We start from the raw sequence: 57,671 nt of genomic DNA, 5'->3' as shown, positions 1-57,671 counted from the left end.
CCGAGATGAGCTGTGATGGTTCAGCGATTTGTGATGGCGCTATTGGTAGCAATTTTAGCTATTATGATAATGCCAATAAAGCCAAAACTTATGGTTTAGAATTTATGGTTGAATATGTTGATTTACCTGTTACCCCTTATATAAAAGGTAACTATTTACGTCGGCAAATAAAAACCGATAAATACACCACTTATGATACCGGCAATCCACGCTTTGCTGGCAATATTGGATTAAAACACACTGCCTATTTTGATCACGTTGATATCGATGCCGATCTGTTTATGCGCATGGCAACAAATGCAACTAAACGCAGTGAGTCATCGGTTTATCGCTATAGCGGTTGGTCAACAGTAAACTTATCAACGACCACCTCATTTGGTGCCAACAGACAATATAAAATTGGCGTTGATCTGAATAATATTTTAAACAAAAACTATACCACTGCTTATGAAAGTATTCCGGCAGCAAAATTTAATGCGGTTATCAGTGCAAGTATGAAGTTTTAATCAGTAATCTAAATTAAGCAAAATGACTATGTGATGAATCACATAGTCATAATAAAATCTAACTAATAAGATTTTTATACAGATGCTTTAGCGCCTTAACCGGATGATAGATCATCATTCTGGGACCGGCAAAACGCATAACCTGTTTTATTCTTTCTTTATAATCTTTACGATAGCAGTGGCGAGGACATTTTTCACAGGTGGTTTTCGCTTCACCAAAACGACACATGGTTAAACGTTGCATCGCATATTGCCGTAAATCTTGACACTCATCGCACAATTGATTGGCTTTTGAGTGATGTTTTTTCTGGCAATATAAATGGATCATCACGCTCACTGTCGATTTTTCTTGTTCTATTTTAGGACCAGTATTATTTGCAACCATATTTCAATACATACATAAAAAAAATGCTAAAATACTAAAGTAATATCACTTTGAACACAAGGATTAGTCATCATGGTAAGAATGATTAACAAAGATACAACAGTATGCATGTCTCTTTCAGCTCGCCCGGGCAATTTCGGTACCCGTTTTCATAATTACTTATATGAAAAGCTCGATCTTAACTATATTTATAAAGCCTTTACCACCAATAATTTGAAAGATGCAATATATGGCATAAAAGCGCTGGCAATCCGAGGATGTGCCATATCAATGCCTTATAAACAAGCTTGTATTGAGTTTATTGATGAATTGGATAATTCTGCTAAATCCATTGAATCGGTTAATACCATAGTAAATACCAATCACTATTTAAAAGCCTACAATACTGATTATATTGCTGTTGCAAAACTCATCGAAAGCAATCAAATTGCTAAAACCACGCCATTTGTATTAAAAGGCAGTGGCGGAATGGCTAATGCGGTCATTGGCGCTTTTTACGACAAAGGGTTTAAACATGGCATAATTGCAGCTCGTAATGAGTCAAAAGGGCAAGCGCTGGCAAACCGTTATGGTTATCAGTGGGTTGCAGATGAAGCGAGTATTTCACCCGAGCAAGCAAAATTAATCATTAATGTTACCCCTATCGGTATGCAAGGTGGCAGTGAAGCAGATCAATTGGCGTTTAGTGAAACGCTGATTGAACAATCTGAGATTGTGTTTGATGTCGTTGCATTACCGGTTGAAACACCGTTGATAAAATATGCCAAACGTGTCAATAAAAAGATTATATCCGGCGCCGATGTTGCGGTGTTGCAAGCGCTTGAGCAATTTATCTTATATACCGGCATCACGCCTAACGAACAGTTAGTCTTGCAAGCCGCTGAATTTGCCCGACAAGGTTAAACTTATTGCGGCGTCATAAAAAACGGTTGCTGACGCCGCAATAAAGCGGGATTATGACATGGTTTGATGTAATTTATGATAAACCGCCAGCAAGGATTGATGCATAGCGAACTGTTCAAGATTGTCATTTTCGTCCGGATTATTGGTTGTTAAATCCGCTAAACCGAAGAATCGTTTTTTACCGGTTGCATATTGCCACATTTCATCAACACAAGCTTTGCCATACATCTTATTAAAAGCATTTTGATATTGATTAAACTGCTCGATATCACGTTCAAGTATAAAGTTTACTAACGTTTGCAAACAGCGATAAGCATGGTTACGCTGAGCGGTAAAGATTGACTCATTCATTTCAACCGTCCAATCGATCCACAATTTAGCTTGCTCAAGGTCTTGAGCGGCTAAGGCGAGCATGGCTTTTAACTCACCCACTCTTAAGGTTAACCATGCATTATCTTTGCCTGTTGCTATACCTAATAATTCTCTTATACGGGCAAAATCATCTAAACCGGCATCATCTAGCTGCTCAATAAGGGAAAGGTAGTGTTTGCTGGTGTATTTGCCATTTGGTAAAGATAAGATTAACTTACGAAGTTCAATGGCCATATTATTATTGGCAATCAGCAGATCTTCTGGTGGGTAGATCTCTGACATGCCTACCGCCAATATTCGGCAAGCATATACACCTAAATGCTCATAGTCCATAATCAAAACTTCGACATGATGAGCGGTGAAAATCGCCATTAAATTTTCAAACTCTTGTTCGGTTGTTCCGGAAAAATCCCAATCGACAAAGTCAAAATCGGCTTGCTCATTGAAAAGATCCCACGAGATCAAACCACTTGAATCAATAAAATGCGTTTCTAAATTGCTTAAATCAGCTATTTCATCATTATCAAAACTAGGCGGCGAAAACACATCGAGATCTTTTAAACTACGCCCTTGTAATAATTCAGTCACTGTTCTTTCTAATGCTACGCCAAAGTTAGGGTGCGCACCAAAAGAGGCATAACAAGTGCCGTTTTGCGGATTAAACAACACCACACAAATAACCGGAAATTGTCCGCCTAGCGATGCATCAAAACAATAAATAGGAAAGCCTTCACTTTCCAGCGCTTGAATGGCGGATAAGACTGAAGGATATCGATTAATCACATCAGCAGGAATCGTCGGTAAACTTATTGCCTGGGCAATAATCTTATTTTTTACGTAACGTTCAAAAATTTCCGACAACGCTTGCACCCGAGCTTCATTACGGGTATTACCGGCCGACATACCATTAGAAGCGTATAAATTAGCAATCAAATTAACCGGAACATAAATAATTTGTTGATCCGATTGTTGCACAAAAGGTAACGCACAAATCCCACGAGCGTGGTTACTCGATTGCAAATCGATTAAATCGCTGGCGGTCAATTCGTTATCCGGATCATAAAATTTCAGCAGTTTTTCAGAAAGTAAGCCTTTCGGTAAGCGATTATCTTGAGGAATTGAAAACCATTTTTCTGACGGGTAATGAACAAATTCAGCATTGGCAGCCTGTTTACCTAAATAAAAATCCGAAAAGAAATAATTGGTCGATAAACGTTCAAAATATTCCCCTAACGCTGAAGCTAATGCCGCTTTTTTACTTGCTCCTTTACCATTTGCAAAGCAGAGTGGGCAGTTGATGTTTTGAATATGTACTGACCAAACATTAGGAACCGGATTAAGCCAAGATGCTTCTTTAACATCTAAACCATATTTAGCCAATTGTTGATGAAAGTAACTAATTGAATCTTCAAGCGCGGCATCTTTGCCAGGGATAAAAGTTTTCATATTTAATCTCAAGAAATTTTATGTTAAAATTGTAACCGTTGTACCGATTGTTTTTTTAAATCGTTTTAGTTGTATTATAGTCAATGTAGTAAAAAACCGAAACATAACTGAGGAAATAAAAGGAAACACAATGAAAAACATAGCAAACTTGAATAATGTTAAAGTCACCGATCTTCTAAAGCTAAAAAAACCTCTCACACCCATGTTCTTAACACTTTATTATTGGATTTTATTAATCTTCTTTGCATTTATGGGAATAGCGACAATTCTGGGAGGATTTAAATCTTTTTCTTATAATTTTTCTGGTGCTTTATATGACATTATAATGGGGTTATTCATTATAGTTGTAGGAATTATGTCTTCACGAGTTATCTGCGAAACAATTATTATTTTGTTCAAGATTGACCCTAAAGATATCGATATCATTGCTGACAAAGTTCAAGATACAGAGAAATCCGAATCTAACAATCAATAAGCTACTAGCACTATTTTAATGCTTAATTTTATAAGCAAGTGAGGTTTATCCTCACTTTGCTGACAAATAATATAACAAATAATTCTCTTATTTAGCCACCATTAAGCTCATTTAAAGGCCATCTGGGTTTAACATTTATCGCTAAATCATCGCGTTGTGAATGAGCCAAATGAATCATGCCAGCATAGGCAATCATCGCACCATTATCCGTACAAAATGCGATGCGAGGATAAAAAACTTCGCCTTTACGTTGTTGCATAAGCTTTGATAGTTTATCCCTTAATGTTTTATTAGCACTCACGCCACCGGCAACAACCAATCTTTTGAAATTAGTCTGTTCAAGAGCACGACGAGATTTAATCACTAAAGTATCGACTAATGCATCTTCAAAAGCGCTGGCAATGTCAGCTTTAGTCTGATGATCAATCTCACCACTTTCATCACGATATTGATTGATCGTATTGGCTGCGGCTGTTTTTAAACCTGAAAAACTAAAATCGAGCCCCGGGCGATCAGTCATCGGCCTTGGAAATTGGAATCGTAATCGATCGCCTTGCTTAGCCAATTCCGATAGTTTAGCCCCACCGGGATAATCAAGTCCAAGGAGTTTTGCCGTTTTATCAAACGCTTCACCTGCGGCATCATCGATCGATTCACCCATTAATTCATACTGCCCAATGCCAGTTACTTTAATTAACTGAGTATGTCCGCCTGAAACCAGCAAAGCGACAAAGGGAAATTGTGGGGGATTATCTTCCAACATAGGAGCAAGCAAGTGCCCTTCCATATGATGCACAGCAATAGCCGGCACATTCCATGCATAAGCTAACGAACGCCCAATTGATGCACCGACCATTAATGCACCAATTAGCCCCGGTCCGGCAGTATAAGCGACAGCATCAATATCGCTGGCTGACAAATTCGCCTCGTTAAGTGCAGCTTGAATTAAAGGTACCGTTTTACGGATATGATCACGTGACGCGAGTTCAGGCACCACGCCGCCATAATCAGCATGTAACTCAATTTGCGAATAAAGTTGATTGGCGATTAATCCATGTTTATCATCATAAATCGCCACGCCAGTTTCATCACACGAGGTTTCAATACCCAGTACTTTCATTAATACTTATCCCTCAAATCATCAATATTGTCTTCACTCCAAAGATCTTCTTCAATTTGTGCTTTATCGGCAATACGATGCTCTTCGCTTGCCCAATCACCAAGATCGATAAGCTGACATCGCTTGCTACAAAATGGACGAAACGGACTTTGTGTTGACCATTCAACTTGTATTTGGCAAGTTGGACATTTAACAAATGTGACAGGATTTTTATTCATTTAAACTCTTTTTTAATTAAACGGTATTAGCAACAGGCTAATTCAAATTCAATACTATCAGTGTTCATATTATCATATGCGTCAAGAGGTAAAAAACGGATGCTATAACGTGACATATGCCCGGATACTTGCGGGAAGACATTTTTATCTAGATCAACCCGAATCCGAATCAAATTAACTTCGCCGTTAGTTTCTTGAAAGAAGTTATTGGTGCAGGTATAAAATTGAAATTCGCCCAACTGCCGAATCAATTGCATACAAGAAGCCAGGGCTTGATCAAGTAGGATTAAATGTTGTAACCAATTTTGAACTTGTTCATCGCGTTTTTGTTGTGGCTGTTTAAGCCATAAATGGAAAGAAGGAAGATCAAAACTACAACAGCCGCCCGGTATGGTTAACCGTTGACGAAGGGCGGTAAGAAAACGATCATCTTTTAACGGTTGCCCTAAACGCATAATCGCATTAAATTGAGTGAGGTAATCATGAAATTTACTAATCAGATGATTTAATAATTCTTGATCGACACCCTCAATATCCAGCCATGACGAAAGCTTTTGCTTTTGCGCTTCAATCTCTTTAATTAAATCGCCTTTCACATCATTACGTTCAATAATTTCTAATAGTTCGGATAATGCATGGAAAAACATTAACGCATTTGTTTCATCTAACTGGCTATGCGTCTTTAATTGATTCAATAGAAATTCGACACGAAGCCACGTGCGCATTTTTTCATTTAATGGATGTTCAAAAATGATACTATTCATACTTGTTATTCTTTATTTTAAAGTTGTTCAAATATTGTTGATGCAACTTATTAACTTGCTCACTTAACGAGGCTAAGTTACCATTATTGACAATAATATCATCAGCATACGATAAGCGCTCGGCTAAAGGTACTTGCGTACGTATCATTCGTTTTGCTAATGACTCGCTTATTTTATCTCGATAAATTAAACGTTCCATTTGTAACGTTTCCGGTACATCAACCATTAGTACCCTATCAGCTAATTGATGTAAATTATTTTCAATTAATAATGGCACAACCCAAATAACATAAGGGGCGGTCTGCTTTGCAATTTGCATTTGAGTTATTTTATGAATTATTGGATGTAACAAATTGTTGAGCCAAAGCCTTTCATGATCATTATTAAAAATAATTTCTCTTAACTGACTGCGATCAAGTTCGCCATTTGGTAACAAAATTTCAGTGCTAAAATGTTTTACGATTTGAGCCAAAGCATCTGTACCAACCTCGACCACTTGACGCGCAATGATATCAGCATCAATAATTGGTACGCCTAATTGAGCAAATAAGTTAGCAATGGTACTTTTACCACTAGCAACACCACCACTAAGTGCAACAACATAAGGCATAAAACACATTCCAATTAATGACTATTTTGGCTTTAGTATATCATACAAGTTTCTTTCATAATACATAGCAAATAACCTTTAAATTAAGAAATATTTAAATTTTAAAAAGATGTGCAATAGTTAATGAAAGTTATGATAAATCAATTGAATAAATAAAACCTATTGAGACCCAAAAACCGCAGCCGCTATCGTTTTAATCTTGTGTCTATTTTTATCAAAACATTAACGATGATGCGGTTATCACTCAAACTATCGGATAAATTTTATAGCCTTTTTGTAAAAAAATCAGATAAAACAGTTGGTTTTATATTCCTAGCTGTATATAATCACATATATCTGTATATAAACACAGGAAATGATAATGAGACCATTAACCGCACGCCAACAACAGATTTACGACTTGATCAAAGAAAACATCCAAACAACCGGTATGCCACCTACACGTGCCGAAATCGCCCAAATGTTGGGTTTCCGCTCAGCCAATGCAGCAGAAGAACACCTTAAAGCTTTAGCCAAAAAAGGCGCGATTGAGATGATTGCCGGATCGTCACGTGGCATTCGCCTATTGCTGGAAAATGCTGCCGAGCAAAATGAGTTTGAAGGCTTACCGTTAATTGGTAGAGTCGCTGCCGGTTCCCCTATTCTTGCTCAAGAACATATCGAAAGCCATTATCAAGTTGACCCTTCACTTTTCAAACCTAACGCCGACTTCTTATTACGTGTTCAAGGCATGTCGATGAAAGACATAGGTATATTAGACGGTGATTTACTTGCAGTGCACAAAACTCAAGAGGTTAAAAATGGTCAAGTCGTTGTGGCGCGTATTGATGATGAAGTTACCGTTAAACGACTATCACGAAAGGGCAAGCATGTTCAGTTATTAGCTGAAAACGAAGAGTTCGCCCCAATTGAAGTCGATCTTGAACAACAAAATTTTGCCATTGAAGGCTTAGCAGTTGGGATTATTCGCAACGGTACATGGATGTAAAGGCAAAGTTAGGATAAAATACCAACTAACTATTGCTTTGGAGATAACAATATGTGGATATTTTGGTTATATGAATTTCTAGGATTTGTAGCAGTTTTGCTGGCAATTTTTGGATTTTGTCGTTTTCGTGGTCGAGGGTTTTGGTCTTTTATTTGGCATAATCTAAAGTGGGTCGCACTATCAATTGGTATCGTTTGGCTGGTTATAATCGTACTTTGTCGACATGACTTATATAATGCAACACACTGCTATTTTCGTGGTATAAGTATGCACACCAATACAAAATACTCGATCTATTTAGGTGAGTGTCAAGTCGAAACGCCGAGTGGTAGCTATGTTCCAATCGATCGTACCCGTGCTTTACCGGGAGCCCACGAGCATGGTGTCGACGGCGGAACTGATTTTGATCATGATGACGGTTTAGCTGAATAATTAAGTGACTTGACCTACCCACTCGTTATAACAATCAGGCAATGATTTATACGCTGTCTGATTGTTTATTATTATTTAGATGTAGATTTTTCCTTAAATTCAGTTTCATCTTTGCGCATATACGCTAAACAATGCCGCTCTAACTTTTTGAAAGCAAAAATTAGTGTAAAGCTGACACATAAATAGATGACCGCCGCAATGGAAAAAGCATGGAAAGGTTGATAAGTTTCGGCATAAATATCCCTTGCTATCTTCATCACATCCTGCACGGTTACCGTAAAAGCAAGTGCGGTAGAATGTAACATAAAGATCACTTCATTACTGTAAGCTGGCAACGCAATGCCAAATGCTCTAGGCAAAATAATATAGCGGTAAAGATCAAACCGATTAAAGCCCAGTGCAATAGCAGCTTGAATTTCACCTTGTGGCACATTTCGGATAGCGCCAGCAAAAACTTCTGTCGTATAAGCGCAGGTATTAAGGGTAAAAGCTAAAATAGTACAATTTAAACCACTTTGAAAAAAATCACCCAGCCAAGCATTATCCTTAACGATACTTAGGGTATAAAGACCGGTATAGATAATCAACAGTTGCACATACAGTGGCGTTCCCCGAAAAATATAGGTAAATAACCAAATTGGCAACTTAATCACACGATATTGCGAATTACGCCCGACCGCTAAAATTAGCGCTAACATACCACCCAAGCTTACTGATACAATCAAGATCCAAAGTGTCATCGCAAGCCCGGTAATATGATAACCGTCAGTCCATAATAAGGCTTTCCAATAGTCTTGCAAAATATCTATCATAATAAAACTCTTTATAATTTAGCTTTATTCATACCGATAGAATAGTGCTTTTCCAGCCACCATAATACGATATTTGAGATTGAGGTAAAAAACAGATAGAAACCGCCAGCAATGAGGGCAAAATAGAGAGGTTGATAGGTAGCTTCACCAGCCGTTTTGGTTGCTTTAACTAAATCAAATAGCCCGAGTAACGAAACTAAAGCAGTCGCTTTTAATACCACTAACCAGTTATTAGCAATCCCCGGCAAGGCAAAGCGCATCATCAATGGAAACATGACATTAACAAACACTTGTCTTGGAGTTAATCCCAACGCCGTTGCGGCATCTAAGGTATTTTTTGAAACCGACAGATAAGCGCCACGAAATGTTTCAGTAAAATAAGCCCCGTAAATAAAACCTAAAGTGATGATGCCGGCAATAAAAGGATCGATTTCAATGATATCGATCTGTAAAAAATCGGTCAGATTATTTAACGCAAACTGCAAGCCAAAAAAGATCAGCATCATTAACACTAGATCCGGCACGCCACGAATTAACGACGTATAAGCCTGACAAATTAACCTAATCACCCTGCGTTTAGATAACTTACCCAGCGCACAGATAATCCCTATCATCATTGCCAAAACTAATGAGGCTAAAGCTAAACTAATGGTCAACCAAGCCCCATGAAAAATTAATGAACTATAACCTTGCATCGACTATTTAAGTTGGCTATTGACGTTAAAATCAAAATATTTATCGTTAATTTTTTTATAGGTGCCATCAGCAATAATCGCCTTTAAAGCTTGATTAAATGCTTCACGTAATTGGTCATCGTTCTTACGAAAACCTAAACCAACACCCACATCAAAATAGTCCTTATCACTTAAAACCTCGCCAGCAAAGGCAAAACCCTTACCTTGCGGCTGTTTTAAAAATGCATAACTACCGGTCACTTCATCTTGCAAAGCTGCATCCAACCGCCCTGCTGCCAGATCAGAAAATACTTGTAATTGATTTTGATATGGCACAATAGTCACACCATGCGATCGCCATTTATCATTGGCAAAATGCTCCTGCGCAGTACCTTGCTCAACCCCGACACGTTTACCGGCTAAAGATTCAACCGTCGGCAATAAATCCGATCCTTCCTTCGTAATTAAACGTGATTGAGTGCGAAAAATTTCATCAGAAAAAGCAATCTGCTTTTTGCGCTTCTCAGTCATCATTAATGAAGAAGAAATCATATCAATCTTCCTGGCTAAAAGAGACGGAATCAACGCATCAAAATCAGTCGACTGAAAAATACACTTAACTTGAGCCTTCTCACATAAAGCTTGCGTAATCTCAATATTAAAACCGGTGATCTCCCCCTCGGCATTGATAAAATCAAAAGGCGCATAAGACGTATCAGCCCCAACTTTAATCGTCTCAGGCAAAGCCGCATGACTAACCAAAGGAAAAATAAAACCACCCATTATAAACAATGCTTTTACTAATGTTTTCATAATAAATTCTCGTGACTAAATTTTGGCTAAATAATATAACGTGATATTTAACAATTTAATAATAAAAAAAAATTATCAACCCTACCCAGCAACGAAAATTACTAATACAAAGCAATGTGATATAAAAGCAAAGCCTAAAAAACATTGACAAGAAGTTTCAGAAAAAACCTATGTTTTAGTATAAAAACAAAAATTTTAGATATTACAAAAATATCCATAATCCTTATGCAGTTGTAAAGTTTTTGTCTGGTAAAAAAACAGGAAATTGTTGTTTCTAAACGGCTTATGCAGCTGTAAACGCATTTAGATGCGCTTATAGAAGATGCGGCGGTTTCTAAACAGCTTATGCAGCTGTAAACAGCATGGAATAAAACGTATCCGCCTGAAAACTTTTCTAAACAGCTTATGCAGCTTTAAACGGTAGAACATGAAAATTACATTAACAATTAATTTTCTAAACAGCTTATGCAGCTTTAAACAAATGAAGTAGCGGACGTTCCCTATATCCATATTTCTAAACAGCTTATGCAGCTTTAAACTGAAGCTCATCATGCACTTGATGACAACAAGTTTTCTAAACAGCTTATGCAGCTTTAAACTAGAATCCCACATACTATAAACATCGTTTATAAAAACATAAAGGGCAATTTTAGTTTTAAAAACCCTTTTTTCTAACACTTTTGCAATATATTGATTTTTAATATTTTTATTTTTAGCTAAAAAAAAGGGTTTATAAAGTTTGTATTTTTAACTCCACGACTATTTCTAAACGACTTACCATTACCTTCCACAAAAACAGACAAGTGCACCAGATTGCACCTTAACAAAGCGCCGACAACTGAGAGAAGTTAGCACGCCAAACAGGGACGTTTGGCGAGGCGCTGCTTTGTCCGGAACAAATCAGCGCCGGTGCGTTAAGACCGAACGAAGGCGGAGGGTAGTCAAAGACCGCTGTGGGTGGTGCTGCGAGGGGGTTATTAGGGGGGATTTCGCAAAAAATCCGCCTAATTCGGACGCTGACATCGTAATGAAAATATCAACAAATTAACAGCGTCCGAAACCTACAAACCAAAAAGCTACAACTTTCAATAAAAGTATAAAACCTTGTCAAGAACTTTCAGAAAATATAGGTGTTTAAGTAAAAAACAAACCATTGTCAAAAAGTTTCAGAAAATACCCACGTTTCAGTATAAAACAAAAGTTTTAGATATTTCAAAAATATCATAAACTCCTTATGCAGCCGTAAATATGCTAGATAAAGCTTTTGGTAAGAGTTCTGATTTATTAACGGCTTATGCAGCTGCAAAGGGTCTGGTGGCTCTGTTTTAGCATTACGCCAATTTCTAAACAGCTTATGCAGCTTTAAACTAGAATCTCACATACTATAAACATCGTTTATAAAAACATAAAGGGCAATTTTAGGTTTAAAAACCCTTTTTTCTAACACTTTTGCAATATATTGATTTTTAATGGCTTTAGTTTTAGCTAAAAAAAAAGGGTTCATAAAGTTTGTATTTTAAGCTCCACTACTATTTTTAAACCGCTTACCATTACCTTTCACAAAAACAAACAAGTGCACCCACCCGCACCTTCACAAAGCGCCGACAACTGAGTGAGGTTAGCACGCCAAACAGGGATGTTTGGCGAGGCGCTGCTTTGTCCGGAACAAATCAGCGCCGGTGCGTTAAGACCGAACGAAGGCGGAGGGCAGTCGAAGACCGCTTTGGGTGGTGCTGCGAGGGGGTTATTAGGGGGATTTCGCACAAAATCCCCCTAATTCGGACGCTGACATCGTATTGAAATTATCGACTAATCAACAGCGTCCGAAACCTGCAAACCAAAAAGCTACAACTTTCAATAAAAGTATAAAACCTTGTCAAGAACTTTCAGAAAATATAGGTGTTTAAGTAAAAACACAAACCATTGTCAAAAACTTTCAGAAAACACCTACGTTTCAGTATAAAAACACACTTTTAAGCTATTAAAAAAAACACCTCTCCCCTTCCCTTAATCACCTTTGATATTTCCCTACGATATCGGTATGATTATCAATCATAATCTTTCACCGATACAAATATTCACAAAAGGACTTTAAATGATTGACTTTAATGCCTTTCCGGAACAACGACAAGCTTACATTCAGCAGCTCTTAGCTGAAAAAGGCCGGGTGGTGAGTGCTGATTTAATCTCGCAACTAGGCGTGTCAGAGCATACTATCCGTCGAGATTTGCAAAAACTTGCTCGCAACGGAATCTGTAAGCGTGTGTATGGTGGTGCGGTCAGTCAGTTAAAACAGTCAGCAAGCTTCGAAACCAGAATGACGCAAAGTGTCGATGAAAAATCCAAAGTCGCTAAGCGATGCGCTATGTTGATTAAAAACCATTCCTGTATTTTTATCGATGCCGGCTCGACTTATCTTGCTATGGCAAGTTACATCCCTCAAGATATGGATTTAACCATTATCACCAATTCCCCGCAAATCGCCACCGTCTTAAGTAGCCGTAACAAAGGTGAGCTGATTTTAGTCGGCGGCAAAGTCAATCCACAAACCGGCAGCACCATGGGCGCCGATACCGTCAATCAAATTCGTAATATGATTTTTGATCAAACTTTTATTGGTGTTTGTGGACTCGATCCACAAGCCGGACTCAGTGCGGTTTATTATGAAGATGCTTGCTTTAAAAAAGAGCTGATTGCGCAAAGTAACGAGGTAATCGCTGCGGTAATTGCCGATAAAATGTTGCAAGTTGCACGCTATAAAGTGGCAACTTGTGAAGATATTGATATTGTTATTGCCAGTCGTGAATCAAAAATTGAAGGCTTTGAACAAGTCAATTTACAAATTGAGCTGGTTTAAGTTCATGCGCTTTTTATCCTAAGATTCGGCTTTTGGCTGAGCCTGCAAATCCAACATAAGTTGAATGGTTTTTAATACTGCACTTTCATCATTATAACCGGTAATAAATCTAGCAACCGCTTTGGTTTCATCAAAAGCATTACGCATAGCAAAACTATATTGAGCCTGCTGGAGCAATTCAATGTCGTTATAACCGTCACCAAATGCCATGGTTTGCCCATAATCAACATCTAATAGTTGTTGTAATTTTTTAATGGTATTACCTTTATGCACGTTATGTTCTGTAATATCTATCCATGCTGCTTCAGATACCACAATATAGGCTTGGTTTTCATAAGGGGTTAAATGGGTGCGAGTTTGCGGGCATTGTTGGTTTTCATCGTAAACGGTAATTTTAATAAAATCATCAGTAATAGTTTTAAAATCATCAACTTCAATCATTGCCGCATAAGATTGTCGTACTTTTTGTTTTAACCGATCCGGCAAATTGGCTTTAATGGTCGCACCATTTGCAGTACAGGCAATAATGACATGATTTTTATTAACTTGTTCGAGAGTGGCAATAATTTGTTGACCTAACTGATTGGCTAAAAATGAGCGGTAGATAAACTCACCATTAAATTTAATTGCCGTCGCACTATCACCAACAATCCAAATTTTATCACGATAATCACCAAACAGCTCTTCTACCCGTTCACACTGCTTACCGGTACAAGCGACAAAATGGACCCCCTGTTTTGCCATTTGCTCATACACTTTAGCAAATAACTGGCGATCATAATCGCCCCTGTCGTTTAAAAAAGTACCATCTAAATCACTGATAATTAACTTAATCATACATTTTTCCTTTCACTTATTTTACGAGATAGATCATTACTGTGATTGATTATGCAACTTTATGCAACATTTAGCAAGATTAATGCTTGTTCTATTTTTGATGAATTATTGTAATCCTTATTAATAGAGCAATCTCAACGCTATTTTTTAATGGTGTTGATACTGATGATATCTTAAGCATTAATATCACATTTCGGTCAGATGACAAGTCAATAAAACAGCTAAGTTTAACTGCTAATATCAACAATACATCAACATCGAGCATAGTAAAACGAACAAAATGCTTAGCCACGATTAATAAAACAGTGTTGTAGAAAAAATGAGATTCATCTAAACTGTGATCGCTTTTTTTATAGTCAATGGAAATAAAAAGGAATGTTTTATGACTGACGCAACCAAAAAGAAGATGTCTTTAAGCAAAAAAATCATTATTGCTGGCGTAGGCTTCTTAGTCTTAGCCATTTTTGCCGGTAATAGCAGTGAGAGCAAAAAGGAGTCTGAGCCGGAAATTCAGTATCCCGCTAATCAAACTGTTTTAATCGATGCATCATTACTCGCTATTGATAAAGCCCAAAAAGCTGATAATGATATGAAAAAAGGTAATGCGCTAAGAGAAAGAAACAAAACGATTTGTGCCAATATGGGACCATTAACGGTCGAAGATTGGATTGGAACGGTAAGCAAAATTGATTCCAATTCAGACGGTCTGGGCATTTTAAAGATTGAGATAGCTAAAAATGTTTATGTCGAAACTTGGAATAACGCAATTTCGGATAGTTTCCATAACACATTAATTCAACCTTCTACACCACTGTTTGATGCTGTTGCCAACTTAAAGAAAGGTCAAAAAGTGAAATTTTCCGGTCAATTCTTTGATGATAGCGATACTTGTATTTATGAATCAAGTTTGACTTTAGACGGTAAAGTCAAAGAGCCTGAATTTATCTTTAAATTCTCTAAAGTCAGTCCTTTATAATTAGGCTACTTAAGATTATTTGTTCAGTAATCATTACCAATAAAAAAACCGGAAAACATCATGTTTTCCGGTTTTTATTTTCATTATTCAACCACACAAATTACTGTTTAGCTTCAATATTATCACCGACTAAGTCCAAATGAATGGTTTTACCCGGTACTAATTTCCCCGCTAAGATTTGTTGAGCTAACGGATTTTCAATCTCTTGTTGAATTGCACGTTTTAACGGTCTTGCACCATAAATTGGATCGAAGCCAACTTTCGCAAGCTGTTCTAATGCGGCATCAGAGATTTCTAATTCATAGCCTCGTTCTTCTAAGCGTTTTTCAACATGTGCCAATTGAATTTTAGCAATCGCTTTAATGTTTTCTTGACCTAGTGGGTGGAAGACCACTGTTTCGTCAATACGATTGATAAATTCCGGTCTAAAGTGTTTAGTGACAACAGTCATCACTAACGCTTTCATTTCGTCGTAACTTAACTCGACTTGACCTTGAATAAGATCTGAGCCTAAATTAGAGGTCATAATAATTACCGTATTGCGGAAATCAACCGTACGACCTTGCCCGTCGGTTAAGCGACCGTCATCTAATACTTGTAATAAAATATTAAAAACATCCGGATGCGCTTTTTCAACCTCATCAAGTAAAATGACTGAATATGGTCGACGTCTTACCGCTTCGGTTAAATAGCCACCTTCTTCGTAACCAACGTATCCCGGAGGCGCACCAATTAATCGAGCAACTGAGTGTTTTTCCATAAATTCTGACATATCAATCCGCACCATGGCATCTTCACTATCAAACATAAAGTTTGCCAGTGCTTTACAAAGCTCAGTTTTACCTACACCAGTTGGACCTAAGAATAAGAACGATCCGATCGGTTTATTTGGATCAGAAAGCCCGGCACGACTACGACGAATCGCATTAGCCACCGCAACCACCGCTTCATCTTGACCAATAACACGTTTATGTAACGCATCTTCCATGTGTAGTAATTTATCTTTTTCGCTTTCGAGCATTCTGGAAACAGGAATACCGGTTGCTTTCGATAATACTTCGGCAATTTCGTTATCGGTGACTTTGTTACGCAATAACTTCATGGTTTTGCCTTCTAACTGTGTCGCTGAGGCAAGTTTCTTTTCCAATTCCGGGATTTTGCCATATTGTAGTTCTGACATTTTGTTTAAATCACCGGCACGGCGTGCTTGCTCTATTTCAGTGCGAGCTTTCTCCAACTCTGTTTTGATAGTTTGAGTGCCCGAAACTGCTGCCTTCTCTGACTTCCATTCTTCTTCAAGTGACGCATATTGTTTTTCTTTCTCAGCAAGTTCATCATTTAGCATCTCAAGTCGTTTTTTACTTGCATCATCAGACTCTTTCTTAAGCGCTTGTTGCTCAAGTTTTAGCTGAATAATGCGTCTTTCAAGGCGATCTAATGATTCCGGTTTAGAATCCATTTGCATACGAATGCTCGAAGCCGCTTCATCGATTAAATCGATTGCTTTATCCGGTAACATACGGTCTGAAATATAACGATGCGATAACGTTGCCGCCGCTACAATAGCCGGATCGGTAATTTGTACGTGGTGGTGAATTTCATAACGCTCTTTCAAACCACGTAAAATGGCAATCGTATCTTCAACACTTGGTTCTGCCACATAGACTTTTTGGAAACGGCGTTCTAACGCAGGATCTTTCTCAATATATTGACGATATTCATCAAGAGTGGTTGCGCCCACGCAGTGCAATTCACCACGAGCCAATGCGGGTTTTAACATATTACCGGCATCCATCGCACCATCACTTTTCCCTGCCCCAACCATGGTATGAATCTCATCAATAAACAGAATGATACGGCCTTCTTCTTTGGCGATATCTTTAAGTACTGCTTTAAGACGCTCTTCAAATTCACCACGATATTTAGCGCCGGCAATCAAAGCACCCATATCTAATGATAAAACACGTTTGTTACGTAACCCTTCCGGTACTTCACGATTAACAATACGCTGTGCTAAACCTTCAACGATAGCGGTTTTACCGACCCCCGGCTCACCAATAAGTACCGGGTTATTTTTGGTACGACGTTGCAATACTTGAATAGTACGGCGAATCTCTTCATCACGACCAATAACCGGATCGAGTTTGCCTTGTTCAGCACGTTCGGTTAAATCGATAGTATATTTTTTCAACGCACCACGTTGATCTTCTGCATTAGGATCGTTCACGTTATCATTACCTCTTACTTGATTTACCGCCTGATTAAATTTATCTTTCGTCACGCCACTACGTTTAAGTATGTCACTTAAACTGCCTTTATCTTCTAAAGCGGCTAATATAAATAGTTCAGATGAGATATAACTATCGCCATTTTTTTGCGATAATTTGTCACAAAGATTTAGTACTCGAATAAAATCTTGTGAAGGTATCACATCACCGCCGGCACCTTGTACTTGCGGCAAACGATCAATCGCTTGAGTTAATTCTTGTTGTAATAGAGCGATATTAGCGCCAGCCGAAGCTAATAATGGTTTAACACTACTGCCTTCTTGATTGAGCATGGCGGAAAGTACATGAACAGGCTCGATATATTGATTATCTTTACCTAATGCTAAAGACTGCGCATCAGCTAAAGCTTGTTGAAATTTATTTGTGAGTTTGTCTAACCTCATATTATTTATCTCCTGTGCAATAGATTTGGATCAAATGGCAAAGCATTCAATCCATTTGCATGATCACTAAATGAGTGTGGAAGATGAAATTTCAAGAGCTGATTGAGAATATTTTTTTACAGAATTTATACAACAAAACAACGCAAATAAGACACAGTTAACCTTGTATTAGAAAACGTGATGAAAATCACCGCATCAGTTTACTTAAACTATCATTAAATGACAATTGAAAGATGACAAATCAACGTTTATCGATTATATTAGCCGCTCGTTTTGTTAGGTCATCTAACCGTGGTTCGTAACCCATCCCACGTAAAAAAACTAGGATAATATCATGTTCAAAATAGCTAAAGAGTTTCAATTTGATGCTTGTCATATGTTAGACGGGCATAATAAAAAATGTCATAACCTGCACGGTCATACCTATCGCTTATTAGTTGAGATCAGTGGTGAACTTATTACCAGCGGCTCAAGTGCTGATATGGTCATGGATTACGCTGATTTAAAAGCAATTGTTAAACAACATATTGTTGATCCGCTCGATCATGCTTATTTATACAACCAAAATAACGCCAACGAGTGCCGGATTGCCGATTTATTAAAGCAGATGGATCGTAAAATTTTTGCCTTTCCATGCCGTACAACTGCTGAAGGAATGAGTCAATACATCTTCGATTGCTTAGCGCAATATCTACCCGTTTCGATGATCAAACTTTGGGAAACCCCGACATCTTACTGCGAGTACCGCCGGAGCTAAAAATGACTGAATTTCGCATTGTTGAAATCTTCGAATCTTTACAGGGCGAAGGTTACAATACTGGTATGCCGGCAATTTTTATTCGCTTTGCCGGTTGTAATTTGAATTGTGCATGGTGTGATACCGATTTTCGCCGATTTAGCCGATTTACCTTAACGCAGCTATTAGCAACGCTTAAGCAGTATCAAAGCAAAAATATTATTATCACCGGCGGTGAGCCGACTATGGTTAAAGCGTTGCCGGAGCTGCTCTTATCACTCAAACAAGCCGGTTATTTTATTGCCATTGAGAGTAATGGTCTTGGCAAAGTCGATCTGTTGATTGACTATATCGCACTAAGCCCTAAATTTTGCTATCAATCTCGCTATCAAAAAATCGCCCAGCCGACCGCCGATGAAGTGCGTATTGTTGTCGAAAATCACCCCGATTTTCTACCATTTTGCCAATATATTGAAAAGCAAATTGATGCAAAACGCTATTATCTTTCCCCTTGTGAAAATAATGGCGTGATGAATATGCATGACACTATTACTTTGTTAGGCAAAATTAATGAGGGTCGCGAAAATAATAAATGGCTGTTAAGTTTGCAGACTCATAAATTTGCTGGCATCGAATAATTGCATTAAAGCTGATTCAGTCGCACGCCTTATCTGACAACTATAAATCATCTTCGGCAATGACTAAGAGGCATGTTTTTTTTCTATTATTTGAAGCGGATTTAAATTAATCTTTCAAGCGCCAAAGTGGAACAAGAAGGCGAATTGGATTTGTTATTTTAGCCTTATAGATTGAATCAAAAAATACCGTTTATCAAGATGAAGTATGAACGATAGGAAAATGAGCTACTGCCGCTTTTATCAGCGATAAAAACGCAATAATCGGAAGACTCTATGTAAGAGCATAATTAGGCTTTCGATGTAAAAAATAATGAAGTTGAATCCAATCGTAATGTTATTCAAACCAAATCATCGTTGCCATTCGGCCGGTGGTCTGATCACGACGATACGAAAAGAATTTGTCTTGCTCGATATAGGTACAATAATCACCACCAAAAATTTTTAAAATGCCCATTGCTTGCAAACGTTGTTTGGCAATTAAATAAAGGTTGGCCAAATATTTTTGCTGATTTGCATTAATTAATTTAAAAGCCGCACTGGCTTTAGCGTCAACTTGTTCAAAGGCTTGCTTGACTTCTTCCCCAACTTCAAACTTTTGTTGACTAATAGCCGGTCCAAGCCACGCTAAGATTTCATTGACCGGACAAGAAAACTTTTTCACGGTTTCTTCTAGAATACCATTACAAAGTCCTCGCCAACCGGCATGAGCAGCGGCAACTTCATCGCCTTTGATTGAACAAAAGAGTACCGGCATACAGTCAGCGGTTAACACAACACTCACTTGTTTAGCTTGACTGGTATAAGAAGCATCTGCTTGAGCTTCGTTTTGATTTATAATGCCGCTCGGGGCTTGAAGGGGAATCGATGAGATATCAAGGACTTTATTACTATGCGTTTGATTTAACCAATATGGCTCGCTGGGAATATGCTCGGCTTCAATTATACGCTGACGATTTTGACAAACATCGGTTAAATTATCAGCCGTTCGACTACCTAAATTTAAGCTATCATAAGGCGCCTTACTGACGCCTCCGATTCGTGTTGAAGTAAATGCCCGAATATTTTTTGGCGCTGACCAGTAGGGGTAAATCGATTTAATCATATTTGTTACCAATCTATTTCATCTTTATGAAGTTCTGTATCTTCTTGTAATGCTTGTATTAATTTTTGCATATCATCCGGAATAGGTGCATGCCATTGCATTTGTTCACCAGTGACCGGATGAAACAGTTTTAACATAGTAGCATGTAAAGCTTGTCTGTCAAAATTACGTAAAGTTTGAATAAACGATTCACTCGCTCCTTTTGGTGGTCTTGGACGACCGCCATAGAGAGGATCGCCCACTAAAGGATGCGCTATATGCGCCATATGGACACGGATTTGGTGAGTTCGACCGGTCTCTAACCGCAGTCTTAAACGAGTATGTAAGCGGTACTTTTCCATGACACGATAATGGGTAGTCGCAGGTTTACCGGTTGGAAAAACAGCCATATGAGTGCGTTTAGTCGGATGACGAGTAATCGGCTGATCGATTGTCCCACCGGCGGTAATAATCCCCATAGCAACCGCTTCATACTCACGTGTAATTTCCCGTAATTGGAGTGATTCAACCAGATGCGTTTGAGCAACAATGGTTTTAGCCACAACCATAAGTCCGGTGGTATCTTTATCAAGCCGATGCACTATACCCGCTCGTGGTACCCGTGCTATCTCCGGATAGTGATAAAGCAACGCATTTAAAACCGTACCATTTGGATTGCCGGCACCGGGGTGCACAACAAGGTCACGAGGTTTATTGATAACTAAAATATCATCATCTTCATAAACGATATCAAGTGGAATATTTTCCGGTTGATGATAGGTCTCTTCTTCAATTTCAGCATTGATCGTTATTTTTTCACCGCCCAGTACTTTTTCTTTAGGTTTGTTAACAATAACGTTATTAACCATCACTTTATTGTTAACGATCCAATCTTTAATTCTTGAGCGTGAATAATCGGGAAAAAGCTCTGATAATGCTTGATCTAAACGCATTCCCAGTTGGCTTGCTTCAATTTCAGTTGATAATTTTAACTCTTGCATGTGTAATTTATCTATTTTAAGCTCATCTGTTTTAGAGTATTATATACTAATCCTAGCCTTTAATGTTTAATTATATTTTGGATTGAAAACTGAATGAAATTACATTTACACTCTTTGTTAGCTATCGCTCTATGTGGTGCGCTAATAGGCTGTACCTCAACCAAACCCGAAGTTGAATATGTACCAGAGATTGAACTGCACAGTAAAGCTAAATCAGAGCTTGAAAATGGCAATATCAAATCCAGTATCACGATTTTAGAGGCAATGGATAAAAGCTATCCATTCGGTCCGTACTCCCAGCAAGTGCAACTCGATTTAATTTATGCCTATTACAAATCTGCTGACTTACCCCTTGCTATAGCCTCGATCGACCGCTTTTTAAAATTGAATCCAACGCATCCAAACATCGATTGGGTTATTTATATGCGTGGTATTACCAATATGGCTCAAGACGATAATATGATTCAGGGATGGTTTAACGTTGACCGTTCAGATCGTGATCCAGAATTCGCTGCCGCCGCATTTAAAGATTTTACTTATTTAGTTTCCAGTTTTCCAACTAGCCAATATGCAGCAGATGCCAAAAAACGATTAGTCTTTTTGAAAAATCGCATGGCTCGATATGAATTAAAAGTAGCCCAATTTTATACCAAGCGTGGCGCTTATGTTGCAGTTATCAATCGTGTCACCCAAATGCTGGCAATGTTCCCTGATACTGACTCAACTAAATCAGCATTATTATTAATGCGTAATGCTTATAACGAACTGGGTTTAGTTGATGAAGCCAAAAAAGTTGATCAACTTATTCAAGCCAATATCGAAAATATACCAGTTGAAGAGAAAAAATCATTCTTCTCACGTTTCTTAAGTGTGTTTAATGGTGGCTAATATACTCACCAATTAAGGGCAGTTAAAGTTTATCAAAACAGTTGATGGCTATTTAAACATTTAAATAGCCATTGTATTATCACAATGTATAAAAAATAAATGCGCATGACCTACTTTCTGACATAAAGGTAACGATTTTCTAAATCATGTGAAGCATTCACTAGAAATTCAGCTGTTTTAGATGATAAAGTTTCATCCTCAGAGATTAATGTAAAATCTGGTTTGAGAACTTGTTCATGAAGATATTGTGCGAATTCAAAAAATTGATCGATATCTTTTTTGAATAATAGTGGAATTCTTCCCATTACTGTCAGCATTTTAATACGCTTATTGTCAAACTCAAGGATAAGTGTTTGATTAACCCAACCAGTGTTTTCGACTTTCAATATTATTACTTTTTGTAATGCTGACCATTGAAACACTTGATTCAATTTTTTATGGTCATCAATATTAATCGAATATGAATTGGCATTAATCGTCATTTTTTTACGGAATAAACTCACAATACTTATAGCAAACAAAACGCCAGTAAGTAAGCTCAACACAATGATACCACCAAAAAAAATCACCTTAAAATATTGTTTGGGGATCAAAGGCATGACAGCATCAGAGATAAATAAAAAAATAAATAAATAAAAGTGAAAACGTGCGACTGACATAGTAAAACTAGCCATTGATATTGTGAAAAAAATATATGAGCGCCGAGTAAAACAACGAAATTCAAATGTACGATTTTCCATAAACTATTCCCTATTTTCTTTTAAGAGAAGTGCATGAAGTTTTTTTAATTATGTTGTGGTCAACGAATTTATTACTTTTTATTTATATTGTTAACCTTAATCATTTTAACGCTTAATAAAAATTAATATCAAATCATTGTACTTGTTTCACATATCATTGGTAAACCTGCCAATAGCCAATACAATTAGCAAATTATTTTTTATTAGCAATAATAGATAGGACAGATATTTATCACGCTAGAACAATATCGCCGCAACGAGATTGAAGCCAAAAAAGTTGATCAACTTATTCAAGCCAATATCGAAATTATACCCGGTTGAAGAAAAAAATCATTCTTCTCACGTTTCTTAAGTGTGTTTAATGGTGGCTAGTTGATAGATCACCTGAAAATATGGTTTTGTCAAATATGGCTATTTAATTGTTTAAATAGCCATATCAGCATTTTATCATCAAGAAACACTGACTCGTTACTTTCTGACATATAAATAACGATATTCTCCTTCACTAAATTTTATATTTGTTAGTGCTGTTGCTATTTCTTGCGTAAGTTTAGTTGATAAAGTTATATTTGATGAGGATAGTGTAAAATCTGGTTTGATAAGTTGTTCATCGACATATTGTATAAATTGAAGAAATTGATCAGTATCTTTTTTGGATAAATATAAACTTTTTGCCACCATCATATTAATAAGCTTATTGTCAAACTCCAAAATAATCGTTTGATATAGCACAGCGGTACTTTTAAACATTGTTACTGTTTGTAATGCTGACCATTGAAAAGTTTGATTCAATTTTTTATGGTCATCAATATTAATCAAATATGAATTGACATTAATCGTCATTTTTTTACGGAAGAAACGAACAATATATATAGCAAACAAAAAGATAGAAAATAATGCCGGAACAAGCATTCCAATAATATAAATGACCTCAAAGTATTGGTTGGGAATCATCGGCATGATCGCATCAAAGAAAATTACAAATAAATAAGTGAGACAACAAACGACTAAAAAACCAAAGCACAAAGTGAGTATCATTAAATTTTTAAATGAGCGCCGAGTGAAACAACGAAATTCAAATGTACGATTTTGCATTAACTATTCCTTATATTTGTTTTAGAACTATAGTCTAAAGACTTTTTTAATTATATCGATATTGAATAATTTATCTCTTTTTTATGTATATTATTCACTTTATCTATCTTAACTCATAATAAATATGGATGCTCAAATCATTGTGCTTGATTCACATATCGTTTGTAAAACGTGCCAATAACCAATACAATTAGCAAATTATTTTTTATTAGCAATAATAGATAGGACATATATTCATCATGCAAGAACAATATCGCCCCGACGAGATTGAAGCCAAAGTGCAACAGCATTGGCTAGAAAACAAAACATTTCATGTTACTGAAGATCCTTCAAAAGAAAAATACTACTGTTTATCAATGTTACCTTACCCTTCGGGACGTTTGCATCTTGGTCATGTCCGAAATTACACCATTGGCGATACTATTTCACGTTACCAACGTCTAAATGGCAAAAATGTATTACAACCTATTGGTTGGGACGCCTTCGGTTTACCGGCGGAAGGGGCGGCAGTTAAAAATAATACCGCACCAGCCAAATGGACGTATGAAAATATTGCTTATATGAAAAAGCAATTACAGTTATTAGGTTTTGGTTACGATTGGGATCGTGAAGTCACCACTTGCCGACCGGAATACTACAAATGGGAACAGTGGTTCTTTACTAAACTGTATGAAAAAGGCTTAGTTTACAAGAAAACCTCAGCTGTTAACTGGTGCCCTAACGATCAAACTGTATTGGCTAATGAACAGGTTGTTGAGGGCTGTTGTTGGCGCTGTAATACGCCGGTTGAGCGTAAAGAGATCCCACAATGGTTTATTAAAATCACTGACTATGCCGAAGAGCTTCTTAATGATTTAGATACCCTTGAAAGCTGGCCAGAACAAGTAAAAACCATGCAACGTAACTGGATTGGCCGTTCTGAAGGGGTCGAGTTTGATTTTGCAGTTGAAAACTACAATGATAAATTGCGTGTTTACACAACTCGTCCTGATACGTTAATGGGCGTGAGTTTTGTATCAGTTGCTGCCGAGCATCCACTGGCACAATTAGCAGCGAAAGATAATCCGAAAATTGCGGAATTTATTGCAGAATGCAAAAATACCAAAACGGCAGAAGCTGATATGGCAACCATGGAGAAAAAAGGCATTGCCACCGGATTTTATGCTATTCATCCATTAACGGGTAATAAAGTACCGGTATGGATTGCCAACTTTGTCTTGATTGAATATGGCACAGGTGCGGTTATGGCTGTACCGGGTCATGACGAGCGTGACTATGAATTTGCGTCAAAATATGACTTACCAATAAAACCAGTGATTTTAGATGAGCAAGGCAACGCGCCGGATCTTTCTCAAACAGCTTACACCGAGCACGGTATATTATTTAATTCGGGTGAATTTGACGGGCTTAATTTTGATCAAGCATTCAATGCTATCGCCGACAAACTCACGGCATTAGGTATTGGTGAACGTAAAGTCAATTATCGCTTGCGTGATTGGGGGGTTTCCCGTCAACGTTATTGGGGTGCACCAATTCCAATGGTGACACTCGAAGACGGCACCACCATTCCAACGCCGGAAGATCAACTACCGGTTATTTTACCGGAAAATGTCGAAATGAATGGCATCACCAGCCCAATTAAAGCCGATCCAAACTGGGCAAAAACAACCGTTAACGGGCAACCGGCGCTGCGTGAAACCGATACTTTTGATACATTTATGGAATCAAGTTGGTATTATGCACGATATACTTGTCCGCATTACGATAAAGGGATGTTAGATGAAAAAGCGGCAAACTACTGGTTGCCAGTCGATCAATATGTTGGCGGTATCGAACATGCTATTATGCATTTACTCTATTTCAGATTCTTCCATAAATTGATGCGTGATTTTGGCTTAGTCAATTCCGATGAACCGGCTAAACGTTTACTTTGTCAAGGTATGGTGCTTGCTGATGCATTTTACTACACCAGCCCAACTAACGAACGTATTTGGGTATCACCGACCGAAGTGACCATTGAACGTGATGAAAAAGGCCGTATTTGCAAAGCAACCGACAGCAAAGGTAATGAACTGGTGCATGCGGGTATGACCAAAATGTCGAAATCAAAAAATAACGGTATCGACCCACAAGAAATGGTTGAAAAATATGGCGCAGATACTGTTCGACTATTTATGATGTTTGCCTCGCCAGCAGATATGACCCTTGAATGGCAAGAATCTGGTGTTGAAGGTGCAAACCGCTTTATTAAACGTGTATGGCGTTTAGTTTATGAACATGCCCAACAAGGTGCCTGTGCCAAACTTGACGTTGCGCAATTAAATGCAGAGCAAAAAACACTACGCCGTGAATTGCATAAAACAATTGCTAAAGTGAGTGATGATATCGGGCGTCGCCAAACATTCAATACCGCCATTGCTGCTGTAATGGAATTTATGAATCGGCTGCAAAAAGCACCACAAGCAACCGAACAAGATCGTGCGTTAATGAACGAAGCATTAAATGCGATTGTACGATTACTCTATCCAATGATTCCGCATGTGTGTTTTATCATGTGGCAAGCGTTAGGACACAATGAATCAATCGACGACACCACTTGGCCGGTAGCTGATGAATCAGCAATGGTTGAAGATGAAAAACTGATTGTTGTGCAAATTAACGGTAAAGTACGTGGTAAATTCACTGTTCCGGCAGATGCCGATCAAGACTTTGTGCTTGAACAAGCCAAACAAGAAGCCAATATTCAAAAATATTTAGTTGATGTGACAATTCGTAAAGTCATTTATGTACCGGGTAAATTATTGAATTTGGTGGTGGGTTGATATTGTTAGATAACTAAACTACAGGTGGTAATACGATGAAAAAATATTTTGCATTACTCATGTTATTGGCAGTATCACTTACTGGCTGTGGATTTCATTTGCAATATGATACAGAAGTGCCCGAGCGTTTTAAAACTTTAACTTATGTCAGTTACGACCCTTATGGTCGACTGTCACGAGATATTAAAGAGCTATTGAGAGACAATAACGTCACGTTAGTCAATCAAGATAACGGCGGGCAGATACCTTCATTAAAAATTATCAGTGACTCGCTTAATCGTAGCACTATCTCGATTTATCAAGACGGTAAAGCGGCTGAATATCAACTTGTGCTGACCATTCAAGCACAAGTGATTATTGCCGGACAAGACATCTACCCGATTAATGTACGAGTTTTTAGAACATTTTTTGATAATCCTGCTGCAGCATTGGCAAAAACAGCAGAACAAAATTTAATTGAAGATGAGATGTATCGACAAGCAGCTAAACAAATTATCCGTAAATTAAAATCGGTTGATGCTGTAAATTAAAATATTGTTATGATAAGAATCAATGCAGATCAAATCAGCCACCAATTAGGATCGCCCTACTATCTGTTATTAGGTAGCGATCCTTACTTACAACACTACGGGCAAACCACGCTTCGCAAAGCGATGCAACAAGCGGGCTATGAAGAGCAAAACCTCTTTACGATCGATAACCAAACCGATTGGAACAAAATTTATGACTGCTGTCAGTCATTAAATCTGTTTTCCAGCAAAACCCTGATCTTATTAGATTTTGGCGAAAGTGGCTTAAATGCTGCCATTGCAAGCAAACTTAACACACTTAGCCAAGAGCTAACCGCTGATGTCGCGCTTATCATCAGTTTGAGTAAGATCACCAAAGCGCAAGAAAACGCACCATGGTATAAAGCACTATCCGATAAACTTGTGGTGGTCAACTGCTCAACGCCTGATTTTTCTCAATTACCACAGTGGCTAAATAACCATTTACAACAAAATGAGGTAACAATTGAAAAATCAGCCATTGAACTTTTGTGTTACTATTACGAAGGCAATTTATTAGCCTTAACTCAAATTATTGAGCAGCTTAAGTTATTGTTCCCCAACCAAACTATCAGTTATGAACAGATAGAAAACAATATCAATGATTCGGCTATTTTTACCCCCTATCATTGGATTGATGCCATGCTTGCTCAAAAAACTAAACGAGCGATTCATATATTACAACAACTTAAAGTTAACGATGTTGAGCCGTTGATATTGTTACGCACTATTCAACGAGAGCTTATTTTAGTCATCAATTTAAAAAAAGGCTTACAGCACAAAAACTTCAAGCAGATATTTGATGAATATAAAGTCTGGCAAAACAAAAGAACAATCTATACCGCTTTTTTAAATCGTTTTACGATTAACGATCTCTATGCAGTATTGGCCAAACTGACTGAAATTGAAATCAGTTTAAAGCATGATAATCAGTTAGCAATTTGGGATGCGCTGTCGAGTTTATCGATGCAGTTTATGGGTTTTAAGCAATGTTAACAGCACTACTGGGCGGCACCTTCGATCCGATTCACTATGGACATATCCGGCCGGCAAAAGCATTGGCAAAAGAGGTCGGTTTAACGCAAATTTGCCTGCTACCGAATCATATTCCACCACATAAACCCCAGCCCGATGCCACAACGGCGGAGCGACTGGCAATGTTAGAGCTTGCGATCGTTGATTTACCGCTGTTTTCAATCGATACAAGGGAATTAAACGTCGAGGCGGCTCGCCCGTCTTATACTATCGATACGCTAGCACAGTGGCGTAAACAAAACGGCAGCCAAAAAGGGCTTGCCTTTATTATGGGGCAAGATTCCTTGCTTAGTTTACCAAGCTGGAAACAGTGGCAAAACTTACTTGATTATTGCCACCTACTTATCTGCCAACGCCCGCATTATAGTGAAAAAATTACCGATCCGACTTTGGCCAAATGGATTGCCAAGCACCAAACCACAAATGTGGCTGATCTGCATGCTTCGCCGGCGGGCTATATCTATTTTGCCCATACGCCACTTGAGGATATATCAGCAACCCAAATCAGACAAAATATTAACGACCCTAAAAACGTTGAAAACTTGCTACCACCACCAGTTTGGCGCTATATTCATCAGCATGGGCTTTATAATGCAAAGAAAATTTAGAAAGGACTTTACATCTGGCACTTTTTTCGGCATTATTTTGCCGCTGCATTTATATATTCTAAATTCAGTTTTCTGTGTTTATACTCAAAATCACTAAATTGGCATTAGCAAAAATCCAATAGGCTTTACTTGCAATGTCTAATTTTACCGCTTTTCGTACTCACATTGATTAACATGTGTATTGTCGTGAGTGCAATGAGTATAATTAATTTGTTGTATTTATTAATAAGAGGCCCCAATGGCAAAAGAAGATAACATTGAAATGCAAGGTACTATACTTGATACTCTTCCAAACACGATGTTTCGTGTTGAACTTGAAAATGGTCATGTCGTTACTGCACATATATCCGGTAAGATGAGAAAAAACTATATTCGTATTCTAACTGGCGACAAAGTTACGGTTGAAATGACGCCTTATGATCTTTCAAAAGCTCGTATCATCTTCCGTAGTCGCTAATCGTTATCAGACTTATTGTTTTTTTAAATAATTAACCACCTAATCGGTTATTTCTCTTTTTTTAATACAATTGCGTCGACTGAAGTCGACGCAAGCGCTTTTCTATTATCTAAAATTAGCCTGTCTATTTGATTCTTGATCATTCAAACCGCAATCGGTAGTAATTAAGTATATCAACTTCTGCAAAATCGATTTTATCATCGTGGCTTAATTGATATTTAATTGACTAACGACTACTTTGCTTAGCGCTTTATACTAAAAAAAATGGCGCCGATAGTAAGCGGCGCCATTGTATTTTATTTGAAATTAGTCAATCTATCGGATTATAAACAATTCAAATTGCGACATCCGATAATTGAGTTAATCGACTTGTGAAAAGTCCATATCTTCGTATTTAATCCATTTGGTTTTTTTGACGATTTTATAACCGAAGTAGATCACAAAAAACAGTGGAATACCGATATAAGTTGCTATCACCCCATTCCAGTCAATGGTATCTTGCAAAAATGCTTCATAGTTTTGACCTAAGGTAATGATTAAACAAAGTACAAAGGCAAAAATCGGTCCGAATGGGAAGAAATTCGAAAAGTAAGGCAATTTGTTTAAGTCTAATCGTTGCGCCATGTAGCCTTTTCTAAAACGGTAATGGCTAATGGCAATACCTAACCAAGCAATAAAGCCGGTCATACCTGACATATTGAGTAACCATAAGTAAACTTGTTGGTCTTTAAACATCGAAGTTAAGAAACATAACATAGCGATAATGGTTGTTGCTATTAAAGCAAAGCGTGGTACGCCGGATGAAGATAATCGAGAGAACATTTTTGGCGCTTTACCCTCTTTAGCTAAGGCGTACAGCATACGAGTAGAGGCGTATAAACCTGAGTTACCGGCTGATAATACCGAGGTCAAAATCACCGCATTCATCACCGCCGCTGCCGATAATAAACCAGCATGCTGGAACACTAAGGTAAACGGGCTGACGCTAATGTCGGTTTCATCATTCCGCAATAAATTAGGATCGTCATAAGGTATCAATACGCTGATGATAAAAATTGCGAAAATATAGAACAGTAAAATACGCCAAAACACTTGTCTCATTGCTTTAGGAATATTTCTTTTCGGATCTTCTGACTCACCAGCGGCAATGCCGATAAGTTCAGTTCCCTGAAAAGAAAACCCAACGACCATAGCCACACCAATCATGGATGAAAAACCACCGACAAAAGGCGCATCACCATACCGCCAATTGCCAAAGGCGCTTTTAACTCCATCATGATGTAAGATACTGTAAAACATCGCAATCCCAATAATAATAAAGATAATTACAGTGACTACTTTAATTAATGAGAACCAGAATTCGGCTTCACCAAAACCTTTTACCGATATATAGTTTAAACAAAAAATAATACTTAAAAATAGCAAGCTCCACAGCCAACTATATTCACCTACATCAAACCAATACGAGATAACCAGTTGCGCCGCCACTAAATCAACCGCAACGGTGATCGCCCAGTTATACCAATAGTTCCAGCCGATAGCAAAACCAAACGCTTCATCGACATAACGTGCGCCATAAGTGGCAAAAGTGCCGGAAACCGGAAGGTAAGCGGCTAACTCGCCAAGGCTGGTCATTAAAAAGTAGACCATAATGCCAATAATCGCATAGGAGAGCAGAGCGCCTCCGGGCCCAGCAGTTGCAACGGTCGCACCCGAAGCAACAAACAATCCGGTACCAATTGAGCCACCGATTGCTATCATGGTTAAATGACGAGCTTTTAAATCCCGTTTTAATTTATAATTCATAACAATATTCTTCTTTTTAAAGAGATTAAATTACATAAAAAAATTCAGTCATAGTCGGCTTTGCTTTTGAATATCAACCAATAACTGAGAAAATCTAACTTAACAGTTTGTGTTTATTTATCTATAACAAATAAAGTGCGGTGAAGTGTAGCAAAAAAACAGCAGTGCGAGATAAATAATTCTAATAATAAGACCAGTTTATTAAATATAAGCAATACTTATACCCTAGTTAGCTGTTCTAATTGAGATAAATAATCGAGTGCCTGCTGGCGACAGTTACCGCACATCTCAAAGCAAGGCTTTAAACGGCCACAGACAGAAGGTCGGGATGATTGCCCAAATAAGCGACAGTGAAAATCTTCATCCAAATGTATACAGGCAACGCCAGCCGGTTTACCGTTAGGCATGCCAGGAATAGCAGATGAGATCGACGGCGCAATACAACAAGCGCCACAATTTTCACGGCATTTAAATGAATCAGTCATCGCATTACCTTTTATTTAACGATCATCGATAAATTTTGTTGGAGACAATAGCAAGATAGCGGTAAAATAGCGAGCTAATTTTTTAACCCCCTTATTAATTGCGAAGAAAATATTATGGCAAAAGCAAATGAGATAAAACGAGGCGATGCGGTCACTTATAACGGTAAATTATTACTGGTGAAAGAAATTGACGTTCAAAGCCCAAGCGCACGTGGAGCAAGCACCCTTTATAAAATGCGTTTTACCGATGTCAGAAATGGCGGTAAAGTTGAAGAACGCTTTAAAGGTGATGATATTATCGACACTATCGAACTATTTCGCCGTCCGGTCAGCTTTTCTTATATTGACGGTGATGAATACGTGTTTATGGATAATGAAGATTACACTCCTTTTATTTTCAAAAAAGAACAAATTGAAGAAGAATTACTGTTTATTCCTGAAGGTGGCATGAATGGCATCCAAGTTTTAATGGCAGACGGTGAAGTTGTCGCATTAGAGTTGCCGCAAACGGTAGATTTAGAAATTATCGAAACTTCACCGAGTATCAAAGGCGCTTCGGCCAGTGCTCGCACCAAACCAGCGACCTTATCAACAGGTTTAGTTATTCAAGTGCCTGAATATATCGATAACAACGAAAAAGTGAAAATTCATATCGCTGAACGTCGTTATATGGGACGAGCGGAATAATTAATAGTATGGTGACAAGTACATATAATCAAAATAAATTGCATAAACGATTGCGTCGTCTAACAGGCGAAGCGATTGCCGACTTTAATATGATTGAAGAGGGTGATCGTATTATGGTCTGTTTATCCGGCGGTAAAGATAGTTATACTTTGCTAGATATTCTGATTAATTTAAAAATAAGCGCACCGGTCAATTTTGAATTGGTTGCCGTCAATTTAGATCAAAAACAGCCCGGCTTTCCTGAGCATGTTTTGCCGGAATATCTGCAATCGTTAGGTATCGAGTACAAAATTGTGCAGGAAAACACCTACGGCATCGTTAAAGAAAAAATTCCGGAAGGCAAAACAACCTGCTCGCTCTGTTCTCGTTTGCGTCGAGGGATTTTATATCGCACCGCAACCGAACTGGGGGCGACCAAAATTGCGCTCGGTCATCATCGTGATGATATATTAGAAACACTGTTTCTTAACATGTTTTATGGCGGAAAGCTTAAAGCGATGCCACCGAAGTTGGTTAACGACACGGGCGAACATATCATTATTCGTCCGCTGGCATATTGCAAAGAAAAAGATATCGCCAAATATGCCGACATTAAGCAGTTTCCAATTATTCCTTGTAATTTATGTGGCTCTCAGCCTAATTTACAACGACAAGTGATTAAAGAGATGCTTAACGAGTGGGATAAGAAATTCCCCGGACGAATTGAAACCATGTTCCGTGCAACACAAAATATCACCCTATCACACCTTTGTGATACTCACCTTTTCGATTTTAAAGGAATTAAAAAAGGTGATATCGATGAAAATGGTGGCGATTTAGCTTTTGATCGGGAAGAGTTACCACCAATAGTTGGTTTCAATGCTGCTGAGCTTGATGATCAAGAGATGATCCTTTGGAAAGAGGCAAATTAAGCTTAAACTGATCAACGCTATTACGCTATATCGGCGCTAGTTATTACTAACGCCGATAGTTTCTTAAATACTTTCTTTTATTTCTTATATCTTCAAATTAACTTAATTGTTAATATCATTTATCGCAACCAAAAACTGTTCTTACCGATGATTTCCAAAATGGTTTCTTTTATTTTCAATATTTCTATATCAACTTATTTTTCACTATCATTTTACACTTATCAAAAAGGTTTACTTTGCTAATCAATGAATAAACATATATTGTCATTTATTATGAGATATAACCTGATAATTTCTGAAGTTAACACCGTTTACCGCTATCAATAATTATTATGATAGATGATTTACTATAGCATTTCTTTAATTTCCAATATCGCCAAAATACTTAATTATTAATCTCATTGATATGATTACCCTGCCAATTAATTAATACTCACATCATCAAATTTCATTATCGATTATAACCCGCTAGCAACTTAAATTAATCCCGTGTATCGCTATCAATAACTAACTCGACAGATTGTTTCTTAAATTGTTTATTTGATTTCCTATATTGCTAGATTAGACTTTGTGATCATAATATTCAAAGTTTATCTAAACTATTATTTCGGCTAATTAATGTAGATAGCTAGTAAGGCAAGCCATTATGATATATAAACCGTTAGTACCCAATTCAAAACTTATCTTTGTCTCGATCAGTCGACAGCAATTGTTTCTTAATGTATTTCTTAAATTTCTTAAACCCCTGAATTAACTTGTTTAATCGTACTGATAAATAATTAATAAAAGGTTGATGTGTAACAGATAAATAACAAATATCATCACGCTTGATTGCATAATATAATCTATTGGTTAGCGAAGCTACAGCTTGCCTTGATACAAGCTTGCACTATCACCAGAATTGTTTAACAGTTTTCTAAATTGGCGCATAAATTTGTTTCCTAAAATGTCCATTAAGTGTTTTTAGTTTCCATATATAGGATTTTATCTAATTAATTATTGATTTAAAGTCTATCTAAGATACTATTTGTAATGATAAGTTTATCAAAAGATCGCCCTATTCTATCGTTGAAAAATAGCGATTAATTATTGATTTGTCAGTGTTAGATCAGCTGTGGTATGCGCAATGATCACTGATCGATTAATTAGTATCTAAATTAATTTATTAACACATCAATTAAAGAAAAACTGTTTCTTAATCAATTTATTTGATCCGATCATTTAGCGTTAATTTAAAACTTTGATCCTGCTCACGAATTAACAAAAAAGTAAGCTAATTTTATTGTGGAATAACCTACCTTCACATAAAATTGAAACGTTCCAATTTTACAACACAACTTGTAATTTGACCCGTTTAAACAACCTAAATAATAGGAGAACAATGTGAAACTACAGTTTTTGGGTACCGCTGCTTCTGAAGGTATTCCCAATCCTTTTTGTAAATGCGATATTTGTCAAAAAGCACGAATACAAAAAGGTAAAAATATCCGCACCCGAAGTTCAGTGATTATCGATGATATCTTGCAAATCGATTTTGCCCCAGAGTTTAGTTATCAAGTTATGCGTGATAATATTGATGTGACCAAAATCAAAGATCTTCTTTTTACCCATACCCACCCCGACCATTTTAATGTCGGTGATCTATTTAGTCGTATGGTCGATTATGGTTTTAATATCGATCATCCGCTGTCTGTTTATGGCAATGATATTGCGATAAATGGCTGTTTAAACGTTCTACCCGGTTATAGCCCGGAGCGGTTTGTGTTTAATTTGCTGGTGCCATATCAAACGGTAACCAGTTCGGCCGGCTATCGTATTACCCCATTGCTGGCGAATCATGCCAAATGGGAATTTTGTTATATTTACCTGATCGAAAAAGACGGCAAAACGGTACTGCACGGACACGATTCCGGCTATTTTCCGGAGCTCACCTGGCAATGGTTAAAAGCAAGAGGTAAAAAAATCGATTTAGCGGTTTTTGAATGTACTTATGGCTATAAGCAAAATGATCGCACTAATAATCATATGAGTATTGAAACGGTCATTGCTGCGCAAAAACGTATGTTAGATGATGCGATCTTCGACTCTTCAACCCAACTTATCACCTCGCATCACTCACATAGTAGTGGATTTATGCACGACCAATTAGTTGAAATATTTGAACCTTATCATATTCAAGTCGCTTACGACGGCTTAATTAAGACAATTTAATATTGGAGTTTTATATGTCAAAAATACCCAGTTTGCTACTTATGATGTTTTTACAATATTTTGTGCAAGGTGCATGGAATATGGTTATCGGCGCAGTACTTGCTGCTCATGATTTAAAAGAGATTGTCGGTTCAACTTATTCGGTTTTGGGCATAGCTACCATTATTTCGCCACTGTTTGTGGGCATGGTTGCCGATAGATTTATCGCCTCGCAAAAAGTCATGGGCGTGTTACACATTATTAATGCTTGTGTTTTATTTACTATTCCCAATTTTATTCTAAGCGGTAATGTGACCGGCTTTTTAATTATGATCTTTATTGTTGGCTTGCTGTTTTACCCAACTACTGCCTTAGCCAATAGCGTAAGCTTCAGACATATTGACGGTGTTCGTTGGTTCCCAATTATTCGGGTCTTTGGTACCATTGGTTTTATGGTAGCCGGATTAATTCTCGGGTTTACCGGTTTTTCAACTTCGATTAATTCGTTTTTACTTGCCGCTGGTGCCTCTGTGGTATATGGCTTATATTGCTTTATGCTACCTAATACACCGCCAAGTGGCAAAAACAAAAAATTCTCGCTACGTGATGTTTTGTGTTTAGATGCGTTATCGCTGTTTAAAGATAAATACTTTACTATCTTTATGCTATCAACCTTTATTTTGATGATAACCAAAACTGCTTATAGTGCTTATCTACCTGTCTATTTACCGGTATTGGGTATTGAGCCAGCGTCCATGATGCAAATTGCCATTGCTACCGAAGTCATATTTATGTTTATGTTATCTTTCTTATTAAGTCGTTATGGATTTAAAAAGATCATCTTATTTGGTGCCATTTGTTGGGTAATTCGCTCTTTAATGCTGTCCTTAGCCGCCACGGCAGGAGGTGTTGAGATGTATTTCTATATTATTGGTACACTTCTGTTACAAGGTATCTGTTGGGACTTCTTCTTTACAGCCGGGGATATTTATGTAGATAAAAAAGCCGGAACTGAAATTAAAGCTCAAGCGCAAGGATTACGTTTTATTGTTTCCAATGGTTTTGGTCTGTTTATGGCAGCGTCAGTCTGTGGATTTATCAATAATCGGGTTGTAACTGAAAAGTCTTTAGAGCAAGCCGGACCTCAATGGCAGCAGTTTTGGATCTATCCGGCTGTGGTTGCGGCCATTGTGGCGGTCGGATTCTGGTTCTTCTTTAACGATAAAGATGTGATTATGACATCTAAAGCAGAATCCTAAGCAAGTAGCCTTTAACCTATTAATTACAATATTGCTAATAATGCCTTTATTAGCAATATTGCTCGCTGATTGACTCATTAATAAGCGCAATCACTTGCTTAGCACTAAATTGCCCGCTTATCCAACCCGATAAATATTGACCGATAATATGTTCAACTAAGTGCAGATTAATCGCTTTGCCATTGATACTGTTTTCCCGTATACCATTAGCATATTGCAATTGGGCAACCGGTAGCCAGGGTGATTGATTAACAATCGGCTGATTTTGCATAATATTTTTTTGCGCTGTTGCACCGCCCAGTAAAGCAATTTGTTCATTGATTTCAGCCGAATAGAGCCAATCAAAAAAGGTTTTTACCGCTTTGTCTTTTTGACTATATTTAGACATACCCAGCGATCCACCACCAAATAAAGCACGATTACCCGGCACATTGCTATAACCAATCAATGGTAAAATATCCCGATGATTGATATAGCTAAACAAATTAGTATAGACAATTAGCATTGCCAGTTTACCCTGTTCGAATAAATTAACCGACTGTTGCCACCAACTGGCATCAATGTTGTTTGCTGACTGAATAAAGGTCTGTAATTGGGTTAAGGTGCTTAGCGCAATCGAGTGATTTAAACATAGTTTATCTTCATTAAATAATTTTCCACCTTGCGCATAGTAACGAAGTAAAAACTCTGATGCGATAATCTCGTCATTGCCCAGCGTAATGCAACTACCATACTCGATTGGGGATTCACGATTATGCTGTTGATTAAAAAATGTGGCGATCTGATTGAAATCTTTAAAATTTGTCGGGATCTGCAAGTGCTGTCGATACTTTTCAAAGTAAGCGCGTTTGATCAACGGATCGTCAAATAAATCTTTACGATAAAACAGCATCTGCACACTCGGATCAAACGGAATGGCATAGGCTTTATTATCCACATAACTAAATCGCTCAACGATCTCCGGTTGATAACGTTCAAACAGCGATGCCACATTGAGATCAAGCTCGATTAACGGCTTAAATATGGAAGGAGCAAACCAAGGTAAACCTGCCATATCGAGTCGAACAATATCGATTTGTGGGTGCTGGTCAAAATTCTCAACAATGTCGTAAATCTCATCAAAGGGTTTTACAATTAAGTTGACATCAATACCGCTGACTTTTTTAAAGTGGGGTAGCAATTTTTTAACGGCTTCAGTCGACGGGCTGGGTAAAATCAGAAAATTAATCACTTGCGCCGTTTGCGATAAGCCCCTTACTGCGCTATCGGGTAATTTAGCCGGTAATATAGCGGGTAATAATGAAAAGCCTTTATTAGCTAACGGCGTGATTGGTTTATCTTCAATTAATTTAATGATCTGCTCGCTCAACATCCCATAATTCATATGGTATTGGTAAAAGTCACTTTCATAATAAAATCGGTTATTGGCTAATGTATAAATGGGTGGGCACTTATCTAAACTGCCAAAAAAGTTAGCGTTTCTGATAAAATGCGCCTGCTCCATATCCATGGTGATAATGGCATGATATTGAGGGTGTTGCTCAGTAAAAAATTGAAAAGATAAATTATAACTGCTATCTGACGGCGCTGAAGCAATGGAATCTAATCGCACTGAATAATTTTGCCGGGCAAAAGCATTTTCCAGCCCTTGCTTGAACAAATTCGCATGATGATGTTGATAGCTACAGCAAAATAAGCCGATATGCCGATAGTGATGCTTTATCATTTGTGCGGCGATATCCTCGCCTGCCTGTTCAAAATCTAAGGTGATAAATTGCTTTGCTTGAGCCGGTTTGCGATAGACAAAAATGATTTTTTCATCGGCTATTTTAATCGATTGATAATAAGGTTGCGCATCAGCTAAAGCGCTAATGGTGATAACAGCGTGATCACGTTTGACGGCCACTTTTGAGATATGTTGTAATTCAAGCTCTTTTGAGTCATAGGTCAAATAGAGTGCTAGTTCGTAACCTTGATCGTTGGCATAATTAAACAGACCTTCATAAAGGTAAGCGTACTGTTCTTTAGTGATATTGGGCAAAATTACCGATATGGTTTTAGCACTGCCCTCTTTTAAGATTTTGGCTTGTAAGTTAAGTTGATAGCCTAACTGTTGTACGGCTTGTTCAACTAATTTGATTTTTTTGACACTGACATTACCCCGACCATTAAGCACATTTGATACCGTGCCGTGCGATACTCCCGCCAATTTCGCAATATCTTTGATCGTTGCCATTAAATTTAAAACTCCAATAAAATCTAAATCGGTATAAAAAGTTTTTAAGCCGATGTTATCTCACGGCTAATGCCGTTATCTTGCCAAGAACTTTCAGAAAATACCTACGTTTCAGTATAAAACTGAACTATTTTGCTTTACCAGTTAGCTCGGCTTAGTTTGGCAATCATTTTGATTCCTAACACCGGCGATATTATATAAGCATATTTCTTGTCAAAAACTTTCAGAAAATACCCATGTTTCAGTATAAAACTGAACTATTTTATTTTACCAGTTAGTCCGGCTTAGTTTAGCAATCATTTTGATTGCCTAACTTCAGCGATATTATACAATTATATTTCTTGTCAAAAACTTTCAGAAAGCACCTATGTTTTAGTATAAAACTGAACTATTTTACTTTGCCATTTAGCCTGCTTTAGCAAGGCAATCATTTTGGTTCCTAACGTCAGTGATATTATACAGGTAGATTTCTTGTCAAGAACTTTCAGAAAATACCTATGTTTTAGTATAAAACTGAATTATTTTACTTTGCCATTTAGCCTGCTTTAGCAAGGCAATCATTTTGCTTGCCTAACGTCAGCGATATTATACTGGCATATTTCTTGTCAAAAACTTTCAGAAAATACCTATGTTTAAGTATAAAACAGCTAATTGTTGCTTAACCATTTAGCCCAGCTATGTTTGACTATCTCTCTTTCTTGCTTAAAGCTGTCGCTTTCAACCAAACTTGGGCGAAGTTGTAATGCTAATTGATGTATTTCATTACGCATATCAATATAAGCGTTGGTGAGCGCTTGCGCTTCGGTTTCATCCATAATTTGATAATTGGCTGCTAATTCTAAAATACGTACGTTATCACTCCAATGGGTTATTTTAGGATATTGATTGGCATAATTTAGCACAAGATATTGTGATAAAAATTCAATATCGCCAATGCCACCTTCATCAATTTTTAAATTAAACCAATCCGCTTGGGTAGTGCCTAAATGTAGGCGCATTTTTTCACGCATCTGTCTGACGTCGGTTTTTAATTGGCTTTCATCCCGTGCTTTGCAAAGTACTTGGCGGCGAATTTGGTTAAATTGTTCAATTAGCTCAGCCTCACCATAAACTGCACGAGCTCGCACTAAGGCTTGATGTTCCCATGTCCATGCTTCATGCATTTGGTAATCTTCAAACGCCGTTAAACTACAGGCTAATAAGCCGGCATCGCCTTGCGGGCGCAAGCGTACATCAACTTCATATAAAATCCCAAAGCTGGTACGGACATTAAATAAATGGATAATACGTTGTACCAGTCGTAAATAAAATTGCCGACTATCTATCTGTTTTTCACCATTGGTGACACTACTGGCCGGGCAGTTATGTAAAAAGACCAAATCCAGATCGGAACCATAACCCAGCTCCCAGCCACCTAATTTACCGTAAGCTATCACCACTAAACCTTTTTGGTTGTCAGTGAGATAATCCGGCTTGCCATAACGGCTTACCATTTGATTCCATGCCATTTGTACAACGAAATCCAGTAACGCTTCTGCCACATAAGTTAGGTGATCACTCACTTTCATGGTGGTTAATACATGCTGCACATCAGCAGCAGCAATATGCAGTAGTTGCATCTGTTTAAACTGACGTAAGGCTTCGAGTTGTTGCTCTTCATCATCAACCGCTATACGCAGTAAATATTGATACAGTTCACTTTTATAAGCATCAGGGGCAGCCGTTTGATAGAGCGAATTGATATCAATCAGTTCATCTAACAAAATGGGATAATGGGCTAATTGGTCGCTGATCATTGGCGATGCGCTACATAAGCGGATCAATTGTTTCAGTGCGGTTGGATACTCAAGCAGTAGTTCCAGATAGGTGGTACGACTAACGATGTTTACCAGTAATGGAAAAATTCTTGGCAGTAAAATAAGTGGTTGTTGTTCATGACAAGTCAAAGCGAGTAATCGTGGCATTAGCTGATCTAAAATCTCACGCCCTCGCACGCCGATTGTTCGTTTGCCGATATCATCTCGAAATTGCAGCAACAATTGACATAGCTGCTGCGCATCTTGCTCGTTTAAGCCGGGTAATACGGCTTTGACATCAGTCAATTGTAAATCCGGCACCCATAGATCATCAAACGGATCATTATCGTGTTTAGATTGGCTCGATTCTGGTGTATCTTCGCCAATTAATTCATTAAATATTTGTCGATTAAGTTGCATTCGTTTAGATAAATCATCGCTAAACGTTGACCAGTTATCAAAGCCCATGCTGGTCGCCAGACGTAATTGATCGAGTTCGTTTTCAGGCAAGGTTTGGGTTTGTTCATCATTAATGGCTTGCAAAATGTTTTCACAGCGGCGTAAAAATAGGTAGTTTTCCCGCAATAAAATCACTTCCTCAACATCCAATAATCCTTCTTGTTCTATCACCTGTAAAGCGTGTAATAAGGAACGAGTCTGTAACCCCACTACTCGACCGCCTCGAATAAGTTGAAACACTTGTACGATAAACTCAATTTCTCGAATCCCGCCAGCGCCGAGTTTTATATTGTTTTTCAAACCTCGACGACGCACTTCTCGTTCAATCATGCTTTTCATATTTCGCAATGATTGTAATACGCTAAAATCAATATAACGACGATAAACAAAAGGTTTTAGCATTTGATAGAGTTCTAAGGTATAAGGATCTTGCTGATCACCTAAGACCTTAGCTTTCACCATGGCGTAACGTTCCCAGTCTCGCCCTTGTTCTTGATAATAATCTTCCATAGCGGAAAAACTGAGCACTAACGGGCCACCGTCACCAAGTGGACGTAAACGCATATCAACCCGATAAACAAAGCCGTCTTCAGTGACGTGATCGAGCGCTTTGATTAGGCGTTGCCCTAAACGAGTAAAAAAAACCGCATTATCCAGCTCTCGTCGTCCACCTTGAGTATGACCGTGTTCAGGATAAGTAAATATAAGATCAATATCGGAGGAAAAATTCAGTTCACCCCCCCCTAATTTACCCATACCTAAAATCAGTAAAGGCTGCGCAATTCCCTTCCCATTACAAGGCGTACCCCATTCCTGACAGCTTAACTGGTAGAGCCAATTACGAGCCGTGATAATGATCACTTGAGCAAGTTCACTCAGTTGCAATAGTATTTGTTCATCGGTGCTAATCTTAGTCAATTGAGACCATTCAAGACGAGTCAGGATAAAACGACGAAAACATCTTAATGTTTTCATCAATTGCTCCTCATTGGTGACCGATGCTAATTGTTCATTAAGCCAAATTTGATAAAATCGTCTTTCATCAGCTTGTGGGGGAGCGCTAATCAATTGCGATAACCAGCTAGGATATCGATTAAATGTATCAATCAGAAAATCACTCTGAATTAAAATATCAAGGCTTGCTTGTAAACAATCACGATCAATGTTTGACAAATTTGCCAGGACTTTCTGTTTTTGTTGATTAAATACTTTTTTCAATTCTGTCATGCTGGTCATTCCATTCGAATTAAGATTGTTTTTGAGGTTTTTGCCTGCCAAAAAATAACATTACACCTACTCTTACCATAACGCAACTTAACAGCATCAATATCAAAAGATTAGCCGTAAACAGGGAGTTATGATGATGATCATAAAATTCAACCTCCTGATAAGAGCCTTGCTGAAGATGAAAGATCTTACTGACGAAAAATCCGGTTAAAACAGTTAATCCAAACATGAGCAGACCGTTTAATACGAATAGTAAAAATGAACTAGTAACGACTTTTAGCCACTGTAATTTTTCATTTACTTTTTGAAATAAACCACGTAAGCACAGATAGCCCAGTACATTACAAATCGTTAAAATCACTAAAAAAAGAGGTAATGAATATTGATGTAAATACCCATAAACACATAATGCTATAAAATAATAATTATACAATAAAATAAACAATACTAAATGCAGCTTTGGGCTGTTTTGACAGGCTATCGCAGTGTCAATAGGTGTCATATCGGGGTTAAAGAATCTAACCATAAGATAGAATATCAGTGGAATGCAAACCAAAATAATCACAGCGTTAGATAGTAATAGTGATAAAGATTGTAATAGCGGTAGCGGTGTCATTGAATTGCTAAAATAGATATAGGAAATTAATTTAATAAAAACAGTGGTGATAAACATAATCAATCCACCTTGAAAGCTATTTTTTCTGGTAATTTGATGGATAGAATATTTATTTAATAAGATCAACGAGACAATAAAAATCATTATTGAAGCAGGAAGATAATCTATAAAAATAAATAATAGGAATCTAACTTTATAGATAAGGTCTTGAGACCAAAAAATTTCAAAGATTGCACGTTGTATCTCAGACACAAAAACCGCATCGATAATCCAAAAGCTTAAGCTAAATAGCCAGAAAAATAACACATACATCAAGGGCAATTTACAATAAGATACCTTCATTCCTACCTATCCTTATCAATTATTTTTTTATTTAAAGTTATGTTGTTATCGCTCAAGTCTAAAAAAGTAGGTGGAGCGAAAATTATTTAGCAAATTTTTTATTATTTGCCAATTAACCTCGTCCACCAGAGATAATTTGTTGTTTTAAATAGTTGTTAAATTAAAATGAATATCGATAACCTAGATTGATCTGTTTTTGATCAAACTTATTACCCACTGAGTAAACAGCATCACCATAAAGATGTTGATTTTGATTTAACTGCATATTTACACCGATGCCGTTATCCCACCAGTTACCCCCAAAATCATATTTTTCTTTGGCGACATGATTAAAGGTATAAGCCGTTTCGCCGTCAAACTCTTTTAGGAATCCTGTTTTGATATAAATATCGATTGGGTTGTCATCAATCTGTGTTGAGTATCCTAAAATTGCACTGGTTCGACCGATCAGTGAGTTATAACGGCTTAATTTGGTCTTTAAGCCGTTGCTGGCTTTGATTGTTGCGCTATTTTGTTGTGAATAGGTAAGCTGCATTTGTGGTTCGATATACCATTGGTTGATATAAAAGCGTTTACCGATTTCGGCACCAATTGAAAAGCCTTTAGTATCACCATCGCCTTTAACCGCATAACCACCACCTGTTTTCGTGTTAAATTTATGTGACATGTGCATATATTTGACTAATGCATCAAAATATAAACCATTGTGTGCTTGTAATGAGGTATATAACGCAACTGAATAGCTTTTGGTATGACCATCTCCGACATGATTATCAGTATTACCACGGGTAAATCCGCCCATAATACCGTAATAGATATCAAGATTATCATTATCCACTTTTCGATCGACGCCGAGTTGCAATCCATAATAGCGCATATCAAAATTAGATAAGCGATTATCATTAAATGAGCTTAATTTACCGGTGTAAATTCGACCCCAGACATCGCCACCGTCACATTTATTTGTACGTAGCTGCCCCATTCTTTGTAGTAATGTTTGCGTTTCGACATAATTCATTAAATAGTTTGAATTCAGGATATTGGCGGCATTTTTTGCGGTATTAGTCAAAGTTGGTTTTGTTTTATCTTTGCCGGTATCGTTATTATTGCCATTGTTGCCATCGGTATTACCGTTGTTACCGTCGGTGTTACCGTTGTTACCGTCGCTGTTACCGTTGTTACCGTCGGTGTTGCCGTTATTACCGTCGGTGTTGCCGTTGTTACCGTCGGTGTTACCGTTGTTGCCGTCAGTGTTACCGTTGTTGCCGTCGGTGTTACCGTTGTTGCCGTCGGTGTTGCCGTTATTGTCGTCGGTGTTGCCGTTATTGTCGTCGGTGTTGCCGTTGTTGCCGTCGGTGTTGCCGTTGTTGTCGTCGGTGTTGCCGTTATTGTCGTCGGTGTTGCCGTCGTTGTTGTCGTCGTCATCACTGTTATCGTCATTTACAACATTTGGATTGCTAATTGCCGACAATACCCAATCTTCAGAGGTTGTATCACGCTCACCGCTGACTTTGGTTAGCGTGTTAAATAAATAAGGCCCGATATCAAAAGAAGATGCCATAGCAAAATTGGCATTGCCGCCTTGGGTTTCAACTAAAGTTATTTTTTCGGTACCGTTTACCCGGTTGGCGCCAGTTTTATTGTCAATGAGGGCAATTTTATGATCGCCCCAAGCTTGCCTTACGCCAGTAATTTTAAGCAGATCGCCCGCAAGCGTTTGACCTATGCCAGTTCGCATTTCAAACAAACCTTCACCATCTAATGATTGAGCGATAAGCTCCATTTTATTGTGACTATCGAGCGTTAATGGCATGTTCGGGGTTGTGTAAGAATAACCAAAAGAGACTTTAGCTCCTTGATCTAAGGTTAAATGATCAAGATACGAATTATTGGTCATCTTCCACTGACTTTGATTACCCCTCAGGATAAGATTTATCTCGCCTTTATTATTGGCATATTGATTATTGTTATCCATTGAGGTTAATAAATACGATCCATCATAAAGAACGAAGTTTATAAGAGCATCACCCATGCGATCTTTCTTCGCATAAATATCGCCTTCAATAAGCGTTTGACCAGCGATATCAATTTCGCCCCCTAACGATTGAATTGCATTAAATTCTTGATTCGATTTACTCACAATTCGGTTTTTAACATCATCCGAAGTATAAATATTTAAAGACCCATTAAGCTGTTGCATGTTAATAGGGATACCATTGGCAATCATTAAATCAACACCGTTGCCAAATTCCATAAAATTATTTTCAATTGGATCAGGATTTACTGAGTTGATTGATTGTTGGTTAAACGCTATACCATGACTTTGTTGACCAGTCATATTGATTGACACATGATCTCTAAACTTTAAATAAGTACGGACAGCGTTAGGATTATTGGATTTAAGCGAATAAATAGCATAGCTATTTTGTCCGGCTGAATTAATGTTAACTTTGTTATGAAAATCGCCTTCGGAGTGAGATTGATCGCTAGAGTTGTACATTCGGATACCAATAAAAGCGTTGCTATTTGAGCTGGTACTATCAATGTTAATTTTATTGTAGGATAAAACTCTACCCTCACTTGCAATATAAATACCGGTACCTGCATCTTGCGCGATATTTAGATCGGTATGAAAATAAAATCTTCCACCGTTTCGAACATTCACCCCGTTAAAGCTGTTGTAATTGCCATTAGAATGGCTTTGAATATCAAATGAATTATCACCATAAATAAAAATTGATTGGTCGTTGTTGGCTTCTAAGGCTTTACCACTATCTTTAATGATATGGGGCCCTGCTGCTGAAGAAGTATCAATATCAATGGAATCTTGTTCACGATCGGTTGAAATACCACTATTGAGATAATTTGTGATATTAGTGTGGTCGATTGAGAGTGCGTTAGCTGACAATGGAAATAGCGATAAAGCGGTGGACGACACACTAACGAGTAGTGTGATTTTATTTAATTTTAATTTCTTCATGTTTTTTCCTTACTATTCCATGGAGTTATTTAAATTTATTTACTAAGAAATGTAATTTAATGGCAAATCAATGGTAAAATAGCAAATGTTATTTTTACTGTCTATCAAATAATCAAACTTTATCTTGCTTTTATTTTTCATTAAGTTGCTTTGCCTAACTGCCAACCATTTCCCCCTACTTAAAACAGGGAAATGTGGTCATAGCTTGATAAAAATGGAGGAGAAAGAGAATTGAGTAAGATGATAAATTTTTAAACAATCAATTTGCCTGGAATTTCAAAGCTTGTTTAACAAAATTATCGTTGAACAATCTGTAATAAATAACCACAACAGCAATACTATTTAACAACCCAAAAACGATAACAAACCACAATGGTGATTTCAAAAAAGTTATGTTTAAACTTATTTTTATACTTTTCAAATCACTTATTTTCAACTGCATTATCGATTTGAGCAATCAGCATAAGTTTGAGTGTTGTATTAATTTCACTAAATGCAAAGGTTTTGATCGTATTTATCGCCGATAATGCCATTTGCCACTGTGTAAGTTCGGGATTGAATTTATCTGCTTTATTCATTAACTGATGATTAACTTGATCAAGTACCCGCTTATAAAAATCAAGATTATCAATTGATAACGCATACTCTTCGTTTTTTTGCCAATATTTGATGATATCAAACAAGCTTGATTGTTGCGTTAATTCAAACTCCGTAGGTGATAGTTTTTGATTATTTAACAAACGATATCCCCGGGCAGCTTTACTTTGTGAAAATAAGTGTAAATGGAATCGGCTCAGTTCGTTGGCAAAGTTTAAAAGATCGTGTTTATTACCGTGTTTGATCTCTAACTCGACTTCCTGAATTGGTATAGTTTGACCATTAGAGGTGATTTCACCTTGATCTAAGGCAACTTCAATTTCACTATTGGCAAACGAGATCAACCAGACTTGACGGGTAAAGTTGGTGGTAAAAAGTGGTTTTAAATTTTGTTGTAGCGTTGTAATGTCACACGCTTTAGGAAACACTTGCGCCGGAAAAAGAGACAAATCGAGTTGTGGTTGACTTAAATCAACATTGTATTCAGCACGCTCATGTAAACCGGCGATAGCGTGACTATCACGCTTTAACGTCATTTCGTACTGTTTAGTTTGGTTGTTTTCCGTCGATCTTAGTCTTAATCCACAATGATGATTGCGCAAATAGTTATCGGCTGTATCATAATAGCTATTAGCCAAAGATAAGGTTGAAAATGTACGCTGCTTTTTCGATAAGCTCGAAAACTCAAGCTCATCACTACTCGCCCATTGATTTAAAAAGGCTTGGAAATTAGCAATATCTTCTTGATTAATTTGAAACTTTAATTCAATTTCATGGCTCATACAGATTTAATTTTGTAGTTAGTTTGCTATATCATATATCGATAAGGCAAGAAAATACAAATGACAATACTTGCTAAAGGTTGCCTGCTTGATTAAGGTTTCAAATGATTTTGCCAGCATAAGCAATAATAGCTTTTTTAAAAAGCTATTATTTAACAAATGGATAATAATTATTTAATGCTTATGTAATAATTACTTAATCACACGAAACGGGTTGGCTGGCTTTTTATCGGTTTGTGTTGTCGGGTTAGATGACTTTTCACGTTGCATTTCATATTGCGGTTCATCATGAAAACCCATACCCATGCCATTTTCACGAGTATAGATACTAACTAACGCTTCCATTGGAACAATGATATGTTCGGACACGCCTGAAAAACGGGCATTAAATTCAATCCGATCATTGTTTGCTAAATATTGCCCAACTGAATGGGGCGCGATATTCAACACGATCTGATTATTTTGAATAAATTGCCGTGGCACCTGTACCCCCGGAACGGTTGTGTTAACGAGAATATACGGGGTTAATTGATTATCTAAAATCCAATCATAAATAGCCCGAAAAAGATACGGGCGACGTGGCAACATTTGTTCATATTCCATAAAGGTTACCTTGTTGATTTCAATTGCAATTAAAAGGGTTTATTATGCCCTAATTTTCTTTTCGTCATCGGTTAACGAACTGACAAAAGCAGGACGTTCAAAAATACGTGCCATATAGCTTAAATAATTCTTTTCAGCCACTTTAGGCAATTCAATGCCCATAACAGGTAAACGCCATAGTAGTGGTGCAAAATAGCAATCACATAAGGTAAAATCATCACTCATAAAATAGTCTTTTTCTTTAAACATGACCGAGATAGAAACAAGATCATCAAGTAAGTTTTTGCGAGCGACTTTTGCTGCATCACTATCCGGATCAGCAATAATGGTTTCATAGGCGCTGTACCACTCTCGTTTGATACGGTACATTGTCAAGCGAGAATTTGCACGCACAATTGGGTAAACAGGCATTAACGGTGGATGCGGGAATCGCTCATCAAGATACTCGAGGGCAATGTGAGGCTCAAACAACGTGAGATCACGATCGATTAAGGTTGGGATAGAGCTATATGGGTTAAGATCCAAAAGTTCTTGGGGTAAGTTGTCAGCTTTGACAAACTCAATCTCCGCAGTTACGCCTTTTTCCGCCAGCACAAAACGAATCTGATGGCCGTAAATATCAGTTGTATCACAAAATAATGTCATTACAGAACGTTTATTAACAGCAACAACCATGTTCACTCCAAATATTAAAATTAAATTTTAGTTTAGATAACTTCTATTCTAGCAAATTGGATAACAAATTTGTTAAAAAAAATGAATTTTCTTATTAAGAATCGCCGAAATATGACGATTTTGACAAGAAGTTTCAGATTTTATAGGTGTTTAAGCAAAAAAAGTGATCAAGATTTAAGATTTTAGCGTTGTGATAAGATTTTTTGACGGGAAAATATCAGTAAAGTTATTTCACTATCTTTCAGCAAGCACGTTAAACATAAAAAAACCCGACCAATGCCGGGTTTTTGGTACAACTTGATAACGTTTTTGTAAAATACAATTAACGTTTGCTGAATTGTGGACGACGACGTGCTTTGCGTAGACCCACTTTTTTACGTTCTACTTGACGTGCATCACGAGTAACAAAGCCCGCTTGACGTAATGATGAACGTAAAGTTTCATCATATTCCATTAATGCACGAGTAATACCGTGACGAATCGCACCAGCTTGACCTGAAATACCGCCACCTTTAACAGTGATGTAAAGATCAAGTTTGTCAGTCATTTCAACTAACTCAAGTGGTTGCATCACAACCATACGAGCAGTATCACGACCAAAGTATTGCTCTAAAGAACGTTTGTTAATAACGATATTTCCACTACCTGGTTTAATAAACACACGAGCAGCAGAACTTTTGCGGCGACCTGTACCGTAATATTGATTATCAGCCATCTTTTATCCCCTTAAATATCTAATACTTGCGGTTGTTGTGCCGCATGATTGTGCTCACTACCAGCATAAACTTTTAGTTTACGGTACATTGCACGACCTAGAGGACCTTTCGGTAACATGCCTTTTACAGCGATTTCGATGACTTGTTCAGGATGACGTTCAATCATTTCTTTGAAAGTCGCTTCTTTAAGCCCACCGATGTAGCCAGTATGACGATAATAGATCTTATCAGTGCGTTTTTTGCCTGTTACAGCAACTTTCTCGGCATTGATAACGATAATATAATCACCTGTGTCAACATGTGGTGTATATTCTGCTTTGTGTTTACCACGCAAACGGCTTGCGATTTCAGTTGCTAAACGACCTAACGTTTTGCCTTCTGCATCCACAACATACCAGTCGCGTTTAACTGTTTCTGGTTTAGCTGAAAAAGTACTCATTCGTAATTATCCAATAATTTAATTAATCTCACGTTAATAAATCATATGATTTATTTACACTTTTTTGATTGCTGCTATTAATTAACTAACCCCTTCGAGTTGTTATACTAATTTTGACAACCGAAAACAGCGTTGGGAAGAACGCTGTCGTAACGTGGGTGGCGATATTATACAGAAATATATAAAAAGCGCTAGCGTTTATCATAAAAAATCGTAGCGAGAAAAAACAGTTACTGTTAAACTCTTTAAAAAACTCAATTAGCCAATATCAATATCTATGAAAAATCTAATCCAACTTACCGATAAAGAGTATATTAGCAAAGGCTTACACCGCAAATGTTATCATCATCCTGATGATGCCAATAAATGTATCAAAGTTAATTATAACGAAGGTGCGCAAGAAGAAACCAGCCGTGAGATAGCGTATTATAAACACCTTATCAAACGTCATATCGCGTGGGACGCATTGGCGCAGTATTATGGTGCGGTCAATACTAATCTTGGCGAAGGTCAAGTTTTTGAGTTGATTCGAGATCAAGACGGTAACACATCAACTACCCTTGAAAAATATCTTGCTGATGAGCAACTGACTTCGCAGTACTATTCAGCGCTGGTAACCGCTTTGAAAAAATTAAAAGCCGATTTATTGCGTGATCGCATTATTACCATGACCATTAAAAGCAAAAATATTTTGTTTCAACATCAATCTGCCGATCAAAACCGATTAGTCATTATTGATAATATCGGCAATTCAACCTTTATTCCCATTGCCAACTACATCGATTTTTTTGCTAAAAGCAAAATTGAACGAACTTGGCAACGATTTTTAAAATCACTAATCAGAGAAAATACCCATAATCCTTTGATCACAAATCTGGTCAATGATGTGAATCACTCAGCTTAAGTTCTGCAATGGTACCTTGCTGGTTTGCTCTGTTTTTTAACGTAAATTGCCCATGATGTAATTTGGTTATACGGTTGACAATACTCAGACCAAGCCCGATACCATTATGTTTCCTGTCCATACGGAAAAACGCTTGTGTCAGTTTTTCCGTTTTTGACTCATCAATACCACTCCCCTCATCTTCTACTGTTATCACAATCATATCGGCTTGTTTAAAGCAACTTACCGTTATTTTGCTGTTTGCCGGGCTATAACGATAACTATTTTCCACTAAGTTGCGAATCAATAATCGAATCAAGGTAGCATCACCATTAAAAAATAGCTGATTGTCTTGATAATACCATACTAGCTGTTGCTGTTTTTGCTCAGTCAATTCGGTCAGTTCATCAGAAAGTGGGATGATGATATCGTCATAAAAATTTATCTTCTGATATTGCCCAATAGTAAATTTTTGACTTGCCCGTGCCAGCATTAACAATTGTTCAACCGTATTAACCAGTCGATCTATCCGTTCAATTAATTCACGGCAATCAATCTTATTTTTGTTTTCTAAAAGTTCTAAATGCAAACGAATGCCGGCTAATGGCGTGCGCATTTCATGAGCAACGTCGGCTGTGAACAAGCGTTCTTGTACCAATGTATTACTTAATCGGACAAAGAGTTTATTTAACACATTAGTGATTGATTTGATTTCCCGCATGTTACTAATTTGGCTAATGGGTTTAAGATTATCTTCTGTGCGTTGATTTAAATCTTGTTCAAGTATTTCAAGCGGCTTTGTGATCCATTTGATTGCTTTATAGGCCAAAAATAACGTGACTAACATCATCGAAAACGCTGAGCAAAATAAGGCAAAAATGGCTTCTAGCTCTTCGTGCTCGACAACTTCATCGATCTTATTTTGACTTAACGTTAAATTGACAAGGACATCGATTTGCTCTTTGCTTTCATGCCATAACCATAATACCGTGATAATTTGACATATCAGCATAATTGCGCCCAGCGTGAAAAAGAGATTCCAACGGATACTATGGCGAATGTTACTGAGGGATTGACGAATCATATCTGATTTTATCCATAAAGCGAGAAAACTGATTATTGACTAACATCGAGTTGATAGCCATAACCACGAACAGTCCGAATGGTTTTTCGGCCTAGTTTAGTCCGTAAACCGTGAATATACACTTCTAGCACATTGGAGCTAGGGTCACTTTGCCAATCATATAAATCATTTTGTAACAGATCACGATGAACCTTATCGCCCGCTTTAAGCATCAAACGGGATAGAACAATAAACTCTTTGGGCGTGAGAGTCACTTCTTTATCATCTAATGTCACTTTTTGTTGTTTGATATCAATAGTAATTGCACCATAAGTTATTACATTATCAGCCGTTCCTTGATTTCGGCGGATTAATGCTCGCACTCTGGCAAGGAGTTCGGTCAATGCAAAGGGTTTAATTAAATAATCATCCGCTCCTTGATCTAAACCTTCGACGCGATCTTCAATCGTATCACGAGCGGTTAATATGAGCACAGGAATATCAATATGATTTTTACGCCAGCGCATCAACAGCTCTAAACCGTCGCAATCGGGTAACCCCAAATCTAAAATGATCAAGCTAAATTGAGAAAATTGAATAAGATCTTCCGCCTGCTTGCCATTTGATGCCACTTCACATACATAACCATTAGAGGTAATACCGTCATAAAGCCCTTTTTGTAATAGACTATCATCTTCTACAATCAGTATTTTCATTAGGAATCACCCCAGTTATCGATATTAGAATCATGAGCATATTTTGACATTTATTATATGCTTTGCTGCACATATACCAAATCATTATTGTTAGTTGCCATAAACGTTTTATTATTATCTATTGAGTCAGCTATCGGGATTAATTCGCACGCAACAACCAAATCTTATTGATGATGTATGCCGATATCAAACTCAATAAAAATCCGGTTACGATATCGAGTGGCCAATGTATTCCAAGATAAATACGGCTCCAACAAACCAGCAAGGCAACAATTGTACAAAAGTAAAGCAAGGTTTTTAATTGGGATTGATAGTTGAAATATATTGTGCAACAAATTCCCCAAACAAATACTGCATGCTGACTAGGAAATGAGCTGGTTTTATCATGATATAGATAATTCGTACCAATATCCAGTGCAAACGGGCGGGGTGAATAGATCAGATGTCGAATTAAAAATGTAATGCTAAGTGCTACGATTAAAGTGATAACAATCTTAATAATCAACAAGCGATAACTTTTATTAATTGCGCCACCGATAATGAGCACAATAATCGGTAGAAAGGCCAGATAGTTGGCACAAAAGATAGCAAAAGAGATAAACAGCTTCGATGCATGATCAGAAGCATTGATTAACAAAAAAAGTTGAGTATTTAAATCGCGCCACATACCGCATCCACTCGAATTATTGATTACTTTTGAATAATTTAATCGTTAAATCTTAAAAAAACCTTAATAAATCATCAAGCCAATAACCATATTAAGCAATCTGTATGGCGTAATGATGCGATAAAATCGTTTAAGCAAAGGAGCAAACAGCAAGTGTCGATGTATCGTTATCAATGCGTAATTGTCGATGTCGCATTTGTTATTAACGTAGTTGTTAATATCGTAGTTGTTGATAGATAGTTTAAGCTTAGTCACCCTATTTTTTAATTTTTCTGATTAAATCGTTTTTGCGTCAATCGCGAAACAGAAATATCGAGTGATGCGCAAATCACAAAATAGACCAAAATGACAAATAAAAAGATTTCGGTCGGGTAAACCATACTGCGGTTGTTAATCTGCGTAGCAATAAAGGTAAATTCAGCAACGCCAACAATATAAGCTAACGAGGTGTCTTTGATTAATGATACCCATTGATTAACAAACGACGGCAACATCATTTTCAACGCTTGAGGTAAAATAATATAGACAATCACTTGTCGTTTTGTCAGCCCAAGCGAGTAAGCTGCTTGCCACTGCTCATTAGCTATCGCCACCATGCCAGCATGCACAGAGTGCCCAATATAAGCAGCGCCGATGAAGGTTAAGGCCGAGATCACGGTTGCAATTGCCGGTACATCAATATTTAACAAAACCGGCAAAAGAAAATAAGTCCAAAAAATCAGCATAATGACCGGAATAGCTCGTAAAAAACCAAGTAAAATGATGAGTAATTGACGAGCGATGCCGTTAAGAACGGTCAGACCGATACCGGCGAGTATGCCTAATAGCGTTGAGAAGATTATCGCAATAACGCTCATCACTAGCGTTAAAAATATACCACCGGGAAAGTTACCCCACATAAGATAGGGCAAATTATCCCAAATAACCGTTAATCCTTTAAGTTCCATTATTTTCTAAACCTTACTGGTTGATAATCTTGTTGCTTGATAAATATTGCCAAGGGTACCAACTATCACAATGGCTAAAATATATAACAATGTTGCTATAGCAAAATCTTGAAATGTTTTTAGAGACTCTGTTTCAATCTGCCGTGATACATAAGAAAGCTCAAGCACCCCGATAGCCATGGTTAATGATGAATTTTTGATGATATTCATATATTGACCAATTAAGGGCGAAAAGGCGATACGAAAACTTTGCGGTAATATGATAAATCGCATACTTTGCCACCAACTTAACCCCAATGCTAAAGAGGCTTGCTGTTGACCCTTTGCCACGCCGGAAATCCCAGCCTGAAACTCTTTGGCAATAAAAGCGCTTGAATAAAATGTTAACGCTATTAAACCGATGATAAATTCAAAAGAAGGCATTTTTAACGTGAAAAAATAGCAAGAGATTTGTGGTTCATCTAATAACGCCATTTTCAATTCAGCCGGCAACAAGTTGCCTACGCCAAAATACCAAAAAAACAGTTGAGGCAATAATGGCGAATAACGAAAAATAGCGTTATATCCCCCTATTACCCCTTTAATCAATTTAAAGTGGCTTTGCTCTGCAATAGCTAATAAAAAACCTAAAAGCGTTGATAAAATAATGGTGAGAAATGAAATCGCTAAGGTGACTAAAAAAGCATCCCATAACCACCATAAATATCGAGGCTCAAGTAGTTGCTCAAACATGGTTACTGACCGTTACCTATTTTAAAATCACCACGTGGCATGGCCGATTTAGTATCTGGTCCAAACCAACGATTATAAATAGTGACCGCCTCGCCGTCTTTTTCAAGATTTAATAAAATTTGATTCACTTTATCTTTTAAACGTGTTTCACCTTTTGGAATGCCGACGGCTTGATACTCTTGAGTGATACTAAATGGTGAAATTTCAAATTCTGCACGTTGATCTTCCGGCACATTAGCCAATAAACCAATTAGCTTAGCATCATCTTGAGTAATAGCATTAACTAGCCCATTACGTAAGGCAGCAAAAGCAAAAGGCGTATCGTCATACGAAATCACTTTAGCGGTAGGATATTTTTCACGTAGGGTAATTTCCATTACCGTCCCTTTATCTGCGCCAATACGAAGATTGTTAAGATCATCTGCCGTTTTTAACACGCCTTTTTTAGCAACAAATTTTTGTCCGGTTGCAAAGTAAGGCACACTAAAATCGACCGCTTTGGCACGCTCCTCAGTTACTGTAAAATTAGCCACAATTAAATCGGCTTTTTGTGAAGTTAATAAAGGTATACGATTGGCTGGATTAGTGGGAACTAACTCAACTTTTACATTTAAAGCTTTACCGATTTGATTAGCATAATCAACATCAAGCCCGACAATTTGATTAGTCTTTTCATCGATATAGCCAAACGGCGGATTACTATCAAATACCGCTATTTTGATCTGTCCGCGTTTTTCAATATCATCTAAGCGATCGGCATAGGCCGAACTCGCAACAAATAATGAGCCAATTAAGGCAACCGCCGTTAGTGATTTAGTTAAAAATTTCATTGTTATTATCCCCCATTGGACTTTGTATAGGGTTTCAGTCTATCAATAAAGTATTCGGGGTAATAAATAACAATTATTTAGGTGCTTATAACTTAAAGTTATATTTAAAATGACCCATAACTTATAAATAGTACACGATTGTACTATTAGCAATAAAATAACTCGGGTTTTAGCATTTAAAACCTGTACACATCATAGTATCAAGCTGAGTGTCTTTGCACTTTTGTGCCGGCTGGATTGTGAAAAGGTACCAATCGAAAAATAATAAAAGGCAAATACGTTGTAAAATAGATAGTAAGCTAAAAATCATCTGAATTGATAAAAGTTCTCTCTGTACACTCACCACTGACCGATTTGATATTCAAAAAAGTAAATATGGTTATTGAGATCAAAATTCTTTGCCAACTACAAGATTTAAAAGAAACTATTGAGTTAATTTAAATTAATAAACAAATATGATATTGATTGAAAATTAGACTGAATTCAACAATAATGAAGAAAAACCAATAAAATTAAATAAAAGGAATAAGAAACATGAATAGCACAAATGACGAGTTTGAATATTATATTATTGATCGAGCAGGTGATAAAGCCTATCCTTTAATCGGTCCACAAGATGATTCCAGGCATACTATGATGTATCCCAGAACAAGAGAAAGAATTGAAAATCCCGAATTGACTCATTTTAAATTTTGTGCCCCTATTCCTAGAAAACCGGTAATTGGCGATTATTTTGCAGAACCAAGTAGCATTGTTTCAAAAAAGATAGCCGATGCCTTAGATGCTATGCATATTGAGGGAATTCAGCTTATACCAGCCGAAATCGAGACCAATACTGGAGACATTTTAAAAGATTATTTTTATATACATATCTATAATTATCTAAAAGCTGTCGATAGAGAAAAATCTAAATGTAAAGTAGATCGTACAGATCCTAATTTGTTAAGCTGGATCGATCGGTTTGAATTAGACAAAGAAATTTTAGCTAAAATACCTTTAGAAAAAAGACTGATTTTTAAATTATTTGAGTTCTGTACTATACACTTATATCATAAATCAATTGTCAATGCCATTATGTCAGTTAAACCTCAAGGCGTTTCATTTACAAAAGTGGAAGATTGGTCTTTCTAATTATCGAGAAGATTTGAAGATATTAATCCAACTGAAACAACTAGGTTAGATTATCCGAGAGTTAATTTTATATGAATAATGAAATTTAGTTAAAAATAAACTTCATTCCCATTACAAAAAGAGCAGGATAAATTCTTGCTCTTTGCTCAAAAAAAAACTTCAAATTATCCTAAGCCTAACTTACAACCAATGATGAGACCCTATAAATAAATTTATACCTAACCGATAACCTATCTCTCTTTTTATACACGAAAACACTTATCTAAATAAAATAGACTATTTATAAGCCACATGTTATTATCCCAAAAAAGGATTTTTATTAGATTTTGATTTTATATGGATTTTTTATTTAAACATAGCTGTATTGCGGCTGTAACAATCGTATTAA

The 57,671-nt window shown here is 37.3% G+C and carries 53 protein-coding genes, 1 pseudogene, 1 CRISPR repeat array and 1 riboswitch (1 of these 56 running past the window's edge); of the genes and pseudogenes, 22 read left to right on the top strand and 32 right to left on the bottom strand.

Features of this window, described 5'->3' with window-relative positions:
• On the top strand, window positions 1–506 hold the 3' portion of the coding sequence (locus tag J3U37_RS09470) for a TonB-dependent receptor (protein WP_267374558.1). 1,642 nt of this gene lie to the left of the window's left edge; 506 of the gene's 2,148 nt are visible here — the last part of the coding sequence; its start codon lies off the left edge, out of view; its stop codon occupies window positions 504–506.
• Window positions 507–564: 58 nt separating this feature from the next.
• Here the strand turns inward: J3U37_RS09470 and J3U37_RS09465 are convergent, their stop codons facing one another.
• On the bottom strand, window positions 565–891 hold the full coding sequence (locus J3U37_RS09465) for a nitrous oxide-stimulated promoter family protein (protein WP_220217599.1): 327 nt from the start codon (window positions 889–891) through the stop codon (window positions 565–567).
• Window positions 892–963: 72 nt separating this feature from the next.
• Here J3U37_RS09465 and J3U37_RS09460 point away from each other — a divergent pair, with 72 nt between their 5' ends.
• On the top strand, window positions 964–1,794 hold the full coding sequence (locus J3U37_RS09460) for a shikimate 5-dehydrogenase (RefSeq protein ID WP_267374556.1): 831 nt from the start codon (window positions 964–966) through the stop codon (window positions 1,792–1,794).
• A gap of 51 nt (window positions 1,795–1,845) precedes the next feature.
• Here J3U37_RS09460 and ycaO read toward each other — a convergent pair whose 3' ends face one another.
• Window positions 1,846–3,612 (bottom strand): 30S ribosomal protein S12 methylthiotransferase accessory factor YcaO, encoded by a 1,767-nt coding sequence (ycaO, locus tag J3U37_RS09455; RefSeq protein ID WP_267374554.1) that lies wholly within the window; start codon window positions 3,610–3,612, stop codon window positions 1,846–1,848.
• A 130-nt stretch (window positions 3,613–3,742) separates the two neighbouring features.
• On the opposite strand from ycaO, the gene J3U37_RS09450 reads away from it, so the two are divergent.
• A complete protein-coding gene (locus J3U37_RS09450; RefSeq protein WP_220217602.1) occupies window positions 3,743–4,087 on the top strand; it encodes a DUF4282 domain-containing protein in 345 nt (114 codons plus the stop codon).
• Between the two features lie 91 nt (window positions 4,088–4,178).
• On the opposite strand, the gene tsaD is transcribed toward J3U37_RS09450, so the two are convergent.
• From tsaD to coaE, 4 genes are read right to left on the bottom strand one after another with little or no spacing between them, the layout of a single operon-like run.
• Window positions 4,179–5,207: a tRNA (adenosine(37)-N6)-threonylcarbamoyltransferase complex transferase subunit TsaD gene (tsaD, locus tag J3U37_RS09445; protein WP_267374552.1), complete on the bottom strand. Its 1,029-nt coding sequence runs from the start codon at window positions 5,205–5,207 to the stop codon at window positions 4,179–4,181.
• Window positions 5,207–5,425, bottom strand: a complete 219-nt coding sequence (gene yacG, locus J3U37_RS09440) for a DNA gyrase inhibitor YacG (RefSeq protein ID WP_220217604.1) — start codon at window positions 5,423–5,425, stop codon at window positions 5,207–5,209. The genes tsaD and yacG overlap by 1 nt, the downstream gene beginning before the upstream one ends.
• Before the next feature lie 26 nt (window positions 5,426–5,451).
• On the bottom strand, window positions 5,452–6,189 hold the full coding sequence (gene zapD / locus J3U37_RS09435; RefSeq protein ID WP_267374550.1) for a cell division protein ZapD: 738 nt from the start codon (window positions 6,187–6,189) through the stop codon (window positions 5,452–5,454).
• A complete protein-coding gene (coaE, locus tag J3U37_RS09430) occupies window positions 6,182–6,799 on the bottom strand; it encodes a dephospho-CoA kinase (RefSeq protein ID WP_267374548.1) in 618 nt (205 codons plus the stop codon). Before coaE ends, zapD begins: the two co-directional genes overlap by 8 nt.
• A 361-nt stretch (window positions 6,800–7,160) precedes the next feature.
• Here coaE and lexA point away from each other — a divergent pair, with 361 nt between their 5' ends.
• Together lexA and J3U37_RS09420 are read left to right on the top strand one after the other, a co-directional pair.
• On the top strand, window positions 7,161–7,787 hold the full coding sequence (gene lexA, locus J3U37_RS09425; protein ID WP_267336286.1) for a transcriptional repressor LexA: 627 nt from the start codon (window positions 7,161–7,163) through the stop codon (window positions 7,785–7,787).
• A gap of 51 nt (window positions 7,788–7,838) precedes the next feature.
• Complete coding sequence (locus J3U37_RS09420) at window positions 7,839–8,219, top strand: hypothetical protein (protein WP_267329130.1); 381 nt, start codon at window positions 7,839–7,841, stop codon at window positions 8,217–8,219.
• 71 nt (window positions 8,220–8,290) lie between these two features.
• Here J3U37_RS09420 and hisM read toward each other — a convergent pair whose 3' ends face one another.
• The 3 genes from hisM to J3U37_RS09405 are packed head-to-tail and all read right to left on the bottom strand — an operon-like array spanning window position 8,291 to window position 10,518.
• Window positions 8,291–9,031: a histidine ABC transporter permease HisM gene (gene hisM / locus J3U37_RS09415; RefSeq protein ID WP_267329131.1), complete on the bottom strand. Its 741-nt coding sequence runs from the start codon at window positions 9,029–9,031 to the stop codon at window positions 8,291–8,293.
• A gap of 11 nt (window positions 9,032–9,042) precedes the next feature.
• A complete protein-coding gene (locus tag J3U37_RS09410) occupies window positions 9,043–9,726 on the bottom strand; it encodes an ABC transporter permease (RefSeq protein WP_267374546.1) in 684 nt (227 codons plus the stop codon).
• 3 nt (window positions 9,727–9,729) lie between these two features.
• Window positions 9,730–10,518, bottom strand: coding sequence for a lysine/arginine/ornithine ABC transporter substrate-binding protein (locus J3U37_RS09405; RefSeq protein WP_267374544.1), 789 nt, complete (start codon window positions 10,516–10,518; stop codon window positions 9,730–9,732).
• Between the two features lie 271 nt (window positions 10,519–10,789).
• Window positions 10,790–11,117: a CRISPR direct-repeat array (repeat unit 28 nt; unit sequence TTTCTAAACAGCTTATGCAGCTTTAAAC).
• Between the two features lie 1,013 nt (window positions 11,118–12,130).
• Between J3U37_RS09405 and J3U37_RS09400 the strand changes: the two genes are divergently transcribed.
• Together J3U37_RS09400 and J3U37_RS09395 are read left to right on the top strand one after the other, a co-directional pair.
• Window positions 12,131–12,295 carry a hypothetical protein gene (locus J3U37_RS09400; RefSeq protein ID WP_267335085.1) on the top strand — a complete coding sequence of 55 codons (165 nt, stop codon included), beginning with the start codon at window positions 12,131–12,133 and terminating at the stop codon, window positions 12,293–12,295.
• Window positions 12,296–12,613: 318 nt separating this feature from the next.
• Entirely contained in the window at window positions 12,614–13,375 is a 762-nt protein-coding gene (locus tag J3U37_RS09395) for a DeoR/GlpR family DNA-binding transcription regulator (RefSeq protein WP_220217612.1), read from the top strand.
• Between the two features lie 18 nt (window positions 13,376–13,393).
• Here J3U37_RS09395 and J3U37_RS09390 read toward each other — a convergent pair whose 3' ends face one another.
• Window positions 13,394–14,212 carry a Cof-type HAD-IIB family hydrolase gene (locus J3U37_RS09390; RefSeq protein ID WP_267374542.1) on the bottom strand — a complete coding sequence of 273 codons (819 nt, stop codon included), beginning with the start codon at window positions 14,210–14,212 and terminating at the stop codon, window positions 13,394–13,396.
• Between the two features lie 382 nt (window positions 14,213–14,594).
• Between J3U37_RS09390 and J3U37_RS09385 the strand changes: the two genes are divergently transcribed.
• Window positions 14,595–15,188 carry a hypothetical protein gene (locus J3U37_RS09385; RefSeq protein ID WP_267374539.1) on the top strand — a complete coding sequence of 198 codons (594 nt, stop codon included), beginning with the start codon at window positions 14,595–14,597 and terminating at the stop codon, window positions 15,186–15,188.
• A gap of 100 nt (window positions 15,189–15,288) precedes the next feature.
• Here the strand turns inward: J3U37_RS09385 and clpB are convergent, their stop codons facing one another.
• Window positions 15,289–17,859 (bottom strand): ATP-dependent chaperone ClpB, encoded by a 2,571-nt coding sequence (gene clpB / locus J3U37_RS09380; protein ID WP_220217615.1) that lies wholly within the window; start codon window positions 17,857–17,859, stop codon window positions 15,289–15,291.
• A gap of 285 nt (window positions 17,860–18,144) precedes the next feature.
• A riboswitch (PreQ1 riboswitch) is annotated at window positions 18,145–18,190 on the top strand.
• 3 nt (window positions 18,191–18,193) lie between these two features.
• Between clpB and queD the strand changes: the two genes are divergently transcribed.
• Both queD and J3U37_RS09370 read left to right on the top strand, forming a co-directional pair.
• Window positions 18,194–18,616, top strand: a complete 423-nt coding sequence (gene queD, locus J3U37_RS09375) for a 6-carboxytetrahydropterin synthase QueD (RefSeq protein ID WP_267329249.1) — start codon at window positions 18,194–18,196, stop codon at window positions 18,614–18,616.
• 2 nt (window positions 18,617–18,618) lie between these two features.
• Entirely contained in the window at window positions 18,619–19,233 is a 615-nt protein-coding gene (locus J3U37_RS09370; RefSeq protein WP_267336281.1) for a 7-carboxy-7-deazaguanine synthase QueE, read from the top strand.
• A 334-nt stretch (window positions 19,234–19,567) separates the two neighbouring features.
• Here J3U37_RS09370 and pgeF read toward each other — a convergent pair whose 3' ends face one another.
• Complete coding sequence (gene pgeF, locus J3U37_RS09365) at window positions 19,568–20,332, bottom strand: peptidoglycan editing factor PgeF (protein WP_416379774.1); 765 nt, start codon at window positions 20,330–20,332, stop codon at window positions 19,568–19,570.
• An 8-nt stretch (window positions 20,333–20,340) separates the two neighbouring features.
• Complete coding sequence (rluD, locus tag J3U37_RS09360; RefSeq protein ID WP_267374537.1) at window positions 20,341–21,315, bottom strand: 23S rRNA pseudouridine(1911/1915/1917) synthase RluD; 975 nt, start codon at window positions 21,313–21,315, stop codon at window positions 20,341–20,343.
• Between the two features lie 93 nt (window positions 21,316–21,408).
• On the opposite strand from rluD, the pseudogene bamD reads away from it, so the two are divergent.
• Window positions 21,409–22,131: pseudogene (gene bamD / locus J3U37_RS09355) on the top strand (outer membrane protein assembly factor BamD); the annotation flags it as partial.
• Between the two features lie 182 nt (window positions 22,132–22,313).
• Here the strand turns inward: bamD and J3U37_RS09350 are convergent.
• Window positions 22,314–22,943: a hypothetical protein gene (locus tag J3U37_RS09350; protein ID WP_267374533.1), complete on the bottom strand. Its 630-nt coding sequence runs from the start codon at window positions 22,941–22,943 to the stop codon at window positions 22,314–22,316.
• 468 nt (window positions 22,944–23,411) lie between these two features.
• Entirely contained in the window at window positions 23,412–24,038 is a 627-nt protein-coding gene (locus J3U37_RS09345) for a hypothetical protein (RefSeq protein WP_267374531.1), read from the bottom strand.
• Between the two features lie 239 nt (window positions 24,039–24,277).
• Here J3U37_RS09345 and leuS point away from each other — a divergent pair, with 239 nt between their 5' ends.
• The 5 genes from leuS to infA all read left to right on the top strand — a co-directional run bounded on the left by leuS (window position 24,278) and on the right by infA (window position 29,508).
• A complete protein-coding gene (gene leuS / locus J3U37_RS09340) occupies window positions 24,278–26,860 on the top strand; it encodes a leucine--tRNA ligase (protein ID WP_267374529.1) in 2,583 nt (860 codons plus the stop codon).
• A 35-nt stretch (window positions 26,861–26,895) separates the two neighbouring features.
• Window positions 26,896–27,390, top strand: a complete 495-nt coding sequence (lptE, locus tag J3U37_RS09335) for an LPS assembly lipoprotein LptE (RefSeq protein ID WP_267329244.1) — start codon at window positions 26,896–26,898, stop codon at window positions 27,388–27,390.
• Window positions 27,391–27,399: 9 nt separating this feature from the next.
• Window positions 27,400–28,404, top strand: a complete 1,005-nt coding sequence (gene holA, locus J3U37_RS09330; protein WP_220217624.1) for a DNA polymerase III subunit delta — start codon at window positions 27,400–27,402, stop codon at window positions 28,402–28,404.
• On the top strand, window positions 28,398–29,051 hold the full coding sequence (nadD, locus tag J3U37_RS09325; protein ID WP_267374527.1) for a nicotinate-nucleotide adenylyltransferase: 654 nt from the start codon (window positions 28,398–28,400) through the stop codon (window positions 29,049–29,051). Before holA ends, nadD begins: the two co-directional genes overlap by 7 nt.
• A 238-nt stretch (window positions 29,052–29,289) precedes the next feature.
• Entirely contained in the window at window positions 29,290–29,508 is a 219-nt protein-coding gene (gene infA / locus J3U37_RS09320) for a translation initiation factor IF-1 (RefSeq protein WP_025315083.1), read from the top strand.
• A gap of 360 nt (window positions 29,509–29,868) precedes the next feature.
• Here the strand turns inward: infA and J3U37_RS09315 are convergent, their stop codons facing one another.
• Both J3U37_RS09315 and J3U37_RS09310 read right to left on the bottom strand, forming a co-directional pair.
• Window positions 29,869–31,314, bottom strand: a complete 1,446-nt coding sequence (locus tag J3U37_RS09315) for an amino acid permease (protein WP_220217626.1) — start codon at window positions 31,312–31,314, stop codon at window positions 29,869–29,871.
• A gap of 218 nt (window positions 31,315–31,532) precedes the next feature.
• A complete protein-coding gene (locus tag J3U37_RS09310; RefSeq protein WP_220217627.1) occupies window positions 31,533–31,799 on the bottom strand; it encodes a YkgJ family cysteine cluster protein in 267 nt (88 codons plus the stop codon).
• A gap of 114 nt (window positions 31,800–31,913) precedes the next feature.
• Here J3U37_RS09310 and yeiP point away from each other — a divergent pair, with 114 nt between their 5' ends.
• From yeiP to J3U37_RS09290, 4 genes are all read left to right on the top strand, one after another.
• Window positions 31,914–32,486 (top strand): elongation factor P-like protein YeiP, encoded by a 573-nt coding sequence (gene yeiP, locus J3U37_RS09305; RefSeq protein ID WP_220217628.1) that lies wholly within the window; start codon window positions 31,914–31,916, stop codon window positions 32,484–32,486.
• Between the two features lie 8 nt (window positions 32,487–32,494).
• On the top strand, window positions 32,495–33,397 hold the full coding sequence (gene ttcA / locus J3U37_RS09300) for a tRNA 2-thiocytidine(32) synthetase TtcA (protein ID WP_220217629.1): 903 nt from the start codon (window positions 32,495–32,497) through the stop codon (window positions 33,395–33,397).
• Window positions 33,398–34,780: 1,383 nt separating this feature from the next.
• A complete protein-coding gene (locus J3U37_RS09295) occupies window positions 34,781–35,608 on the top strand; it encodes an MBL fold metallo-hydrolase (protein WP_267374525.1) in 828 nt (275 codons plus the stop codon).
• Window positions 35,609–35,622: 14 nt separating this feature from the next.
• Window positions 35,623–36,846 carry an MFS transporter gene (locus J3U37_RS09290; RefSeq protein ID WP_267374523.1) on the top strand — a complete coding sequence of 408 codons (1,224 nt, stop codon included), beginning with the start codon at window positions 35,623–35,625 and terminating at the stop codon, window positions 36,844–36,846.
• Between the two features lie 49 nt (window positions 36,847–36,895).
• On the opposite strand, the gene J3U37_RS09285 is transcribed toward J3U37_RS09290, so the two are convergent.
• The 9 genes from J3U37_RS09285 to rplM form a co-directional block, all read right to left on the bottom strand.
• The gene (locus tag J3U37_RS09285; RefSeq protein WP_267374521.1) at window positions 36,896–39,082 is read right to left on the bottom strand and encodes an extracellular solute-binding protein; all 2,187 of its coding nucleotides are present in this window, start codon (window positions 39,080–39,082) and stop codon (window positions 36,896–36,898) included.
• A gap of 647 nt (window positions 39,083–39,729) precedes the next feature.
• On the bottom strand, window positions 39,730–42,564 hold the full coding sequence (gene glnE / locus J3U37_RS09280) for a bifunctional [glutamate--ammonia ligase]-adenylyl-L-tyrosine phosphorylase/[glutamate--ammonia-ligase] adenylyltransferase (protein ID WP_267374519.1): 2,835 nt from the start codon (window positions 42,562–42,564) through the stop codon (window positions 39,730–39,732).
• Between the two features lie 19 nt (window positions 42,565–42,583).
• On the bottom strand, window positions 42,584–43,522 hold the full coding sequence (locus J3U37_RS09275) for a hypothetical protein (RefSeq protein ID WP_267374517.1): 939 nt from the start codon (window positions 43,520–43,522) through the stop codon (window positions 42,584–42,586).
• A gap of 160 nt (window positions 43,523–43,682) precedes the next feature.
• The gene (locus tag J3U37_RS09270; RefSeq protein WP_267374515.1) at window positions 43,683–46,502 is read right to left on the bottom strand and encodes an autotransporter outer membrane beta-barrel domain-containing protein; all 2,820 of its coding nucleotides are present in this window, start codon (window positions 46,500–46,502) and stop codon (window positions 43,683–43,685) included.
• Between the two features lie 422 nt (window positions 46,503–46,924).
• A complete protein-coding gene (locus tag J3U37_RS09265; protein WP_267374513.1) occupies window positions 46,925–47,881 on the bottom strand; it encodes an inorganic triphosphatase in 957 nt (318 codons plus the stop codon).
• Window positions 47,882–48,073: 192 nt separating this feature from the next.
• Entirely contained in the window at window positions 48,074–48,484 is a 411-nt protein-coding gene (locus J3U37_RS09260; protein ID WP_220217637.1) for a ClpXP protease specificity-enhancing factor, read from the bottom strand.
• 42 nt (window positions 48,485–48,526) lie between these two features.
• The gene (locus tag J3U37_RS09255) at window positions 48,527–49,159 is read right to left on the bottom strand and encodes a glutathione S-transferase N-terminal domain-containing protein (RefSeq protein WP_220217638.1); all 633 of its coding nucleotides are present in this window, start codon (window positions 49,157–49,159) and stop codon (window positions 48,527–48,529) included.
• 322 nt (window positions 49,160–49,481) lie between these two features.
• Complete coding sequence (gene rpsI, locus J3U37_RS09250; protein WP_034901366.1) at window positions 49,482–49,874, bottom strand: 30S ribosomal protein S9; 393 nt, start codon at window positions 49,872–49,874, stop codon at window positions 49,482–49,484.
• Window positions 49,875–49,885: 11 nt separating this feature from the next.
• The gene (gene rplM, locus J3U37_RS09245) at window positions 49,886–50,314 is read right to left on the bottom strand and encodes a 50S ribosomal protein L13 (RefSeq protein WP_220217639.1); all 429 of its coding nucleotides are present in this window, start codon (window positions 50,312–50,314) and stop codon (window positions 49,886–49,888) included.
• 277 nt (window positions 50,315–50,591) lie between these two features.
• On the opposite strand from rplM, the gene J3U37_RS09240 reads away from it, so the two are divergent.
• Window positions 50,592–51,218: a YrbL family protein gene (locus J3U37_RS09240; protein ID WP_220217640.1), complete on the top strand. Its 627-nt coding sequence runs from the start codon at window positions 50,592–50,594 to the stop codon at window positions 51,216–51,218.
• Here the strand turns inward: J3U37_RS09240 and pmrB are convergent.
• The 6 genes from pmrB to J3U37_RS09210 all read right to left on the bottom strand — a co-directional run bounded on the left by pmrB (window position 51,193) and on the right by J3U37_RS09210 (window position 56,152).
• Window positions 51,193–52,281: a two-component system sensor histidine kinase PmrB gene (gene pmrB / locus J3U37_RS09235; RefSeq protein WP_267336268.1), complete on the bottom strand. Its 1,089-nt coding sequence runs from the start codon at window positions 52,279–52,281 to the stop codon at window positions 51,193–51,195. The genes J3U37_RS09240 and pmrB overlap by 26 nt on opposite strands.
• 32 nt (window positions 52,282–52,313) lie before the next feature.
• Window positions 52,314–52,976 carry a two-component system response regulator PmrA gene (pmrA, locus tag J3U37_RS09230; RefSeq protein WP_267374510.1) on the bottom strand — a complete coding sequence of 221 codons (663 nt, stop codon included), beginning with the start codon at window positions 52,974–52,976 and terminating at the stop codon, window positions 52,314–52,316.
• Window positions 52,977–53,115: 139 nt separating this feature from the next.
• A complete protein-coding gene (locus tag J3U37_RS09225) occupies window positions 53,116–53,643 on the bottom strand; it encodes a phosphatase PAP2 family protein (protein ID WP_267374508.1) in 528 nt (175 codons plus the stop codon).
• 263 nt (window positions 53,644–53,906) lie between these two features.
• Window positions 53,907–54,590: an amino acid ABC transporter permease gene (locus J3U37_RS09220; RefSeq protein WP_267374506.1), complete on the bottom strand. Its 684-nt coding sequence runs from the start codon at window positions 54,588–54,590 to the stop codon at window positions 53,907–53,909.
• A 6-nt stretch (window positions 54,591–54,596) separates the two neighbouring features.
• Window positions 54,597–55,322, bottom strand: coding sequence for an amino acid ABC transporter permease (locus J3U37_RS09215; protein WP_267336265.1), 726 nt, complete (start codon window positions 55,320–55,322; stop codon window positions 54,597–54,599).
• Between the two features lie 2 nt (window positions 55,323–55,324).
• On the bottom strand, window positions 55,325–56,152 hold the full coding sequence (locus J3U37_RS09210; RefSeq protein WP_267374503.1) for an ABC transporter substrate-binding protein: 828 nt from the start codon (window positions 56,150–56,152) through the stop codon (window positions 55,325–55,327).
• 534 nt (window positions 56,153–56,686) lie between these two features.
• Here J3U37_RS09210 and J3U37_RS09205 point away from each other — a divergent pair.
• On the top strand, window positions 56,687–57,283 hold the full coding sequence (locus tag J3U37_RS09205) for an imm11 family protein (protein ID WP_267336263.1): 597 nt from the start codon (window positions 56,687–56,689) through the stop codon (window positions 57,281–57,283).
• The last annotated feature ends 388 nt before the right edge of the window (window positions 57,284–57,671 follow it).

Source organism: Gilliamella sp. B3172 (assembly GCF_026536465.1).
GTDB lineage: Bacteria > Pseudomonadota > Gammaproteobacteria > Enterobacterales > Orbaceae > Gilliamella.
This window is presented reverse-complemented; position numbering and strand designations above follow the sequence as displayed.

Coding starts and splice junctions, on each gene's coding strand:
- J3U37_RS09465 (WP_220217599.1), bottom strand. CDS start 891: ATGGTTGCAAATAATACTGGTCCTAAAATAGAACAAGAAAAATCGACA.
- J3U37_RS09460 (WP_267374556.1), top strand. CDS start 964: ATGGTAAGAATGATTAACAAAGATACAACAGTATGCATGTCTCTTTCA.
- ycaO (WP_267374554.1), bottom strand. CDS start 3,612: ATGAAAACTTTTATCCCTGGCAAAGATGCCGCGCTTGAAGATTCAATT.
- J3U37_RS09450 (WP_220217602.1), top strand. CDS start 3,743: ATGAAAAACATAGCAAACTTGAATAATGTTAAAGTCACCGATCTTCTA.
- tsaD (WP_267374552.1), bottom strand. CDS start 5,207: ATGAAAGTACTGGGTATTGAAACCTCGTGTGATGAAACTGGCGTGGCG.
- yacG (WP_220217604.1), bottom strand. CDS start 5,425: ATGAATAAAAATCCTGTCACATTTGTTAAATGTCCAACTTGCCAAATA.
- zapD (WP_267374550.1), bottom strand. CDS start 6,189: ATGAATAGTATCATTTTTGAACATCCATTAAATGAAAAAATGCGCACG.
- coaE (WP_267374548.1), bottom strand. CDS start 6,799: ATGCCTTATGTTGTTGCACTTAGTGGTGGTGTTGCTAGTGGTAAAAGT.
- lexA (WP_267336286.1), top strand. CDS start 7,161: ATGAGACCATTAACCGCACGCCAACAACAGATTTACGACTTGATCAAA.
- J3U37_RS09420 (WP_267329130.1), top strand. CDS start 7,839: ATGTGGATATTTTGGTTATATGAATTTCTAGGATTTGTAGCAGTTTTG.
- hisM (WP_267329131.1), bottom strand. CDS start 9,031: ATGATAGATATTTTGCAAGACTATTGGAAAGCCTTATTATGGACTGAC.
- J3U37_RS09410 (WP_267374546.1), bottom strand. CDS start 9,726: ATGCAAGGTTATAGTTCATTAATTTTTCATGGGGCTTGGTTGACCATT.
- J3U37_RS09405 (WP_267374544.1), bottom strand. CDS start 10,518: ATGAAAACATTAGTAAAAGCATTGTTTATAATGGGTGGTTTTATTTTT.
- J3U37_RS09395 (WP_220217612.1), top strand. CDS start 12,614: ATGATTGACTTTAATGCCTTTCCGGAACAACGACAAGCTTACATTCAG.
- J3U37_RS09390 (WP_267374542.1), bottom strand. CDS start 14,212: ATGATTAAGTTAATTATCAGTGATTTAGATGGTACTTTTTTAAACGAC.
- J3U37_RS09385 (WP_267374539.1), top strand. CDS start 14,595: ATGACTGACGCAACCAAAAAGAAGATGTCTTTAAGCAAAAAAATCATT.
- clpB (WP_220217615.1), bottom strand. CDS start 17,859: ATGAGGTTAGACAAACTCACAAATAAATTTCAACAAGCTTTAGCTGAT.
- queD (WP_267329249.1), top strand. CDS start 18,194: ATGTTCAAAATAGCTAAAGAGTTTCAATTTGATGCTTGTCATATGTTA.
- J3U37_RS09370 (WP_267336281.1), top strand. CDS start 18,619: ATGACTGAATTTCGCATTGTTGAAATCTTCGAATCTTTACAGGGCGAA.
- rluD (WP_267374537.1), bottom strand. CDS start 21,315: ATGCAAGAGTTAAAATTATCAACTGAAATTGAAGCAAGCCAACTGGGA.
- J3U37_RS09350 (WP_267374533.1), bottom strand. CDS start 22,943: ATGGAAAATCGTACATTTGAATTTCGTTGTTTTACTCGGCGCTCATAT.
- J3U37_RS09345 (WP_267374531.1), bottom strand. CDS start 24,038: ATGCAAAATCGTACATTTGAATTTCGTTGTTTCACTCGGCGCTCATTT.
- leuS (WP_267374529.1), top strand. CDS start 24,278: ATGCAAGAACAATATCGCCCCGACGAGATTGAAGCCAAAGTGCAACAG.
- lptE (WP_267329244.1), top strand. CDS start 26,896: ATGAAAAAATATTTTGCATTACTCATGTTATTGGCAGTATCACTTACT.
- holA (WP_220217624.1), top strand. CDS start 27,400: ATGATAAGAATCAATGCAGATCAAATCAGCCACCAATTAGGATCGCCC.
- nadD (WP_267374527.1), top strand. CDS start 28,398: ATGTTAACAGCACTACTGGGCGGCACCTTCGATCCGATTCACTATGGA.
- infA (WP_025315083.1), top strand. CDS start 29,290: ATGGCAAAAGAAGATAACATTGAAATGCAAGGTACTATACTTGATACT.
- J3U37_RS09315 (WP_220217626.1), bottom strand. CDS start 31,314: ATGAATTATAAATTAAAACGGGATTTAAAAGCTCGTCATTTAACCATG.
- J3U37_RS09310 (WP_220217627.1), bottom strand. CDS start 31,799: ATGACTGATTCATTTAAATGCCGTGAAAATTGTGGCGCTTGTTGTATT.
- yeiP (WP_220217628.1), top strand. CDS start 31,914: ATGGCAAAAGCAAATGAGATAAAACGAGGCGATGCGGTCACTTATAAC.
- ttcA (WP_220217629.1), top strand. CDS start 32,495: ATGGTGACAAGTACATATAATCAAAATAAATTGCATAAACGATTGCGT.
- J3U37_RS09290 (WP_267374523.1), top strand. CDS start 35,623: ATGTCAAAAATACCCAGTTTGCTACTTATGATGTTTTTACAATATTTT.
- J3U37_RS09285 (WP_267374521.1), bottom strand. CDS start 39,082: ATGGCAACGATCAAAGATATTGCGAAATTGGCGGGAGTATCGCACGGC.
- glnE (WP_267374519.1), bottom strand. CDS start 42,564: ATGACAGAATTGAAAAAAGTATTTAATCAACAAAAACAGAAAGTCCTG.
- J3U37_RS09275 (WP_267374517.1), bottom strand. CDS start 43,522: ATGAAGGTATCTTATTGTAAATTGCCCTTGATGTATGTGTTATTTTTC.
- J3U37_RS09270 (WP_267374515.1), bottom strand. CDS start 46,502: ATGAAGAAATTAAAATTAAATAAAATCACACTACTCGTTAGTGTGTCG.
- J3U37_RS09265 (WP_267374513.1), bottom strand. CDS start 47,881: ATGAGCCATGAAATTGAATTAAAGTTTCAAATTAATCAAGAAGATATT.
- J3U37_RS09260 (WP_220217637.1), bottom strand. CDS start 48,484: ATGGAATATGAACAAATGTTGCCACGTCGCCCGTATCTTTTTCGGGCT.
- J3U37_RS09255 (WP_220217638.1), bottom strand. CDS start 49,159: ATGGTTGTTGCTGTTAATAAACGTTCTGTAATGACATTATTTTGTGAT.
- rpsI (WP_034901366.1), bottom strand. CDS start 49,874: ATGGCTGATAATCAATATTACGGTACAGGTCGCCGCAAAAGTTCTGCT.
- rplM (WP_220217639.1), bottom strand. CDS start 50,314: ATGAGTACTTTTTCAGCTAAACCAGAAACAGTTAAACGCGACTGGTAT.
- J3U37_RS09240 (WP_220217640.1), top strand. CDS start 50,592: ATGAAAAATCTAATCCAACTTACCGATAAAGAGTATATTAGCAAAGGC.
- pmrB (WP_267336268.1), bottom strand. CDS start 52,281: ATGATTCGTCAATCCCTCAGTAACATTCGCCATAGTATCCGTTGGAAT.
- pmrA (WP_267374510.1), bottom strand. CDS start 52,976: ATGAAAATACTGATTGTAGAAGATGATAGTCTATTACAAAAAGGGCTT.
- J3U37_RS09225 (WP_267374508.1), bottom strand. CDS start 53,643: ATGTGGCGCGATTTAAATACTCAACTTTTTTTGTTAATCAATGCTTCT.
- J3U37_RS09220 (WP_267374506.1), bottom strand. CDS start 54,590: ATGGAACTTAAAGGATTAACGGTTATTTGGGATAATTTGCCCTATCTT.
- J3U37_RS09215 (WP_267336265.1), bottom strand. CDS start 55,322: ATGTTTGAGCAACTACTTGAGCCTCGATATTTATGGTGGTTATGGGAT.
- J3U37_RS09210 (WP_267374503.1), bottom strand. CDS start 56,152: ATGAAATTTTTAACTAAATCACTAACGGCGGTTGCCTTAATTGGCTCA.
- J3U37_RS09205 (WP_267336263.1), top strand. CDS start 56,687: ATGAATAGCACAAATGACGAGTTTGAATATTATATTATTGATCGAGCA.